49 protein-coding genes (1 of these 49 running past the window's edge) are annotated in these 57671 nt (G+C 45.5%); 37 read left to right on the top strand and 12 right to left on the bottom strand.

The genetic code is table 11. From position 1 onward, the window contains the following. The 17 genes from rpoC to tuf all read left to right on the top strand — a co-directional run. Nucleotides 1-1443, top strand: partial view of a DNA-directed RNA polymerase subunit beta' gene (gene rpoC / locus GCWU000182_RS09065; RefSeq protein ID WP_035364961.1) — the final stretch only. It extends 2193 nt beyond the left edge of the window; only the last 1443 of its 3636 coding nucleotides appear in the window; its start codon lies off the left edge, out of view; its stop codon occupies nt 1441-1443. Between the two features lie 254 nt (nt 1444-1697). Continuing rightward, nucleotides 1698-2489 (top strand): hypothetical protein, encoded by a 792-nt coding sequence (locus tag GCWU000182_RS09060; RefSeq protein ID WP_023392508.1) that lies wholly within the window; start codon nt 1698-1700, stop codon nt 2487-2489. Between the two features lie 205 nt (nt 2490-2694). Continuing rightward, nucleotides 2695-4203 carry a lysine--tRNA ligase gene (gene lysS / locus GCWU000182_RS09055; RefSeq protein ID WP_023392507.1) on the top strand — a complete coding sequence of 503 codons (1509 nt, stop codon included), beginning with the start codon at nt 2695-2697 and terminating at the stop codon, nt 4201-4203. 227 nt (nt 4204-4430) lie between these two features. Beyond that, nucleotides 4431-5267, top strand: coding sequence for a glycerophosphodiester phosphodiesterase family protein (locus GCWU000182_RS09050; protein ID WP_023392506.1), 837 nt, complete (start codon nt 4431-4433; stop codon nt 5265-5267). 11 nt (nt 5268-5278) lie between these two features. Further along, the gene (locus GCWU000182_RS09045) at nt 5279-6307 is read left to right on the top strand and encodes an extracellular solute-binding protein (protein ID WP_023392505.1); all 1029 of its coding nucleotides are present in this window, start codon (nt 5279-5281) and stop codon (nt 6305-6307) included. 39 nt (nt 6308-6346) lie between these two features. After that, nucleotides 6347-7354 (top strand): ABC transporter ATP-binding protein, encoded by a 1008-nt coding sequence (locus tag GCWU000182_RS09040; protein WP_023392504.1) that lies wholly within the window; start codon nt 6347-6349, stop codon nt 7352-7354. Nucleotides 7355-7365: 11 nt separating this feature from the next. Next, nucleotides 7366-9072 carry an ABC transporter permease gene (locus GCWU000182_RS09035; protein ID WP_023392503.1) on the top strand — a complete coding sequence of 569 codons (1707 nt, stop codon included), beginning with the start codon at nt 7366-7368 and terminating at the stop codon, nt 9070-9072. A 109-nt stretch (nt 9073-9181) separates the two neighbouring features. Next, nucleotides 9182-11245, top strand: a complete 2064-nt coding sequence (locus GCWU000182_RS09030; RefSeq protein WP_035364959.1) for an extracellular solute-binding protein — start codon at nt 9182-9184, stop codon at nt 11243-11245. 34 nt (nt 11246-11279) lie between these two features. Continuing rightward, nucleotides 11280-11924 carry an MgtC/SapB family protein gene (locus GCWU000182_RS09025; RefSeq protein WP_023392501.1) on the top strand — a complete coding sequence of 215 codons (645 nt, stop codon included), beginning with the start codon at nt 11280-11282 and terminating at the stop codon, nt 11922-11924. Nucleotides 11925-12056: 132 nt separating this feature from the next. Then, a complete protein-coding gene (locus GCWU000182_RS09020; protein ID WP_035364956.1) occupies nt 12057-12530 on the top strand; it encodes an ASCH domain-containing protein in 474 nt (157 codons plus the stop codon). Between the two features lie 79 nt (nt 12531-12609). Next, complete coding sequence (locus tag GCWU000182_RS09015; protein ID WP_023392499.1) at nt 12610-12894, top strand: GNAT family N-acetyltransferase; 285 nt, start codon at nt 12610-12612, stop codon at nt 12892-12894. A gap of 4 nt (nt 12895-12898) precedes the next feature. Then, the gene (locus GCWU000182_RS09010; protein WP_051372964.1) at nt 12899-13423 is read left to right on the top strand and encodes an NUDIX hydrolase; all 525 of its coding nucleotides are present in this window, start codon (nt 12899-12901) and stop codon (nt 13421-13423) included. Beyond that, nucleotides 13420-14058 carry an MmcQ/YjbR family DNA-binding protein gene (locus tag GCWU000182_RS09005; protein WP_023392497.1) on the top strand — a complete coding sequence of 213 codons (639 nt, stop codon included), beginning with the start codon at nt 13420-13422 and terminating at the stop codon, nt 14056-14058. Before GCWU000182_RS09010 ends, GCWU000182_RS09005 begins: the two co-directional genes overlap by 4 nt. A 260-nt stretch (nt 14059-14318) precedes the next feature. Further along, nucleotides 14319-14732, top strand: coding sequence for a 30S ribosomal protein S12 (gene rpsL / locus GCWU000182_RS09000; RefSeq protein WP_023392496.1), 414 nt, complete (start codon nt 14319-14321; stop codon nt 14730-14732). A gap of 38 nt (nt 14733-14770) precedes the next feature. Beyond that, nucleotides 14771-15241, top strand: coding sequence for a 30S ribosomal protein S7 (rpsG, locus tag GCWU000182_RS08995; RefSeq protein ID WP_023392495.1), 471 nt, complete (start codon nt 14771-14773; stop codon nt 15239-15241). A 92-nt stretch (nt 15242-15333) separates the two neighbouring features. Continuing rightward, on the top strand, nt 15334-17424 hold the full coding sequence (fusA, locus tag GCWU000182_RS08990; RefSeq protein ID WP_023392494.1) for an elongation factor G: 2091 nt from the start codon (nt 15334-15336) through the stop codon (nt 17422-17424). Nucleotides 17425-17586: 162 nt separating this feature from the next. After that, nucleotides 17587-18774 (top strand): elongation factor Tu, encoded by a 1188-nt coding sequence (tuf, locus tag GCWU000182_RS08985; RefSeq protein ID WP_023392493.1) that lies wholly within the window; start codon nt 17587-17589, stop codon nt 18772-18774. A 113-nt stretch (nt 18775-18887) separates the two neighbouring features. Here the strand turns inward: tuf and GCWU000182_RS08980 are convergent, their stop codons facing one another. Both GCWU000182_RS08980 and GCWU000182_RS08975 read right to left on the bottom strand, forming a co-directional pair. Beyond that, nucleotides 18888-19610 carry an ABC transporter permease gene (locus GCWU000182_RS08980; protein WP_023392492.1) on the bottom strand — a complete coding sequence of 241 codons (723 nt, stop codon included), beginning with the start codon at nt 19608-19610 and terminating at the stop codon, nt 18888-18890. Next, complete coding sequence (locus tag GCWU000182_RS08975; RefSeq protein ID WP_023392491.1) at nt 19603-20535, bottom strand: ABC transporter ATP-binding protein; 933 nt, start codon at nt 20533-20535, stop codon at nt 19603-19605. The genes GCWU000182_RS08980 and GCWU000182_RS08975 overlap by 8 nt, the downstream gene beginning before the upstream one ends. A 252-nt stretch (nt 20536-20787) precedes the next feature. Here GCWU000182_RS08975 and GCWU000182_RS08970 point away from each other — a divergent pair, with 252 nt between their 5' ends. Genes GCWU000182_RS08970 through GCWU000182_RS08960 form a run of 3 tightly spaced genes read left to right on the top strand, consistent with a single transcriptional unit; the run spans nt 20788 to nt 24440 of the window. Further along, nucleotides 20788-21534 carry a DeoR/GlpR family DNA-binding transcription regulator gene (locus GCWU000182_RS08970; RefSeq protein ID WP_023392490.1) on the top strand — a complete coding sequence of 249 codons (747 nt, stop codon included), beginning with the start codon at nt 20788-20790 and terminating at the stop codon, nt 21532-21534. Between the two features lie 5 nt (nt 21535-21539). Next, a complete protein-coding gene (gene pfkB, locus GCWU000182_RS08965; protein WP_035364955.1) occupies nt 21540-22457 on the top strand; it encodes a 1-phosphofructokinase in 918 nt (305 codons plus the stop codon). 27 nt (nt 22458-22484) lie between these two features. Further along, nucleotides 22485-24440 (top strand): PTS fructose transporter subunit IIABC, encoded by a 1956-nt coding sequence (locus tag GCWU000182_RS08960; RefSeq protein ID WP_023392488.1) that lies wholly within the window; start codon nt 22485-22487, stop codon nt 24438-24440. 107 nt (nt 24441-24547) lie between these two features. Here the strand turns inward: GCWU000182_RS08960 and GCWU000182_RS08955 are convergent, their stop codons facing one another. Then, the gene (locus GCWU000182_RS08955) at nt 24548-25507 is read right to left on the bottom strand and encodes an L-lactate dehydrogenase (protein ID WP_023392487.1); all 960 of its coding nucleotides are present in this window, start codon (nt 25505-25507) and stop codon (nt 24548-24550) included. 181 nt (nt 25508-25688) lie between these two features. On the opposite strand from GCWU000182_RS08955, the gene pth reads away from it, so the two are divergent. From pth to dusB, 10 genes are all read left to right on the top strand, one after another. Next, nucleotides 25689-26249: an aminoacyl-tRNA hydrolase gene (gene pth, locus GCWU000182_RS08950; protein WP_023392486.1), complete on the top strand. Its 561-nt coding sequence runs from the start codon at nt 25689-25691 to the stop codon at nt 26247-26249. A 124-nt stretch (nt 26250-26373) separates the two neighbouring features. Beyond that, nucleotides 26374-29925 (top strand): transcription-repair coupling factor, encoded by a 3552-nt coding sequence (mfd, locus tag GCWU000182_RS08945; protein ID WP_023392485.1) that lies wholly within the window; start codon nt 26374-26376, stop codon nt 29923-29925. A 1-nt stretch (nt 29926) separates the two neighbouring features. Next, nucleotides 29927-30217 (top strand): RNA-binding S4 domain-containing protein, encoded by a 291-nt coding sequence (locus GCWU000182_RS08940; RefSeq protein ID WP_023392484.1) that lies wholly within the window; start codon nt 29927-29929, stop codon nt 30215-30217. 138 nt (nt 30218-30355) lie between these two features. After that, nucleotides 30356-30721, top strand: coding sequence for an FtsB family cell division protein (locus tag GCWU000182_RS08935; RefSeq protein WP_035364954.1), 366 nt, complete (start codon nt 30356-30358; stop codon nt 30719-30721). A gap of 62 nt (nt 30722-30783) precedes the next feature. Next, nucleotides 30784-31284 carry a S1 domain-containing RNA-binding protein gene (locus tag GCWU000182_RS08930; protein WP_023392482.1) on the top strand — a complete coding sequence of 167 codons (501 nt, stop codon included), beginning with the start codon at nt 30784-30786 and terminating at the stop codon, nt 31282-31284. 98 nt (nt 31285-31382) lie between these two features. Continuing rightward, a complete protein-coding gene (tilS, locus tag GCWU000182_RS08925; protein WP_023392481.1) occupies nt 31383-32846 on the top strand; it encodes a tRNA lysidine(34) synthetase TilS in 1464 nt (487 codons plus the stop codon). Nucleotides 32847-32875: 29 nt separating this feature from the next. Then, nucleotides 32876-33421 (top strand): hypoxanthine phosphoribosyltransferase, encoded by a 546-nt coding sequence (hpt, locus tag GCWU000182_RS08920; RefSeq protein ID WP_023392480.1) that lies wholly within the window; start codon nt 32876-32878, stop codon nt 33419-33421. A gap of 168 nt (nt 33422-33589) precedes the next feature. Further along, nucleotides 33590-35641: an ATP-dependent zinc metalloprotease FtsH gene (gene ftsH / locus GCWU000182_RS08915; protein WP_035364953.1), complete on the top strand. Its 2052-nt coding sequence runs from the start codon at nt 33590-33592 to the stop codon at nt 35639-35641. Between the two features lie 134 nt (nt 35642-35775). Further along, complete coding sequence (gene hslO, locus GCWU000182_RS08910; protein WP_035364951.1) at nt 35776-36687, top strand: Hsp33 family molecular chaperone HslO; 912 nt, start codon at nt 35776-35778, stop codon at nt 36685-36687. Nucleotide 36688: 1 nt separating this feature from the next. Further along, entirely contained in the window at nt 36689-37720 is a 1032-nt protein-coding gene (gene dusB / locus GCWU000182_RS08905) for a tRNA dihydrouridine synthase DusB (protein ID WP_035364950.1), read from the top strand. A 61-nt stretch (nt 37721-37781) separates the two neighbouring features. Here the strand turns inward: dusB and GCWU000182_RS10230 are convergent, their stop codons facing one another. From GCWU000182_RS10230 to GCWU000182_RS08890, 4 genes are all read right to left on the bottom strand, one after another. After that, nucleotides 37782-37949, bottom strand: coding sequence for a hypothetical protein (locus tag GCWU000182_RS10230; RefSeq protein WP_023392476.1), 168 nt, complete (start codon nt 37947-37949; stop codon nt 37782-37784). A 77-nt stretch (nt 37950-38026) separates the two neighbouring features. After that, nucleotides 38027-39046: a galactose ABC transporter substrate-binding protein gene (locus tag GCWU000182_RS08900; protein WP_023392475.1), complete on the bottom strand. Its 1020-nt coding sequence runs from the start codon at nt 39044-39046 to the stop codon at nt 38027-38029. Between the two features lie 106 nt (nt 39047-39152). Beyond that, on the bottom strand, nt 39153-40187 hold the full coding sequence (gene mglC, locus GCWU000182_RS08895; protein ID WP_023392474.1) for a galactose/methyl galactoside ABC transporter permease MglC: 1035 nt from the start codon (nt 40185-40187) through the stop codon (nt 39153-39155). Nucleotides 40188-40200: 13 nt separating this feature from the next. Continuing rightward, nucleotides 40201-41709 (bottom strand): ATP-binding cassette domain-containing protein, encoded by a 1509-nt coding sequence (locus GCWU000182_RS08890; RefSeq protein ID WP_023392473.1) that lies wholly within the window; start codon nt 41707-41709, stop codon nt 40201-40203. A gap of 166 nt (nt 41710-41875) precedes the next feature. On the opposite strand from GCWU000182_RS08890, the gene tyrS reads away from it, so the two are divergent. Next, a complete protein-coding gene (gene tyrS, locus GCWU000182_RS08885) occupies nt 41876-43144 on the top strand; it encodes a tyrosine--tRNA ligase (RefSeq protein WP_023392472.1) in 1269 nt (422 codons plus the stop codon). A gap of 504 nt (nt 43145-43648) precedes the next feature. Then, on the top strand, nt 43649-45121 hold the full coding sequence (locus GCWU000182_RS10395; protein WP_023392471.1) for a C40 family peptidase: 1473 nt from the start codon (nt 43649-43651) through the stop codon (nt 45119-45121). A 119-nt stretch (nt 45122-45240) separates the two neighbouring features. Here GCWU000182_RS10395 and GCWU000182_RS08875 read toward each other — a convergent pair whose 3' ends face one another. From GCWU000182_RS08875 to GCWU000182_RS08855, 5 genes are all read right to left on the bottom strand, one after another. Then, nucleotides 45241-46194, bottom strand: coding sequence for a substrate-binding domain-containing protein (locus GCWU000182_RS08875; protein ID WP_023392470.1), 954 nt, complete (start codon nt 46192-46194; stop codon nt 45241-45243). Next, the gene (locus GCWU000182_RS08870; RefSeq protein WP_023392469.1) at nt 46191-47918 is read right to left on the bottom strand and encodes a cache domain-containing sensor histidine kinase; all 1728 of its coding nucleotides are present in this window, start codon (nt 47916-47918) and stop codon (nt 46191-46193) included. The genes GCWU000182_RS08875 and GCWU000182_RS08870 overlap by 4 nt, the downstream gene beginning before the upstream one ends. Beyond that, entirely contained in the window at nt 47915-49573 is a 1659-nt protein-coding gene (locus GCWU000182_RS08865) for a response regulator transcription factor (RefSeq protein ID WP_023392468.1), read from the bottom strand. The genes GCWU000182_RS08870 and GCWU000182_RS08865 overlap by 4 nt, the downstream gene beginning before the upstream one ends. Before the next feature lie 124 nt (nt 49574-49697). Next, nucleotides 49698-50915: a hypothetical protein gene (locus GCWU000182_RS08860; RefSeq protein ID WP_023392467.1), complete on the bottom strand. Its 1218-nt coding sequence runs from the start codon at nt 50913-50915 to the stop codon at nt 49698-49700. Nucleotides 50916-50987: 72 nt separating this feature from the next. Further along, nucleotides 50988-52127 carry an acyl-CoA dehydrogenase family protein gene (locus GCWU000182_RS08855; RefSeq protein ID WP_023392466.1) on the bottom strand — a complete coding sequence of 380 codons (1140 nt, stop codon included), beginning with the start codon at nt 52125-52127 and terminating at the stop codon, nt 50988-50990. A gap of 161 nt (nt 52128-52288) precedes the next feature. Between GCWU000182_RS08855 and GCWU000182_RS08850 the strand changes: the two genes are divergently transcribed. The 5 genes from GCWU000182_RS08850 (at nt 52289) to GCWU000182_RS08830 (ending at nt 57155) form a co-directional block, all read left to right on the top strand. Continuing rightward, entirely contained in the window at nt 52289-52966 is a 678-nt protein-coding gene (locus GCWU000182_RS08850) for a response regulator transcription factor (protein WP_023392465.1), read from the top strand. After that, nucleotides 52959-54203, top strand: coding sequence for a sensor histidine kinase (locus GCWU000182_RS08845; protein ID WP_023392464.1), 1245 nt, complete (start codon nt 52959-52961; stop codon nt 54201-54203). The genes GCWU000182_RS08850 and GCWU000182_RS08845 overlap by 8 nt, the downstream gene beginning before the upstream one ends. An 89-nt stretch (nt 54204-54292) precedes the next feature. Continuing rightward, nucleotides 54293-55375 carry a M42 family metallopeptidase gene (locus GCWU000182_RS08840; protein ID WP_023392463.1) on the top strand — a complete coding sequence of 361 codons (1083 nt, stop codon included), beginning with the start codon at nt 54293-54295 and terminating at the stop codon, nt 55373-55375. Between the two features lie 13 nt (nt 55376-55388). Beyond that, entirely contained in the window at nt 55389-56132 is a 744-nt protein-coding gene (locus tag GCWU000182_RS08835; RefSeq protein ID WP_035364946.1) for an MBL fold metallo-hydrolase, read from the top strand. A 15-nt stretch (nt 56133-56147) separates the two neighbouring features. Beyond that, on the top strand, nt 56148-57155 hold the full coding sequence (locus tag GCWU000182_RS08830) for a lipoate--protein ligase (RefSeq protein ID WP_023392461.1): 1008 nt from the start codon (nt 56148-56150) through the stop codon (nt 57153-57155). Nucleotides 57156-57671 lie beyond the last annotated feature (516 nt).

The following is a 57671-nucleotide window of genomic DNA, read 5'->3' as shown; positions in this document are numbered from 1 at the left end:
TCCGGGGCCCGTGGTAACATCTCTAACTTTACCCAGTTAGCTGGGATGCGGGGGAACATGGCGGCGCCATCTGGTCGAATCATTGAATTGCCTATCACCTCTAACTTCCGTGAAGGTTTGTCTGTCTTGGAAATGTTTATCTCGACCCACGGGGCCCGTAAAGGGATGACCGATACGGCCTTGAAGACCGCCGACTCTGGTTACTTAACTCGTCGTTTGGTTGATGTGGCGCAAGATGTCATCATCCGTGAAGACGATTGTGGTACCGACCGTGGTATGACAGTTCGTGCCATTATGGATGGTAACTCCGTCATTGAATCGCTGGAAGAACGTTTGATTGGGCGTTACGCACGTAAAACGGTTCGTCACCCAGAAACTGGCCAAGTATTAGTAGAAGCTAACCACATTATTACGGAAGACATGGCAGATGCCATCGTGGCAGCAGGGATTGAAGAAGTAACCATTCGTTCAGTCTTCACCTGTGATACCAACCACGGGGTATGTAAGAAGTGTTATGGTCGCAACTTAGCGACTGGTTCTGAAGTGGAAGTCGGCGAAGCAGTGGGTACCATTGCCGCTCAATCCATCGGGGAACCTGGTACCCAGCTGACCATGCGTACCTTCCACACCGGTGGGGTTGCGGGTGGTGGCGATATCACTCAAGGTTTGCCACGTATCCAAGAAATCTTCGAAGCTCGTCATCCAAAAGGGCAAGCAACGATTACTGAAGTGGCTGGGATTATTGAATCGATCGTTGAGAAAGAATCCGACCGTAGCCGTGACATCACGGTTAAGGGTGTGACGGATACCCGCACTTACAATGTACCTTACACTTCCCGTCTCAAGGTTGCGGAAGGCGACAGCGTAGAACGTGGTCAAGCCTTAACTGAAGGTTCAATCGATCCTAAGGAATTACTCCGCGTAACCGATGTCTTGACCGTAGAAAACTACTTGCTCCGCGAGGTTCAAGCAGTTTACCGTGGTCAAGGGGTAGAAATCGGCGACAAACACGTCGAAGTAATGGTTCGTCAAATGTTGCGTAAGGTTCGCGTTATGGACCCTGCTTCAACTGACATCTTGCCAGGTGCCTTACTGGATATCTCAGACTTCGCCAAGGCCAACACCAACGCTATTCAAGCCGGTGAAGTGCCAGCGACAGCTCGTCCAGTCCTCATGGGGATTACCAAGGCCGCCTTGGAAACTAAGTCCTTCATCTCTGCTGCATCCTTCCAAGAGACGACTCGTGTCTTGACTGATGCTGCTATCCGCGGTAAGAAAGACGCTCTTCTTGGTCTTAAGGAGAACGTTACAATTGGTAAGTTGATTCCAGCCGGGACCGGGATGACCCGTTACCGTAAGTTGGAAACCAACATTCAACCACCTGTTGTCGAAGCGGAAGACGAAGACATTGAATTAGAAAATCAAGCACCTGCTAAGGCCTAGACCTTCAAGTGCTAAGCCAATAGGCTGGGAAGATACCCAGCCTATTTTTTACGCTGAAAAATCATGAAATTTTTTAGAAATATCAAGCTATGAGGCAGAATATTGCACGAAAGATAATGGAACCGATTCTGGGGAAGTTCCGAAAAGATTCATTAAAAAGCGAATAATACGGCGCAAAAATCATTTAATTTTCGAGTATGCCAGTGTTATTTTGTGGGTGATATGCTATAATAGAGGCAAAGGGAGGTGCTCATATGGTAACAAAAGAGCTGATTCAACAACGCGCCGTTTTTCTAAGTGCCCTTTGTCGAGATTTGGAGCAGGAGCCCTGGGTGAGAGGTTTTTTTCTAGCTGGCCACACGCTTCAAGGTCAGGACGATCCCTACTCAGATATCGATCTCCGTCTCATTGTCATCGACAAAAAAGCCAAACGTCAAGTCTATGAATGGTTGGCGACCTGGTCACCTGATTTGCTCTTTATTGAAGAGTTGAATGACGTCAATGCCTCCTTTTACTTTGAGCATTTTATCAAGTTGAAAGTGCTGGCCTACTATGCTTCGGAACTTGAGCCAAGTATCTGGTTCAAACAAATTCAAGTCGTTTGGGACCCGGAAGGCATAATTGAACCGATGCGCCAATCTTCTTTGGCCTTGGAATTGTCAGTCAATCAGGCTATGATTGACCACTATCTGACCAAGTACTATGCCCACCTGCATACACTATGTCGAGGCATGATGCGAGGCGAGATTAACTACTGCATGCAATGTATCTTGATGATGCGAAATATTCTGTCGGCCCTCTGGTGCCTAGAAAAGGGCCACTTGCCCAACGATATTGGCGACTGGTCTCGCTATGAAGGCGCCCGCTCAGTTCTCAGCCAAGCCCAACAGCAATGGATGCAGAAGGTGATTTCGCTGGACAAGCAGTCGGTCCGTCATTTCTGTTTGGATGCCAATCAACAAATCAAACAGGTTTTGGTACGTTTTGGCTATGATACCCACCAGTTTGATCGGCTGACCCTCCATGTCTTGGAAGAAACTCACTAATTGGCTTATTCTCTTACGCCCACCTAGCTTGCTAGGCCAATCGGATGCCCCCGTATTGGTCCGCCAGCTAGGTGGTTTACTTGTCTCCCGCTATTTTTGTCTGCTTAGGTGAAAAAGTCATGACATTTAGGCTTTTTTCAGGTACAATAAAGACGTATGGGCTTTTTTGATAAGAGCCGTCAAGACAGCACTAGGAGGAAATTAAATGACTGAACAACATCAAGATGTCCAGGCTGAACTTAACGACCAGCTTTTGGTTCGTCGTGAGAAAATGGCCCAAATGGCAGAAGCGGGCGTGAACCCTTTTGCAGCGGGCTTTAGCCGGGACCATTTATCTGCCCAAATCTTGCACGCCTACAGTGAGATTGATAAAGAAGCCTTAGAAGAAAAGAAAATCCCGGTTCGTGTGGCCGGCCGTATGGTCTCCAAACGTGGAAAGGGTAAGGCTGGTTTTGCCCATCTCTTAGACATGGATGGCAAGATTCAAATCTACGTCCGCCAAGATTCAGTAGGTGAAGAGAGCTACCAATGGTTTAAGGCGGCAGACTTAGGCGACATTGTCGGCGTTGTCGGCTATGTCTTCAAGACCAATACAGGCGAACTTTCGGTCTTCGCTCAAGAATTCCATCCCCTAACCAAGGCTTTACGTCCTCTGCCAGATAAATACCATGGCTTAACCAATGTAGAACAACGTTACCGTCAACGTTATTTGGACCTTATTAGTAACGAAGAAAGCCGCGAACGCTTTATCTTGCGTTCTAAGATTGTGCGCGAAATCCGCCGTTTCTTAGATGACCAAGGCTACTTGGAAGTTGAAACGCCAGTTCTGCATACCATCGCAGGTGGGGCAACCGCTCGCCCATTCGTAACCCACCACAATGCCTTGGATATGGAGCTCTATCTCCGCATCGCGACTGAGTTGCACCTCAAACGCTTGGTAGTTGGTGGGATTGAGAAGGTTTATGAGTTAGGGCGGATCTTCCGTAATGAAGGGATTGATACCACCCACAACCCAGAATTTACGACCATCGAATGTTATACGGCTTACCAAGTTTATACAGATGTCATGGACTTGATTGAAGGCATGCTGAAGAATGTAGCTGAGCGTGTCCTCAACAAGACTAGCTTGGAGTATCACGGTCACACCATTGAGTTAGGTCAACCTTGGGCGCGTCGCCATATGGTAGACTTGATTAAGGAAGTTACAGGTGTGGACTTCTGGCAAGCTATGGACTTCGACCAAGCCAAAGCTTTGGCTAAAGAGCATGGTGTGGAACTCAACGACCACGACACCACTGTGGGTCATGTCATCAACGCCTTCTTCGAAGAGCACTGTGAAGATAAGTGTATCCAACCAACCTTCGTTTACGGACACCCAGTGGAAGTATCACCATTGGCGCGTAAGAACGAAGAAGACCCACGCTTCACTGACCGTTTTGAGCTCTTTATTGTAGGGAAAGAATACGCCAACGCCTTCACAGAGTTGAGCGATCCAATTGATCAACGTCAACGTTTTGAAGCGCAAATGGAAGAAAAGAACAAGGGTAACGATGAGGCTCAACCAATGGATGATGAGTTCATTGAAGCGCTGGAATATGGGATGCCACCAACAGGCGGTTGGGGCTTAGGGATTGACCGTCTGGTAATGCTCTTCACGGGCGCTACCGCTATCCGCGACGTCCTCCTATTCCCAACCATGCGCCACCATTCATAAAATAAGTGTGTCAAAAGAGGACTTCTATATAAGTCCTCTTTTTTTACTTGAAGTAAGAGGAGGGTTTAACGAATCTACTTGGAAATTAGCGCTATAAACACGATAGTTAGGAGCTTTACCCGCACTCAAGAATACCCTTACAAAAAATAGTTGACACGAGTCAAAAATGCGTGTAAAATGAATTCGTAAACAATTGTTAGCGTTTTCTGTTTTGAGGAGGAGTATTGATGAAGGACACATTATTTCATCAACGGTTAAGAGAAAAAGGATTCTTAATCTTAACCCATCGTGGTATGAGAGGAGGAAACATCCCTGAAAATACGATAAAGTCTACTCAGTTGGCCTATCAGTTAGGCTCAGATTTAGTAGAGGTAGATATTGCTCGTTCTAAAGATGGGGTCTACTATTTGTTCCATCATAACAACGAGAAAAGATTACTAGGGGTAGAAAATGGCTCGTTAGAAAAATTGACTAGCGCTGAGATTGATGCACTCGCTTATTTGAATGGGATTGGTGATGATTCGGGATATCATCTAGAGAAGCTGAGTGATTTTCTTGCTTGGTTGCCAGCTGATGGGCTGGTAAACATTGACCGTTCATGGTTTTATTGGGACGACCCAGCTTTTATGAGACTATTTGTAGATACACAAACACTAGATCGCGTATTCTTCAAAAGTCCACTAGAAGATGAACTGTTGGATAAGTTGAATTCGCATAGACTCGATGTGTTTTACATGCCGATTTTACGCGAACAAATGGACATGTCCTATTTTGATGCTTATCCTTATGTTCATTGTATTGGAGCGGAGTTATTGCCGACAGAGGAAAATTCACCTCTGCTTGCTGCTGATTGGCGATCTTCGCTCCGTGAAGCTGGATACCTAGTGTTACTTAACGGTATTAATATTGGAGTAAGACACAATCTTTTTTATCAATTTGACGAGGACCAAGCCGTTCTCAATCCATCAGAGGGATGGGGACATATTGTGGCACATCGTCCAGATGTTATTCAAACAGACTGGCCATTTCTGCTCGCAGCTTATCGCCAGAACTGCCAAAAATAAGGAGGATTAAAATGTTTAAGAAGTTAAAGATGTTGTTTGCTGGGTTAGCAGTATTCTCAACGGTTGCAAGTGTTACTGCAGTTCAAGCTGAAGCAGACAAGTCGCAAGAGCTCGTTGTTTACTCGAATGCAGTATCTAGCGGACGTGGCGATTGGTTAATTGAAAAAGCTGCAGAAGCAGGGTTTAAAATTAAAATTGTTGAAGTTCCCGGTGGGGAGATTGCTGATAGATTAATTGGGGAAAAAAATAATTCAATTGCAGATGTAACTTTTGGCTTAAATGTTATCGAATATAATAAGCTTAAAAAAGAAGATGTTTTGAAACCATATAAGCCGGCTTGGGCAGATGAAGTAACTGAGGGGCTCGCAGACCCAGACGGAAACTATTGGCCAATTACGGTCGTGCCATTGGTTTTGATGGGGAATGAATCGCAAACTATGCCGAAAGACTGGACTGATTTAACAGATCCTAAGTATAAAGATCAGTACGGGATTTTTGCTCTCTCAGGTGGGACGCCAAAAATGATTTTGGCTAGTATCCTAGCGCGTTACGCAGACAAAGATGGTGAGCTTGGAGTATCAGAAGAAGGATGGGAAGTAGTTAAGAAATATATTCAAAATGCCCATATCTATACTGAAGGGGAAGATCACCGCACCGCCATTATTGAAGGTAAGTACAAGTACGGTCAAATGTGGGGGAACGGCTTACTTCAACTAGAGAAAGAACGCAACGTTAAAATGCAATTTATGCAACCAGAAATCGGGATGCCTTTCGTTTCTGAACATTTAGGGATTGTTAAAAACTCTAAGAAAGCAGAATTAGCTGAGGAATTCATCAATTGGTTCGGTAGCGCCGAAACACAATTGGCTTGGAGCAATCAATTCGGTACAATTCCTGCGAATAAAAAGGCTTTGGAAAAAGCTCCAGATTACGTTAAAGAGTTTGCTTCAAAGACTAAACAACAAGATATTGACTGGGAATTTGTTGGTCAACACATTGACCAATGGGTAGAAAAGGTTACCCTAGAATTTATCCAATAATCAACGTTTAGGCTATAAACAAGAAGAGGAGATTACACAATGATCAAGTTCACAGATATCCAAATCAGTTATGGTGATTTTGTGGCTGTGGACAACCTGAATTTAGAGATTCAAGAAGGTGAATTTTTCACCTTCTTGGGCCCTTCAGGTTGTGGCAAGTCAACGACCTTGCGCGCCCTGGTGGGCTTTAATATTCCAACGCGCGGTAAGATTGAAGTAGGAGGCCGAGATGTCACACGATTAGAGCCTGAAGCCCGAGAGATTGGGATTGTCTTCCAGTCATATGCCCTCTTCCCAACTATGACAGTATACGAAAATATTGCTTTTGGTCTCAAAGTCAAGAAGATGAAACCGGAAATTATCCGTGAGAAAGTAAATGAAGTTGCTAAGAAAATTAAGATTACCGAGAAGCAATTGCAGCGCAATGTCTCGGAACTATCTGGGGGACAACAACAACGTGTGGCGCTAGCGCGTGCACTTGTTTTAGAGCCTAAGATTCTCTGCCTTGATGAACCTCTATCCAACTTAGATGCTAAGCTTCGGGTTGATTTGCGTAAGGAACTCAAGAGGCTCCAAAAGGACTTCAAAATTACGACTTTGTATGTTACGCATGATCAAGAAGAGGCCTTGACACTTTCTGACCGCATAGCCGTTTTCGATAACGGGAAAATTGAACAAGTCGGGACACCGAGTGAAGTTTATAACGCATCTCAAACAGAGTTTGTTTGTGACTTTATTGGAGACAACAATCGTCTTGATGAGGGCACGATGCTGATGCTAAGCCAATCTTCAGGCCATACCTTTAAGGATAAGGCCGGCTATATTAGATTGGAACGTGTACGTTTCAATCGAGACTATCCAAATGATGTGGAGACTAAAGGGGTTGTCTTGGATATGGAATTTGATGGTATTCTTCTCAAGTACACCGTCAAATTAACCAATGGGAAGCATATTCATATTATAGATAAAAATGATGGATTCTCTAAACGTGAGATTGGGTCTGAAATTTCTGTCTTTATGAATCCTGCAGATATTCTGCAGTTTTAGGAGGTACTCCTATGAAATTCGACCGTAAAATCGTACAGAAGATTGCTTTGCGCTTATTGCTAGTTTGGCTGATTCTGGCCTTTATTGTCTTGCCTAACTTTAATTTGCTCTATACAGTCTTCGTCAATAACGGACAAGTATCCTTTAGAGCGATTGAAAAAGTCCTGAAATCTGAACGAGCTCTAAAGAGTATTTTTAATAGTTTTATTTTAGCATGCTCTATGGTGGTCACTATTAATGTGGTAGGGACTTTAGTAGTTCTATTTACCGAGTACTGGGATCTGAAAGGGGCAAAAATGCTTAAGATAGGCTATATGACCTCTTTGATATATGGTGGGGTTGTCTTAGTTACTGGCTACAAATTCCTATATGGGGATACTGGCTTCTTAACTAATGCGATGGCAAGCTTTATTCCGGGATTTAATCGGCAATGGTTTGTAGGATTCGCAGCTGTACTCTTTGTAGCAACTTTTTCTAGTACTTCCAACCATATTATGTTTTTAACTAGTGCAGTTCGAAACGTAGACTACCACACGATTGAAGCAGCGCGAAATATGGGGGCTAAGCCTTTCACAGTTTTCTGGAAGATAGTTTTACCAACCCTGAAACCAACTCTTTTTGCCTTGACGATCTTTACTTTCTTATCGGGGCTATCGGCAGTTTCGGCGCCGCTGATTGTAGGGGGAGCGGACTTCCAAACCATTAACCCTATGATTATCACTTTTGCCAAGTCTAGTAGTTCAAAAGATATTGCAGCGGTCTTAGCAATTTTCTTAGCTATTATGACAATTACACTTCTAGTAGTACTAAGTCGTATTGAGCGGAATGGGAATTACATCTCAATAAGCAAGACGAAGGCTCGACTCAAAAAGCAAAAGATTGAATCTCCTCTGTGGAATGCAATTGCTCATTTAGTGGCATATGTTCTGTTCTTAATCTATATGCTACCGGTAGTGCTAATTATCTTGTTCTCCTTCCAAGACCCAGTGGCTATTGAAAAAGGGCAACTTGATTTTAGTAATTTCACCTTGAAAAACTATAGCCAACTCTTTACCAATGCGGAATCTTTTATGCCATATGTAGTCAGCATTGTGTATGCTGCTTTGGCTGCAGTGATTGTGACGCTCTTGGGGGTTGTTATTGCCCGGTTAGTTCATAAGGCTGAGTACAAAGTAGACAAGCTATTTCAATGGGGCGCTTTAATGCCATGGATTTTGCCAAACACCATGATTGCTGTAGCCTTTCTCTTTTATTTCAATAACCCGCAAGCTGTTGTATTCAATCGAGTGCTGATTGGAACCTTGGCGATTATGCTAATTGCATATGTAGTAGTGAAAATGCCATTCTCATATCGGATGACGAGGGCTGCTTTCTTCAGTATTGATAATAATATGGAAGAGGCCGCTAAGAGCATGGGGGCGTCAACCTTCTATACCATGACGCGGGTGATTATTCCATTCTTGCTACCGGTGCTCATGTCAGTAATGGCGCTCAATTTTAATTCTCTGTTAGCGGATTACGACCTATCCGTTTTCCTTTACCATCCGCTTTTCACTCCGTTGGGAATTGTCGTGCGGTCGGCAAGTACGGAAACGGCTACGACTAGTGCCAAGGCCATGATTTTCGTCTATACAGTGGTCTTAATGATTATGACATCAACCTCACTATACTTAACGCGTACTAAGGATCGGAAACCACCGAAGAAGCTACGTAAGTAATTGGCGATTGGTTCAGTAATATGAGCGATAAATCGGCATAACTGCAGCTGTAGTTATGCTGATTTTTTCATAAGTGCGTGCTATAATTTGTGTTAGTGAGGTGATGGGAATGGCAACGATGGATGATATTGCGCGCAAAGCTGGCGTATCACACGGGACGGTTTCGAATGTATTAAATAAGCGCGGGAATGTGAGCGCTAAGAAAATTAAGCTGGTTGAGGATGCTGCTAGAGCATTAGGATATTATGTCAACGAGTCAGCGCAAACCTTACGTAAGGGGATGTCAAAGGTTATCCATTTGATTATCCCATTTGAATTGAGACGAAAATATGATTCCTTTGTTTCTGGTGCCTATCTCGCTATAAGTGGCACCGACTATAAAATTGAGTTGACCTATTTTCGGATGCGTCAAGACTTAGATAATCTTGTAGAACAGTTGGCTACTGCAATACCGAGCGCAATTTTTTGCCTTGGGGCGGCGCCGAAGCAGGCAATTTTGGACAATTATAAAGCTGACACCCCTTTACTTTTGGTAGACTGTCTAATAGCAGAGCAACCTCTATCCTCTCGCGTATACTATATCGATTTTAATCAGGAGACGGTTGGTCATATGCTAAGAGCTTGGGTTGATGGGAACCAGCGAGTGGTTGTATTGAGCGATCGGCAGGGCTTTCAGGTCGCCTATGAATCTTTAATTCAGTCACTTTTACCTGAAAGTGAGATAACTGTCATTGGAATTGAAGGAGATTATAAGTGGATTGAACTAGCCGATATACTCGACGACTTGACAGAAAATGACATAGTAGTTGCATTGAGCCCTAGTTACAAGGAGCAGCTGGAAGAGCTGAGTAATTGGTTGTATTTACCGCTTAAGTGCCCTGTGATTGTACTAGGTGAACTTACACCCTTTCACGAGTGTCCAGGTGGCGTATTAAACTTGAAGCAACTAGGATATCGCGCCCTACAACAAGTATGTCAACAAGTTTATCAATCTGAAATTTTGCCAGTCGATATTCCGGTCGTTTCTAGCCCGTTAATATTGGAAGAAAGCAAACCATTACGCTTTCTAACCATTGGGACGCCAATGACTCAAGCAATTAAAAAGATTGCACAGCGCTATGAAAAAGTGTGTGGAGTTCCCGTTCAGGTTGAAGAATTGGGCTACGAGGCTATGTATGACCTCCTAAATCAATATGGACCGATTGATGCAGATATTGTCCGTTTGGATATAGCGGGAATGCGAAGTGTGGATTGGTCCGCATTTGCTCGCTTAGATTCTATACCTCAAGTGGCAAGGATTAACCAATCTCTAATAGAAGGGATTCCTAAGGAGTACACCCATGTGTCAGGATATCAGTACGCCTTGCCGCTAGATATCAGTTTGCAAATGTTGTTCTACCATAAGCAGTTTTTTGAAGATAAATTAATACAACGAGAGTATTTTGAACGTTATCGAGAGCAATTAGCAGTGCCAACGACTTTTGCGGCTTTTGACCGAATTAGCCAATTCATACAGGAAGCTCAATTTAAGAAAGGGCTCGTGGGGCATTCGCTTATCCAGGGTGGCCCCTTAATTACCTATGCAGACTTCGTTCCGCGTTTACTAGAGAAAGCCCATCAGTTAGATGAAACCACACCTGACACGGAAATCTTCTTAGAGTGTTTAAAAGCATATCGAGAGAGTCTTGCGAATAGCGCGCAGGTTTTCGATGGTTGGTGGGGAGATGCGGCAGCAAACTTTGCCAGTGGGCATTCTGTTATGGAAATTATTTTCTCCAACTACGGGAGTGATTTAGTAGGGAGTGCGTCGCATTTCCATTCGAGTGATATTGGTGTTTCAGCCATTCCAGGAGGGCGCCCACTCTTAGGTGGTGGAGTACTTTGCGTGTCTAAACTTGCTATTAAACGTCCAGAAGTAGGACACTTTCTTGAGTGGCTCTATAGTGATGAAGTAGCCAAACCTCTTGCATTACTAGGTGGGCTATTGCCAACTAGTTCAGTTGTCGATGATCCTGTTATCCAAGCTGAATACCCGTGGTTAAGTCAATTAAGGGCCAACCTTCAGACCGGTTCTCGCTTTGGGATATGGGCAGAAGAGTATGCCTTACAAAATGAAGTGAATCTAGGTGCTGCGGTAGCGCAAGCCTTAGAAAAGCAAAGAAAGAAGGAATAAAGTGGATTATCAAGTGGTTAGTCTACGACTTTTTATGGCGATTCTGTGCGCCGGATTAATAGGATATGACCGGCAGAAGAAGAACCGACCAGCTGGTTTGCGGACTCATATTTTGGTATGTATTGGTGCAACAACAATTTCGATGATTCAAGCAGCTGTTTTCTATGAAAAATTACAAGTGCATCCAGAGATTAACGTTGACCAAGTAAGGCTACTTGCGCCTATAGTCAGTGGGATTGGTTTTCTCGGTGGTGGAACTATTATTGTTACTAAACAACGTGTTGCGGGATTGACTACAGCGGCCTCGCTGTGGACGACAGCTGGTATGGGGATTGCTATCGGGATGGGGTATTATGAGATTGCCATCTTGACTTGTGTGGCAGTTATGTTTTCGCTCACTGTGATTCGGCGTATTGTCCATATGCCCAATGTCAAGCGACTAGAAATTAAGTATATTCATCGGGTAGCAACTAAGGAGTTTCTGACTAAATTCTTTGAGTCCCGAGGGATTGAACTAACGGATATTCTATTTGATGTAGAAAACTCAGAAGGACGACGACTTTACCGAAACATTTTTACAGTCCATGTCCCTGAAGAATTGTCTCTGCCCCAATTAATTGAAGAATTGGCTACTCACCCGGATATCCGAAAAATACATTTGGTATCTATATCAGAATAAGTAATTTAGCGACTGAGTGAGTTGTGCTTAGTCGTCTTTTTGTGCTCTAAAATGAACAGATTTAAAGTAGGTATGGATATTTATGATGTAAAACATGTTATAATAGTAGAAAAGGACTGGGAGGCGAGCAAGATGCGCAGTGAAGTCATGTGGCAGGATTTTTGTAGGCGTCAGGGGCTGGTGACGGATACACCCTACGAGGCTTTTAGTTTTGGTGGACCGGGCAGTGCCATTGCGGACCCCTTGGCTCAGCTGGTCTTGGCGGGCAAGAAGACGGCCACCTGTTCAGCCAAATTGCTCTATGAGGTGGAGGATGAGCCTCTGCCGGAAGTTGGAAGCTATAGCGTCATTCTGGATAGCCGTAACCAGGCTCAATGTGTCATTCAGACTACGGGGGTGGTCACCATACCCTATGAAGAAGTAACCGAAGCCTGGGCTAGAAAAGAAGGAGAGGGAGACCTTAGCCTAGAATATTGGCGCCAGGCCCACTGGTCTTTCTTTGAAGCAGAGTTTCGCTTGGTCGGTCAGGTTTTTACCCCTGACCAGGAACTGGTATTCGAAGAGTTCCAGCTAGTTTATCGCTTGCCAGAGGCGAGCTTAGGCTGATTTGCCGACTCAAAAATCAAGCCAGGAAAAGACCAATATATCATATATGATATATTGGGAAAAATAAGGAGGAGAAAGAATGGAATTTGTAAGAACAGAAAGAGGCTTTGAAGGCTATAATGCAGCGGGAGAGGTCGTGGCTGAGATTACTTATCGGCCGACAGAGGATCCCAAGGTGGTCATTGCCGACCATACTTTTGTGGACGATAGTTTGCGTGGCCAGGGTGTCGCCCAAGAACTACTGGACACCTTAGTGGCGGCTATGAGGGCTGAAGGCAAGAAGATTAAGGCAGAATGCTCTTATGTAGTAGCCAAGTTCCAACGCGACTCGCAGTATGATGCGGTCAATGCCGATAAGGACTAGTCAGATGTCAGAAGTATGGGAACTAGTCGATGTCAATAAGCAATTGACTGGCATCAGGCATTTGAGGGGGCAAGAAGCCCTCATCCCACCAGGTCATTATCATCTGGTGGCGCGCGTTTTGGTAATGGATGCAAAGGGTCAGATTCTACTGACCCAGCGTAGTCATGGTAAGGCTCATTATCCTAATTATTGGGAATTTGGCGCCAATGGCTCTGTTTTGGCAGGCGAAAGCTCGGAACTTGCTGCTTGTCGCGAGTTGTGGGAGGAGACAGGGATTAAGGTGTCGCACCATGACTTGGTCTGGTTGGAAGACTATCGCTATGACAATTGGTGGCTAGATATTTACGGAATTGTTTTAGCGGATCAGGCGCCTGCCCTTGTTTTGGACCCAGAGGAAAACCAGGACTGGCTTTGGCTTGCGCCAGACCAGTTGGAGGAATGGCAGGCCAAACTTGTGCCGGGCGACTGGGAACGTTGGCAGGCAGTTGCCAGCAAGTTGTTAGCATTGAGAGAGGAGGTTGACAAATGAAGATTAAACTAGGTCAGCCTTTGAGCCAGGCCACACTAGCAGAATGGGGTTTTGAAAATGGCCAGGCGCGACATGTCTTGGCCGAAGGGGAATTTGAGCTTCATATGACCATATCAGACCAGGAGCTAGAACTGGTGGTCTATGATTTGGCCATGGAGGAACCCTACACCTTGTTTGAGGTAGTCAGTGCCAGTGGGGCGCTGGTAACAGCCCTCCGCCAGCAAGTAGATGAGATTATCAATCGGATTTTAGGCCAGCAAATTCAAGACAATCCGCTAGTAGAGCGCTTGGTGGATCATGTGGCGACGACTTACGGGCTGGCACCAGCCCATCCCTTTAAGCGCCATCCGGAAATAATAGGCTTTAAGGTGCCGACGGTTGATAAGCTATTTGGCATCTTCTTGCCGGTCGACTATTGCCGACTGGATAAAACGAGTACGCGAACTGACCAGGTGCTGGTGCTTAATCTCAAGGGCCAGCCCGACCAAATTCTTGAGCGCATCGATAACTGCCGCTATTTCCCTGCTTATCACATGAACAAGAAACATTGGTTTAGTGTCTTACTAGATGCACAGACGGATTGGGATCAGCTGACCAGTATGTTAGCGGAAAGCTATCGCTTAGTTAAGAAATAAGGACATAAGAAGCCCTGCTTATGAGTAGGGCTTTTTGCTTTTCACAGGACTGCTCAAAAAAATCAAGCCAATCGCAAAAAAAGTCGCCATACCCCCTTGACGAAAGCGAATTTTATTGGTACATTAGTAGAGGTGTTTTTATACGAGATTCCTGAAATTCAGTCGTGCTGACTGGTATAGAAGCAACATTATTATTTTTCCATAAAAATGGCACACTTGGATGTGTGGACTAGATTAAAGCAAAGGGAGGAGGAGCTTGGATGCCAACTATTAACCAATTAGTTAATAAACCTCGTAAAACCAAAGTCGTTAAGTCAAACTCACCAGCATTAAACAAAGGGTACAACAGTTTCAAGAAGACCCAAACGAACAACAACTCTCCACAAAAACGTGGGGTATGTACTCGTGTGGGGACCATGACACCGAAGAAACCTAACTCAGCTTTACGTAAATATGCCCGTGTACGTTTGTCTAACTTGATGGAAGTGACAGCTTACATTCCAGGGATCGGTCACAACTTACAAGAACACAGCGTTGTTTTAATCCGCGGTGGTCGTGTAAAAGACTTACCAGGGGTACGTTACCACATCGTTCGTGGTGCGCTTGACACTGCTGGTGTTAACGATCGTAAACAAGGCCGTTCTAAATACGGTACCAAACGTCCTAAAGGCTAAGAGCCTCATCATTAAACATTCAGAAAGGAGGATTTTGAATGCCTCGTAAAGGTGCAATCGCAAAACGCGAAGTTTTGCCAGATCCACTCTACAATTCAAAATTAGTTACTCGCACAATTAACCGTTTAATGCTCGATGGTAAACGCGGTAAAGCTGCTACTATCTTATATGCTGCTTTTGATATCGTGCGCGAACAAACCGGTCAAGACCCAATGGAAGTTTTCGAACAAGCAATCGAAAACATCATGCCATTATTAGAAGTTAAAGCTCGCCGTGTTGGGGGTTCTAACTACCAAGTACCAGTTGAAGTACGTCCAGAACGTCGTTACACCTTAGCCATCCGTTGGTTGGTAAGCTACTCTCGCTTACGTGGTGAAAAGACCATGGAATTACGTTTAGCGCGTGAAATCATGGATGCAGCTAACAACACTGGTGCATCAGTTAAGAAACGCGAAGACATGCATAAAATGGCAGAAGCCAACAAAGCATTCGCTCATTACCGTTGGTAAGATTTTCAGTCATATCACTAGCTGTTATAAGCTAGTGGTTTTTGACTACTATGCACACTCTCAAAATAACTGAAAAGGGGTAAAACAAAAAGATGGCAAAAAGAGAATTTTCGCTAGAGAAAACTCGTAATATTGGTATCATGGCCCACATCGATGCTGGTAAAACCACCACGACTGAACGTGTCTTGTACTATACCGGCCGTATCCACAAAATTGGTGAAACCCACGAAGGGGCTTCCCAAATGGACTGGATGGAGCAAGAACAAGAACGTGGGATTACCATCACCTCTGCCGCAACTACTGCGCAATGGGCTAACCACCGGATCAACATCATCGACACACCAGGGCACGTGGACTTCACTGTCGAAGTAGAACGTTCTCTCCGGGTTCTTGATGGTGCCGTTGCCTTATTGGATGCTCAGTCTGGGGTAGAACCTCAAACTGAAACCGTATGGCGTCAAGCTACCACTTACGGTGTTCCTCGTTTGGTCTTCATCAACAAGATGGACAAGATTGGTGCGGACTTCTTATACTCTGTAAGAACCTTGCACGAACGCTTACAAGCAAACGCTCATCCAGTTCAATTACCAATTGGTGCTGAAGATGAGTTCTCAGGTATCATTGACTTAGTGGAAATGAAAGCCTACAACTACACTAACGACTTAGGGACTGACATTGAAGAAATCGAAATCCCAGGTGACTTACAAGATTTAGCTGAAGAATGGCGTACTAAGTTAGTTGAAGCAGTTGCTGAAACTGACGAAGAACTCATGATGGCTTACTTGGAAGGCGAAGAAATCGACGTACCTACTTTGAAAGCAGCAATCCGTAAAGCAACTGTTGCAGCGGACTTCTACCCAGTATTCTGTGGTTCTGCCTTCAAGAACAAAGGGGTTCAATTAATGTTGGATGGGGTTATCGACTACCTTCCATCTCCATTAGACGTTCCAGCTATCAAAGGGATTGACCCAGATACTGGCGCTGAAGTTGAACGTCATGCTAACGACGAAGAGCCATTCTCTGCTTTGGCCTTCAAAGTTATGACTGACCCATTCGTAGGTCGTTTAACCTTCTTCCGTGTCTACTCTGGTACTTTACAATCCGGTTCTTACGTTCAAAACGCTACTAAAGGCAAACGTGAACGTGTCGGCCGTATCTTACAAATGCACGCCAACCACCGTCAAGAAATTCCTGAAGTATTCTCAGGTGACATTGCGGCAGCAGTTGGTTTGAAAGACACTACTACTGGGGACACTCTCTGTGACGAGAAGAACGAAGTAATCCTCGAGTCTATGGAATTCCCAGATCCAGTTATCGAAGTAGCGATTGAACCTAAGTCAAAAGCTGACCAAGATAAGATGGGTGTAGCCTTACAAAAATTGGCTGAAGAAGACCCAACCTTCCGTGCTTACACTAACCAAGAAACTGGTGAAACAGTTATCGCTGGTATGGGTGAGTTACACTTGGATATCATCGTTGACCGTATGCGTCGTGAATTCAAGGTAGAAGCTAACGTGGGTGCGCCACAAGTTTCTTACCGTGAAACCTTCCGTTCTGCAACTCAAGCAGAAGGTAAGTTCGTTCGTCAGTCTGGTGGTAAAGGTCAATACGGTCACGTATGGATCGAATTCACACCAAACGAAGAAGGTGCTGGTTTCGAATTCGAAAACGCAATCGTCGGTGGTGTGGTTCCTCGTGAATACATCCCAGCGGTTGAAGCTGGTTTGAAAGACGCTATGGAAAATGGTGTCCTCGCAGGCTTCCCAATGGTAGACATCAAAGCTAAGCTTTACGATGGTTCTTACCACGATGTCGACTCTTCTGAAACTGCCTTTAAGGTAGCGGCGTCCTTAGCACTCCGTGCAGCTGCTAAGAAAGCTAACCCAAGCATCTTGGAACCTATGATGGCAGTTGAAATTACTGTGCCTGAAGAATACTTCGGGGACGTTATGGGTCACGTGAACTCTCGTCGCGGTCGCGTTGAAGGTTCTGAAGTACGCGGTAACGCTCAAATCGTTAAAGGTATGATTCCATTGTCTGAAATGTTCGGTTACGCAACTACCTTGCGTTCTGCAACTCAAGGGCGTGGTACCTTCTCTATGACCTTCGACCACTATGAAGATGTGCCGAAGTCAATCGCAGAAGAAATCATCAAGAAATACGGCGGCAAGTCAGAAGAGTAATCTGACCGGACTTGCTTGGAATAACGAATAAGCGTTATTCCCCAAGCCTAGAAAATGGTGCAAAATCTTGAATTTTGCCCCATTTCTAGGTATAATACTACTGATAGATTTAATTGAAATCTATAAAACAAACTCAACTATTTTTAGGAGGCAGAAATTAAAATGGCAAAACAAAAATTTGACCGTTCTAAACCACACGTAAACATTGGTACAATTGGTCACGTTGACCATGGTAAAACTACCTTATCAGCTGCAATCGCAACTGTATTAGCTAAACAAGGTTACGGTGAAGCTCGTTCATACGACCAAATCGATAACGCTCCAGAAGAAAAAGAACGTGGGATCACAATCAACACTTCTCACATCGAGTACGAAACAGCTAACCGTCACTACGCTCACGTTGACTGCCCAGGTCACGCGGACTACGTTAAAAACATGATCACTGGTGCTGCTCAAATGGACGGCGCGATCCTCGTTGTATCTGCTGCTGACGGCCCAATGCCACAAACTCGTGAACACATCCTCTTGTCTCGTCAAGTTGGTGTTCCTTACATCGTAGTATTCTTGAACAAAGTTGACATGGTTGACGACGAAGAATTGCTCGAATTAGTTGAAATGGAAGTTCGTGACCTCTTGTCTGAATACGACTTCCCAGGCGACGACACTCCAGTTATCGCTGGTTCAGCTTTGAAAGCTTTAGAAGGCGACGCTAACTACGAAGCTAAAGTTTTAGAATTGATGGAACAAGTTGATGCTTACATTCCAGAACCAGAACGTGACACTGACAAGCCATTCATGATGCCAGTCGAAGACGTATTCTCTATCACTGGTCGTGGTACTGTTGCAACTGGTCGTGTTGAACGTGGTCAAGTTCGCGTTGGTGACGAAGTTGAAATCGTTGGTATCGAAGAAGAAACTTCTAAGACTACCGTTACCGGTGTTGAAATGTTCCGTAAGTTATTGGATTACGCTGAAGCTGGGGACAACGTTGGTACCTTGTTACGTGGTGTAACTCGTGACCAAATCCAACGTGGTCAAGTATTATCTAAACCAGGTTCAATCACTCCGCACACTAAGTTCGAAGCTGAAGTGTACGTATTGTCTAAAGAAGAAGGTGGTCGTCACACTCCATTCTTCTCTAACTACCGTCCACAATTCTACTTCCGTACAACTGACGTAACTGGTGTTGTTACTTTACCAGAAGGTACTGAAATGGTTATGCCAGGCGACAACGTACAAATGGTTGTTGAATTGATCCACCCAATCGCGATCGAAGAAGGGACTAAGTTCTCTATTCGTGAAGGTGGCCGTACTGTAGGTGCCGGTGTGGTATCTAAAGTCTTAGCTTAATTCTAAGCTTAATATGCCTTTCCAAAAGGGTCTCTTCGGAGGCCCTTTTTCTATATCCAAAATAAGCCCCCTGTGTCAGGTGACATAGGGGGACTTTTATTTGAAGATAGGTTTTAGAGGTCGCGACGCTTGAAGGTATAGAATCCAGCGAGAGTGAAGGCCAGACTTAAGGCAAAGGCGAAAATAGCCGTCTTGCTTGTCATACTAAAGCTAGCTGTACTCTCATAGACAAATTCCATGACAATGGCCTTAAACCAGTCATTATTTGGGTCAATCAATTCGCCAGGGATTTTTAAGAAGATAAAAACGGTAAAGTAGACAATGAAAACCATGCTGTAGTTGCGAGTCAGGAAGAGGACGAAGCTGGTAACGCAGAACCAAGCATAGGTACAAAGGCACTGAATCAGGAAGGTAATCAGAAACTTAGGCCAGAAATCCGCTGGTAGGCTCCCCATCTGGCCCCCTGACCGCAAGAATTCAATGACGTAACCTGCAGCATAGAGAAGGAAAAATTGTAAGAGAATAAGACTAGCAATGGTCAAGGATTTAGCTAGGTAATACTGGCCACGGGTTTTGCCTGTAGTCAGATTATTATGATAGAGTTTGTTGTTAAGGTCGACTCCTAAGAGTAGGGTGGTCACCACATTACAGGAGATGAAAAGTAGGCCTATGTTATAAGACACGGCATCCATGGCGAAGAAGAAGCCAGAATTAGAAGTAGTAACTCGCGAAGTAAAAATGGCTAGCAGAATTCCTAGGACACAGAAGGCCTGAATGCCCCAAAATCCGACAGAGCGGACCAGACGATAATAATCGGCTTTGATACTATTAAGCATACTGTTTTCCTCCTTGAACTTGAATTAAATCGGTAAAGTATCGCTCTAAATCTTTATGGGCGTAGTAGAGCGCACTGATTGGAATGTCAGCTAAAACCAAGGCCTTAGCCAGTTCTGGTATATCCTCTGCTTTGCCGATTAACTGTAATTGGTCGGTCTGATGGCTGGGTTTAAGGCTAAAACCTAGCTGTTTTTTAACAAAGTCCTTAGCCATTTGAGTCTTTTGGGACTGGAGGATAATGTAGTCGCCACTTTCGCGGTCGAACTCCTCCTTGGAAAGCTCTTGGATGAGCTGTCCTTGATGAATGAAGCCGAAGCGACTAGCCACCAAGTATAATTCTGACAGGATATGGCTAGAAATAATCAGGGTCATGCCTAATTCGCGGTTAAGGCGGAGGACCATCTCGCGAAACTCTTGAATACCGACAGGATCGAGCCCATTGATAGGTTCGTCTAAGATAAGTAAATCAGGCCGAGATAGAATAGCGATGGCGATACCCAGACGTTGTTTCATTCCAAGAGAGAAGTCTCGAAATTTTTTTGTGCCAGTTTGACTTAAGCCGACATAGTCCAAGGTTTCCTTAATCCGACTATCCGGTTTTTTGATGCCACGGTCTAGGCAGTAAAAACGGAGATTGTCGTAGGCAGATAGATGTTGGTGTGCCACCGGTGTTTCAATGACAGTACCCACATGGTGGAGGGCAGCAGTCCACTCTTTAGGGTTACGTGAGCCCATGATGGAGACGGTGCCTTGACTAGGTGCGATTATTTGGGTAATCAACTTGATAAGGGTGGTTTTACCCGCGCCGTTTTGACCGATTAGGCCATAGATTTCTCCTTTCTTTAGCTTGAGGCTGAGCGAGTCCAAAGCTACTTGGTCGCCGTAATGCTTACTAAGATTTTGAATGACTAAGATATCTTCCATGATCTTACTCCTTTACTTATTACTTATCTATAGCTTACCAAGTGAACTTCAAATATCTCTCAAGCAAATCTCAAATCTTTCTAAAGTTTTAGTTGGGAGCGAACTTGTTTTCTGAAAGCGTAAAATTCTACAATATTAAGGCACCGAGAAATTAGGGTTTGAATGAAAATGACCGTTTTATGAATGAAAATGACCGAAAACGATTGAATGCTGACCGAAAGCGGTGTATAATTTGGTTGTGAGGTGATAAGAGTGTTAACTCAAACGCGACATCAACTAATTCTAGCAGAACTAGAGCAAGCGCATGTTGTCAGCCTACAAGATTTGATGGCTAAGCTGTCGGTATCAGAGTCCACTATACGGCGGGATTTATCTCAGCTGGAAGAAGCAGGGCGCTTGGTACGAGTGCGTGGCGGGGCCAAACGGGTCTATCATTTGGATCGCGAATCTAGCTACAAAGAAAAACTAGGTCGGAACAGTAGTGACAAGGCCCTTATTGCTGAGACAGCAGCCGCCCAGGTATCTGCTGGACAAGTCATCTACCTAGACGCAGGCACAACAACCTTGGCCATGATACCGCATTTGGTTGGCCAGGGCGTGACGGTGGTTACCAATGGGCTCAGTCAAGCCGACTTGCTGTGTGACTATGGTGAGTCAGTTATCTTATTGGGTGGCCAGGTGAAGCCGAAGACGCGGGCCATTATTGGTGCACAAGCGCAAGCACAACTAGCACGCTATCGTTTTGACCATGTCTTCATGGGTATGAACGGAGTGGATGCGGAATGGGGCTATACGACGCCAGACCAGGAGGAGGCCGCCCTTAAGCGACAGGCTATGCAACAAGCCAACCAGGTCTATGTTTTGGCTGATGCTACCAAGTTAGGACGGGTCAGTTTCTGCCATGTCGCCAATGTCGAGGAGGCGATTCTTATTACTCATGCCTTAACAGAGGGGCAACGCGTGCCTCTTATGCAACTCACGACAGTGAAGGAGTGTTAAATTTCGTGATTTATACGATTACCTTTAACCCTGCCGTCGATCTTGTCATCCAGGTTGACCAATGTCAACTAGGAGAGTTAAATCGATCTAAGGGAGAGGCCTATGTTGCCGGAGGTAAGGGAATCAACGTTTCCCTTGTCTTACAGCGCTTAGGGCATGTCAACTATGCGACCGGATTCGTAGGCGGATTTACCGGTCAATATATCAAAGACACCCTCATCCAAGAAGGTGTCAAACCACTTTTTGTTGAAGTGGATGGCATTACGCGAGTCAATGTCAAAGTCAAGTCTCAAGAAGAGACAGAAATCAATGCTGCAGGCCCCCAAGTGAGCCCAGAAAAGTTTGCGGAACTATTGGCCATTTTTGAGCGAGACTTAGGTGCAGATGATGTGGTTTTCTTAGCCGGAAATGCGGCTCCTGGGCTTGATGTCAAGGCCTATACTGCCATTGCCAAACTCTGCCAAGAGCGGGACGCAAAATTTGTGTTGGATACCAACAAGCAACTTTTGACCGAGTGCTTGCCTTACCGGCCTTTTGTTATCAAGCCTAATCATCATGAATTAGGTGAGATTTTTGGGGTTAGTTTGAAGGATGAGGCAGAAATAATCCATTATGCCAAGAAACTTCAGGACTTAGGAGCACGCCATATCATTGTATCCCGAGGTGGTGAGGGCGCCTTACTTCTAACGGAGGATGGCCAAGTCTTTAGCTCAGATATCCCTAAGGGGACAGTGGTTAACTCAGTCGGGGCAGGCGATTCGATGTTGGCAGGTTTTGTAGCGACCTACCTAGAGACAGGCGATTTTGCCCAGTCCTTAAAACGCGGTGCGGCTACCGGAAGTGCGACAGCCTATTCTGTCTGGATAGCTGAACGTCAATTGATTGATGACCTAGTCGATCAGATTCATGTTGTCGCGCACTAGCTAGGAAATTCAAAGGAGAAATAGAAAGTGAAATTATCAGAATTATTTGTTAAAGAGGCCATGGACCTCCAGTTGAGCACAACAGATAAGCCGTCAACGCTTAAGTATTTAGCAGAACGCTTCCACCAAGCTGGCGGTGTCTCCGACGTTGAGGCTTATGTGGCCGCTTTAGAAGTCCGCGAAGCCCAATCAACTACAGGTGTCGGCGATGAGATTGCCATTCCTCATGCCCAACATGAATCAATCAAATCAGCAGCTATCGTCTTTGGGCGTAGTGACGCGGGGATTGATTGGGATAGCTTTGATGGCCAAGCTGCCAAGTATATCTTCATGATTGCAGCTCCAGCAGGTGGCGGTGGCGAGCACTTGCAAGCCTTAGCTAAATTATCTTCTGTCCTCATGCAACCAGAAACTAAGGTCGCTTTAGCAGCAGCAAAAACGCCTGAAGAAGTGGTAGCAGTCTTTGCTGCAGCGGAAGCTGAGGAAGCAGCCCAAGCTACAGGGGCTGAACCAGCAAGTCAAGCGAGCTCAGCACAAGAAGATGTCTATGTCTTAGCCGTAACAGCTTGCCCAACTGGGATTGCCCATACTTTTATGGCAGAAGAAAAACTCAAACAAGCCGGGAAAGCCGCAGGGATCAAGATTAAAGTCGAAACCAACGGGCAGGCTGGTGTCGGCAACCGTTTGACTGCTGATGACATCAAAAAGGCGACAGCCATTATCGTGGCAGCGGATAAGCAAGTGGAGATGGCCCGCTTTGATGGCAAACCAGTGATTATCACTAAGGTTGCAGATGGTATCCACAAGGCTGATGAATTAGTAGCTAAAGCTGCAAAAGCAGAGGCACCAATCTACCACGCAGCAGAAGGCGCTGGTGCAGCAGATCTTGAAGTCGGCAAAGAGTCCATTGGCCGCCAATTCTACAAACACTTGATGAACGGGGTTTCTCATATGTTGCCGTTTGTGGTATCTGGTGGGATTTTAATCGCCTTGTCCTTCTTCTGGGGGATTAATTCCTTCAACCCTGAAGATGCTAGCTATAACCAAGTAGCGCAATTCCTCTTTGTAACAGGTAAATTAGCTTTTGCTATGATGTTGCCAATGTTGGCTGGTTTTATCGGTCATTCAATTGCTGACCGTCCTGGTTTGGTTGTTGGTTTCATGGGTGGGATTTTAGCTAATCCATCTGTCTTGTCTGACTTTGGAGCGGTAGGTCTCTTTGAGAAAAGCATTCCGTCAGGTTTCTTAGGCGCTTTAGTAGCCGGCTTCTTGGCTGGTGGGATTATCTATGTCCTCCGTCTAGCATTTGCTTGGTTACCAAAATCACTTGAAGGGTTGAAACCAATCTTCCTCTTCCCGGTTTTTGGGGTCCTGATTATGTCCTTCCTCATGCTCTTCGTTGTAAACGGTCCAATGGGGGCTGTTATGCAAGGATTGCAAGACTTCCTCAACGGTATGAGCACAGGTTCAGCCTTAGTGTTAGGTTTCTTAGTCGGTGCCATGATGTCAATCGATATGGGTGGTCCAATTAACAAGGCCGCTTACGTTACAGGGACTGCCTTAGTGACACAATCAGCAGGCGCAGGTTCAAACGTTATGGCAGCCGTTATGGTTGGTGGGATGGTGCCACCGTTGGCGATTGCCTTGGCAGCAACCCTCAACAAAAACCTCTGGCCAGAAGAAGAACGTAACTCAGCTCTAGTTAACTATGTCATGGGTGCAGCCTTCATCACGGAAGGGGCTATTCCATTTGCTGCAGCCAACCCATTGAAGGTTATTCCACCATTGGCAGTTTCTGCCGGTGTAGCGGGTGCCTTAAGCATGCTCTTTGGTATCGTCAGCAAGGTGCCACACGGCGGGGTCTTCGCGATGTTAGCGGGTGGTGTAACGAATCCATTGCTCTATTTAGCGATTTGGGTTGGTGCCAGCTTCTTAGGGGCCTTCCTCTTGAGCTTGACCTTACGTAACCAAAACAAAAAATAAGCTCAAACAGCCAAGACTGCGGTCTTGGCTTCTTTTTTATGGTTTCATTAAGCCTAAAAAAGCACCTGGCAAGGAGCCAGGTGCGGATAATGGATTTGATAGGGAGATTAGTTTTCTTCTAAGCGAGCAAAACCATCGGCAGTCACTGCTTTGAGGGTGCTTGCAGAAGCATTCATCTTGTCCAACTCAGAGTCGTTAAGTGGGATTTCAATGACAGAAACAACCCCTTCGCGACCCAAGATAGCTGGAGCCCCGATGTAGAGGTCTGATTGACCATACTCACCGTCTAAGTAGACAGAGAGAGGGAAGATTGCCTTTTCATCGTCTAAGATAGCACGGCAGATACGAGCCAAGGTAACAGCAATCCCGTAGTAGGTTGCACCTTTTTTAGAGATGATTTCGTAAGCAGCGTCACGAACTTTGAAGAACATTTCAACTAAGGCTTGTTCGTCAGTGTCTGGGTGGTTTTTGACCCATTCATAGATAGTCAAGCCACCCACGTTAGCGTGAGACCAAACAGGGAATTCAGTATCCCCGTGTTCACCTAAGATATAACCGTGGACGTTACGCGCATCAACACCGATAAGTTGTGCGATTTCTTGACGGAAACGAGCGGTGTCTAAGGTAGTCCCAGAACCGATAACGCGCTCTTTAGGGAAACCGGAAAACTTCCAGGTTGCATAAGTTAAGATATCCACTGGGTTGGCAGCAACCAAGAAAATACCGTTAAAACCAGAGTCTACGATTTGTTTAATAACTGATTTGTAGATGCTTAAGTTTTTGTGAACGAGATCCAAGCGAGTTTCACCTGGTTTTTGTGCTGCACCAGCTGTTAATACGACGATATCTGCGTCACCGCAGTCGCTGTATTCAGCAGAGTAAATTTCCTTAGGTGAAGTGAAGGCTAAGGCGTGAGAGAGGTCTAAAGCGTCCCCGACTGTCTTGTCCTTGTTGATATCAATGATGCCGAGTTCACGGCCGATGTTTTGGTTAACGAGAGAGAAAGCAAAGCTAGATCCGACTGCGCCATCACCGACTAAAATAATCTTGTTCTTTGGTTGTTTCATAGTGAATATCTCCTTTCTATCACTTGGCTATATTATACCACTCTTTTCAAAAATGTGAAGAGGAAATTTTTAGAATAGTACAGTTTTGTTTTGTTAGTAATACAGTTTGCTTCGTGAATCTTTCTGTTAGTGACATGCTCCAAACATGTGTTATAATAGAAAAAGCAGAGGAGGGAGCAGGATGAAGTTAATCGTTGGATTAGGGAACCCTGGCGATAAGTATCAGGGGACGCGTCACAATGTGGGCTTTGATGTCATTGATGCTTTGGCGCGTCAAGAAGGTTTGAAATTGACCGACCAAAAATTTCGTGCCGATTATACCATTTGGCGAGTGGGAGACGAAAAGGTGCTCTTGGTCAAACCTTATACCTTTATGAACCTATCGGGTGAAGCTGTCTTGCCTCTTATGTCCTATTATAATATTAGCCCGGACGAGCTTGTGGTGGTTTATGATGACTTGGATTTGGAGCCTGGTAAGTTGCGTCTACGCCAGTCAGGTAGTGCGGGCGGCCACAATGGGGTCAAGAGCATTATCGAAATGCTAGGGACCCAAGATTTCAAGCGAGTCAAGATTGGCATTGGCCGACCTCAATATGGACGTAAGGTTGTGGACCATGTTCTACAACGTTTCGATACAGATGACCGCGCTTTAATAGAACAGAAAATTGACCAGACAACCGACTTGTTGAGGGCCTGGGCTAAGGGCGAAACTTTCGTTCAATTAATGAACCAATATAACTAAAAGACACGATAAACCTTAAGATAGGTTGCGACTCTCCCAGGGGTGGGTAGACGTTGCAACCTCTTGTGGCGTTAGCTGACTCAAAACTCTGAGCCAGTTTGACTAGAGAGAAAGTAGGAAAAACATGGAATTTGCGCAAGAAGCTTTTCAGTCGGCAATAAAGGCCATTAATCAGACAGGGCCGGGTAGCTTACCCCAGTTGGTAACGGGAATTGATGATAGTGCACGTGCCGTCATGCTGGCTCAGCTTTTCCAAGCTCGCCCTCGGCCACTCTTGATTGTGGAGCCCATTGCTAGCAAGTTGGGACAGTTAGTAGATGATTTAACACAGCTTCTGCCCCAGGTGTCCGTGCAGGCTTTTGTAGTGGAGGAGGCTCTGGCTATTGAATTTGCCTTTGCTTCGGAGGATCAGATGCGGGACCGGATTCAGATCCTTAACCAACTAGCTCACGGCGAGCCCTGTATTGTAGTTACTAATGTGGCCGGTTTACGAAAACAATTGACTCACCCTAATCAATGGCGTCAAGCTCAACATACTCTTGAACTTGGAGATAACTGGGAACGCCGCCAGTTAGAAAGTGTCTTAACCGCTTGGGGCTATCATCGGGCTAGCTTGGTAGAACAACCGGGCGAGTTCAGCGTACGCGGGAGTATCATTGACTTCTTCCCAGTATCAGCCGAATATCCGATTCGTTTGGATTTCTTTGATACCGAGCTAGATTCTATTCGGGCTTTTAATGCTGAGACCCAGTCCTCGATTGAAAATCTAGACTCTGTCCAAATCCTGCCAGCTCAAGATGTCTTATTTGGCCTAGAAGCTCAACAAGCCCTCTTGCCACGTTTAGAGGATATGAAGGCGCGCGCCCTGAAGAAAGTGAAGGATCAAGAATTAAGAGAGGCCATGGAAGCTGGACTCAGCAATCAAATGGATCAGTTGCGCCATGGCGAGCCTCTCAAGTATCCGCATGCTTATCTGAGCTTGGCTCAGGATGACCAAGTGGTGACGCTCCTTGATTATTTAGGAGAGCAAGGACTTTTAGTTCTGTCAGAATTTGATAAGCTACAGCAACAGGCTCTTCATCTGGTTGAGGAAGATCAGTTTTGGATTGAGCAGGAGACACAAAAAGGCTTGCTTTTACCTGGCTTGGCTGTTAAAGCAGATTTTCAGGCCTGCGTGCGGGCATATTCAGGGGCCTTGCTCTATCTCTCAGTTATGCATCGAGGCTTGGGACATCAATCTTTAGGAGCGGTTCACTCCTTCCAGTATCGCACCCTCAACCCTTTCTTTAACCAAATGCCTCTGGTCAAAACGGAGATGGATCACTGGTTGAAACAAGGCTATACCATTCAGGTAGCTGTAGGGAGTTTGGAGCAAGCTCGGAAGGTGGAAGCACTTTTTGAGGAATTTCATATCGGACCTAGCGTAGTAACAGAAGGCCAAGCCCAAGCCAAGGTTATCAATATCGGAGTAGGAGCTCTATCAAATGGTTTTGAACTACCTGTCTTGAAATGGGTAGTAGTAACTGAAAAAGAACTCTTCAATAAATTGAAAAAGCGTCAGGCTCGTCAATCTCGCACTAAGCTAACCAATGCTGAACGGATTAAGAGTTATTCAGAATTAGAAGTCGGTGACTATGTGGTTCATGTTCACCATGGGATAGGCCAATTCCGTGGTATGGACACTATCGAAATGAATGGCATTCATAAGGATCTCTTGTCGGTTGTTTATCAAGACGACTCTCGTATTCTGATTCCGGTCGATCAAATTCATCTGCTACAAAAATATGTCGCCTCAGAAGCCAAGACACCTAAGCTTAACAAGCTCGGGGGCACTGAGTGGGCTAAGACTAAGCGCAAGGTAGCGGCTAAAATAGAAGACATTGCCGATGAATTAATCGCCCTCTATGCTAAGCGAGAACGAGAAGTTGGGTATGCTTTTGGGCCTGATACACCAGAGCAGAGTGAGTTCGAGTCGGCTTTTGCTTATGTAGAAACAGAGGACCAACTCCGGTCCGCAATAGAGATTAAGGCAGATATGGAAAAAAGCAAGCCCATGGACCGCCTGCTAGTCGGTGACGTAGGTTACGGCAAGACCGAAGTAGCCATGCGGGCCATTTTCAAGGCGGTCATGGACGGCAAGCAAGTGGCCTTCCTAGTCCCTACTACGATTTTAGCTCAGCAACACTATAATTCTTTGGTTCAGCGTTTTGCTGATTATCCTTTTGAAATTCGGCTGATGAGTCGCTTTGTATCTAAAAAGCAACAAGACCAGACCATCGATGACTTGCTAACGGGGGCCGTGAATATTGTGGTCGGGACTCATCGCTTGGTCTCTAAAGATGTCCAGTTTCAGGATTTAGGCCTGTTGATTGTCGATGAGGAGCAACGTTTTGGGGTCAAGCACAAGGAACGGCTCAAACAACTCAAGTCACAGGTTGATGTCTTAACCTTGACGGCGACGCCAATTCCTCGCACCTTGCATATGTCCATGATAGGTGTTCGGGACTTGTCCTTGATTGAGACACCACCCAATAACCGTTTCCCCGTCCAGACCTATGTCATGGAGCGCAATGATGGAGCGATTAAGTCAGGTATTGAACGTGAGCTAGCACGCGAAGGTCAGGTCTTCTATCTCTATAATCGAGTGGCGACTATTGAGCGTCGGGCCATGGAAATCCAGGCTTTGGTACCAGAGGCTAGGGTAGCTTATGCCCACGGTCAGATGTCGGAGGTGGAATTGGAGACGGTGCTAGTGGACTTTATCCAAGGGGCTTACGATGTCCTGGTGACTACCACCATTATTGAAACAGGGGTTGATATTCCTAATGTTAATACCCTTTTTGTTGAAGATGCGGACCATATGGGTTTATCCACCCTCTACCAATTACGTGGGCGGGTAGGGCGCACCAATCGAGTGGCCTATGCTTATTTGATGTATGAGCCATTTAAGTCACTCAGTGAGGTCAGTGAGAAAAGATTGCAGGCTGTCCGCGAATTTACAGAGTTGGGATCAGGCTTTAAGATTGCTATGCGGGACCTGTCCATTCGAGGGGCAGGGAATCTGCTGGGTAAACAACAATCCGGCTTTATTGATTCTGTCGGTTTTGACCTTTATTCCCAAATGCTTAAAGAAGCTGTTAATATTAAGCGGGGCAAGAAGGTTGGTCAGATACCAAGTCAAGCTAGCAACCAGATTGAATGGCATCTGCTAATCGACGCCTATATTCCAGCCAGCTATATCGCCGATGAACGGCAAAAGATTTCGGTCTATAAGCAAATTCAACAGATTGATTCTGAAGAAGCCTATCGTAATCTGCAAGATCAGTTGATTGACCGCTATGGTGAATTCCCAGATGAGGTGGCGGATTTATTGGAAATTGCCTTGATTAAACATTATGGGCTCGAAGCGGGCATTGTCAAAATCCAGCAAACCCCACGTCATGTCAAGGTCAGCTTCAACCAGATGGCCTCAGATCAATTACGAGGGGCCAAACTTTTTGAAGCCTTGGCTGGCATTTCCCAGAAATCCACCGTGTCTCAAGAGGGCTCGCGGCAGGTGATTAGCTTGGATATCCTAGAACAACCATCCTATGTTTGGTTAGGAGCCCTTAAGCAATTAGCCCGTCAAGTGGCTAGCCTCTTAGCAGAAGACACTAGCAAAAATAAGGAGAGATAAGATGAGATTAGATAAATATTTAAAGGTTTCCCGTTTGATTAAGCGTCGGACCATTGCCAAAGAAGTGGCGAATCAAGGGCGTGTTACCTTGAATGGCCAAGTAGCTAAATCTAGTTCTGCTGTAAAGGTGGGTGATGAGTTGGTGATTCGTTTTGGTAACCGGCTTTTAACCGTGCGTGTGACAGACCTTAAAGAAAACACCAAGAAAGAAGAGGCAAGTAACCTCTACGAAATTTTGGGCGAAGAACGTCTTAATAATGAAGTTCGTCCAGTAGATGAGTTTCTAGCTTAAAATAGGGCTTGGCTAGGGCCTCAGCTATGCTACCTCAAGCCAAGCTCGCAAAAAAACTTGGAAAAACGACAAGTTTGAATGGAAATTAGGCGCGAATATTGATATACTCAAACTAGGTTTATCATGGAGGTGAAAAGTATGAATTATAAATTAGATCCACAGGAATCTGTTCAGACTTCCTCACCCCGTCAGACAAAGCAACCGCACTCTCACGGACGACGCCTGATCTTTCATGTCATTCTGATTGGAGCTCTTGCTTTTGCAGGGATTCCATTATGGCGGGCTTATCAGGACCAAGTGGCAGCCGAGCAAGCCTATCAAGAGGTAAAGGCGGGCCAGGAACAAGCCGTTGAAGAGAATCGTGAAGTTTTCCAAGCAACTCAACAAATGAAGGATCCTGCCTATCTAGAGGATGTGGCACGACGTGATTATTACTACACCAAGCCAGGTGAGATTATTTTCGAGTTAGGATCTTCGCATCAGGAAGACACCAAGCATCCTTAAGGGATGAGAGTTACTGAATAGAATATAAGGATGAAAGAACTTAAGGGAGGATAAGACATCGTATGTCAATCGAAGTAGGGCAAAAAATCACAGGGAAAGTCACAGGGATCACACACTTTGGGGCTTTTATTAGCTTGCCAGATAATAAAACAGGTTTAGTTCACATTAGTGAGGTTTCAGACGGCTATGTTAAGGAGATTAGTTCCGTCTTAACAGTCGGCCAAGAAGTCGCAGTGAAGGTTCTATCTATCGCTGACGACGGTAAAATTAGCCTGTCAATTCGTCAAGCCAGTGATCGACCTGCAGAGGCACCCGCTCGGCCTAAACGTGAACGCCAAGAAGGTGCTGCACCACATGGCCAACGTGCCCCACGCTTCAAGAGTCGTCAAGAAGAGGGCGGGAATCGCCCTAACTTCAACAATGCGGGAAATAATAACAGCCGTAAGTTGGATGATTTTGACCAATTAATGAGTAACTTCCTAAAGGACAGTGAAGATCGTCTGTCCTCATTAAGACGTAACACCGAAGGCAAACGCGGCGGCCGTGGTGGCCGACGTAGCTAGGGATGTCTTGCTTACGTGCGATTGTTTCTTGTCGTGCGCTAATACAGGATATAAGAGCAGCCTTTTAGGCTGCTTTTTGTATCTAAAGGAGAATCTAGATGGAAAAATTAATGCGGGAAGTTAAGGCTCAGTTGGAGTCATGGCCAGCTTGGCTAGAGGCCAAGACAGTGGTGCTGGCCGTATCCGGCGGGGTTGATTCTATGGTCATGCTCAGATTGATGAATGAATTGAATCAGTTACGTCAATATAATCACCTGCAGTTGGTCGTCGCCCATTTCAATCACAAGTTGCGACCAGAATCAGACAATGAGGCCGTCGCTATTAAGGAAATTGTGGCAGAGTATGGCTGTATTTATTTTGCGACAGAGTGGGGCGAACCGGCTGCCACTAATGTGGAAGCTCAGGCGCGTGACGCCCGTTATCAATTTTTCGCAGAAGTGATTCGGACAACTGAAGCGGATGTTTTGATGACTGCCCATCATCTTAATGATGTGGCTGAGACCTTCTTAATGCGGATGACACGTGGCACCTCCATTCGTGGCTTGCAAGGTATTCGGGGCTGTTATCAGCGCCTGATGAGCGATCCTAGTGGCCATACGGTGATGCCTACCATCATAAGACCTTTTATTGGGGTGACTAAGGCGGAACTAGAGGCCTATGCCGAGAAGTTCAACGTCACGTATTTTGAAGATGCCTCAAATTACATGGATCACTTCGTGCGGAATCGATTCCGCCATACCTATATCCCGCAACTGATGCAGGAGAATCCTCAATTATTACAGAATCTCCTGACGATTCAGCAGCAAATTCAAGATTCCTACACCGTTCAGTATGCGGATTATCTGGATTTGGAGCCCCAGCTCCTAATGTATTCAACCAATCACTATTGGTTACTTTACATTCCGGCTTTTCTAGCCTTACCTGAGGCAAAATTCAATATGTATCTGCGAATTTTCTTTGAGGAACGCCTAATCGAAGATGTGCCCGCTTATAATCGCGATTTAGTAGGTCAATTGCAGCAGATGATGCGTAACCGCCGTGATCCTAATCAACGTTTGCAGTTAGGACATGGTTGGGTAGCAGTCAAACGCTATGATTACGTCCAAATCCTACCAGAAGAGGCGGGGCCAAAAGCTTATTTTGGTCAACGTTTAATCTTAAGTCGACTCAACCACTGGTATGCCCTAGATGGTGGTTCAGAAGCGGGGATTTTTGCAGCTCATCAGGTGTCACCGGAAATGCGTGAAGCGGCTGAAGGTTGGGCAGGCCTACACTTAAGTCAGGCCCAGGAGACGGCGCCACTCAATTTCCAGCTAAGACAGAGACAAGACGGTGACCAAGTTGCAATAAGCGACGAATTAGGTCAAGTCTATCATAAGAAAGTTGGCAGAATCCTCATGGACCTTAAGTTGCCAAGTGATGAGCGAAATCAAATCAAAGTGCTTGTAGATGAAAAAGATGAAATCGTATGGTTGGGGCCAGTTAGCAATTCCCCATTGTCTCGCGGGCCACAAACTGATAAAATAACTCATATATTCCTTTATCGGAAGACACGGCAGTAAGACACTAGATAAAAAGGAGAGAAAGCTCAATGTTAGAGAAAGACATTTTAAAAGTACTAGTAACCCAAGAAGAAATTGCAGAAGCAGTGGCCCGTCTAGGCAAAACCTTAACGGAAGACTACAAAGATAAAGAAGTAGTGGTTGTTGGGATTTTACGAGGGGCAGCAATTTTTATGGCTGACATTATTCGTGCTATGGATTGCTACTTGACCATTGATTTCATGGATGTATCGAGTTATGGTGAAGCCTTCCAGTCATCGGGTGAAGTCAAGATTGTCAAAGACTTAGATACTCGTGTCGAAGGTAAGGATATTCTGATTGTGGAAGATATCATCGATACCGGGCAAACCCTTAAGTACATTGTGGACCTGCTCCACTATCGTAAGGCTAATTCTGTTAAAGTATGTACCCTCTTGGATAAGAAAGAGCGTCGTGTCAACAATATGGAAGCAGATTATGTGGGCTTAGATATTCCCAATGAATTCGTAGTGGGATATGGCTTGGACTATAAACAAGAGTACCGTAACCTTCCTTATATCGGTGTCTTATCTCCTACTGTCTACGAAAGCAAATAGGCCATGTGCCAGACCCTAGACTGTGATCTAGGGTCTTTTGGCGAAAACAAACCTTAAATATTGGTAAAGCCCAGCCTTACAGGGACCTTCCATTAGGACCCTATGATAAAATATGATAAAATACAAGAATGAACAGAATGATCAAGACAAAGGAGTCGAACAGCATCTATGCAAAACCCAAATCGTAATTCGACGCGGAACATTCTGACATCTATGATGGCATTAGCCATGCTCTTTATGCTCTTCCATGCCCTGTCAGGGGCTCTAGGGGGTGGCCAAGTCAAGGAACTCACCCAGAGTGAGTTGATGACAGAGATTGCGGACGGCAAGATTGCCGAGATGGATGTCCAGATTGGTTCCGGTGTTTATAATGTCAAAGGAAAATACAAGACCGGAACAACACGCTCAGAACAAACCAACTTTGTGGCCCTCTTCCAAGGCGGAAGTGAGACTGCCACCCAATTCACCAGCCGAGTGCTAGGTAACGATAGCACGCTTAAGTTATTGACGGAAACAGCGACCCAACAAGGGGTCAAGATGAAGACCTTGGCCGAATCCAATATGGTACTGTGGGCCAATATCTTACCGATGGTGCTCCTGATGGTCATGATGGGCTTCTTCCTCTATAACATGTTCCAGAGTGGCGCTGGCGGAGGCGGTATGCGTGGGGCCATGAACTTTGGTAAGTCACGCTCTAAGGATATTTCCAAGCAGAAAGTCAAAGTCCGCTTCAGTGATGTAGCGGGTGCTGAAGAAGAGAAACAAGAACTGGTAGAAGTAGTGGAATTCCTTAAGGATCCTAAACGTTTCACCAAGTTGGGGGCGCGTATCCCAGCCGGTGTCTTACTGGAGGGCCCTCCAGGGACAGGTAAAACCCTCTTAGCCAAGGCAGTGGCCGGCGAAGCGGGGGTTCCCTTCTTTACCATGTCAGGTTCTGAATTCGTCGAGATGTTCGTCGGGGTCGGGGCTAGCCGGGTACGGGATCTCTTCGAGAATGCTAAGAAGAACGCCCCAGCTATTATCTTCATCGATGAAATTGATGCCGTGGGTCGTCAACGGGGCGCAGGTCTCGGGGGCGGACACGATGAACGTGAACAAACCCTTAACCAATTACTGGTTGAGATGGATGGTTTCGAAGGCAATGAAGGCGTCATCGTCATTGCGGCGACTAACCGTTCGGATGTCCTAGACCCAGCCCTCTTGCGTCCAGGTCGTTTTGACCGTCAGATTTTGGTGGGTAACCCAGATGTTAAGGGGCGGGAACAGATTCTTCAAGTTCATGCCCGTAACAAGAAATTAGAAACAGAAGTTGACCTCAAGGTCGTGGCACAACAAACGCCTGGTTTCTCAGGGGCTGAGTTGGAAAACTTACTGAACGAAGCGGCTTTAGTAGCAGCACGTTTTAACCATAAGGCTATTACTCAAGCGGACATCGCAGAAGCCCATGACCGGGTGATTGCGGGGCCAGCTAAGAAAGATCGTGTGATTTCTGAACAACAACGCCGTACCGTGGCTTACCACGAGGCGGGGCATACCATCATCGGGATGGTCTTAAGTGACGCACGTGTCGTTCATAAGGTGACTATCGTGCCACGCGGACGCGCAGGTGGTTATGCGGTCATGTTACCTCGTGAAGATGCTTATATTGTGACTCGTAAGGAACTCTACGATCAAATGGTAGGGCTCCTGGGTGGTCGTGCTGCCGAAGAGATTGTCTTCAACACTCAATCTACTGGGGCCAGCAATGACTTCCAACAAGCGACCAAGATTGCGCGTAGCATGGTCACTGAATATGGGATGTCAGACCGCTTAGGGCCGGTTCAATACGAAGGTAACCATACCGTCTTCGTTGGTCGTGACTATGGCCAGAAACCTGCTTATTCTGATCAGGTAGCCTACGAGATTGACAATGAAGTGCGTCAATTATTGAACCAAGCTCATGAAGAGGCACATCGCATTATCAATGAGCACCGTGAGCAACTCAACCTGATTGCAGAGAAACTGCTTGAAGTTGAGACCTTAGAAGCGGCGCAAATTGAGTCTCTCTTTAAGACTGGGAAGATGCCTGAGCAAGTAGCAAAGTCTGAAGAAACAGACACTCCTACTTCGGGCGAAAGTCAAGATCAAAAAGCGACTCCTTCACGTGTAGAAGAAGCGCTGGAAGCAGGCGACCGTATCATTGCAGATGATCAAGTGTCGTCTGAACATCATCAAGCCTAATAAGGAAAATCAGACCTCATGGGTCTGATTTTTTTGCCTATTAGCACTAGGCCAAAGACTTGCTAAACTGGTGGGGTCTGATATACTTAGAAACGGAATATAATGACTCCCATTGGGAGATGGAGGAAGCAATCATGTCAGATCAATTATTAACAGCCTTGGCATTCGATGGCCAATTGCGGGTTTTGGTTTTGGATGCTACTGGGGTTGTCCAAGAAGCAGTCAATCGGCACAAAACTTGGCATACCGCAACGGCTGTCTTAGGCCGGACCCTAGTAGGGACCCTTTTATTAGCGTCTAACTCTAAGGGAGACGAACGCTTACGGGTAGAAATCCTCGGAACGGGACCAGTGGGCCGCATTATTGCGGAAGGGGATGCTTACGGCCATGTACGTGGCTTTGTGTCTAATCCGCAGGTAGCCTTAGAACTCAATGCCATTGGCAAGTTAGACGTTGCTGGGGCAGTGGGTATGCCCGGCAATATGGCTGTACGTAAACTCTTAGGTAATAAGGAACTCTTCTCTGGTCAAGTGCCATTGGTGAGTGGGGAGTTGGCAGAAGATTTCACCTACTATATGGCTGTGTCTGAACAAACAGCTTCTTGTATCGGACTCTCTGTTTTGGTTAATCCTGATGAGTCTGTGGCTAAATCGGGTGGTTTTATGATTCAAGTGATGCCGGGTGCTACTGACGAGACCATTGACTTCATAGAGAAGCGCATTGCGGATTTAGGCCGTTTCTCCGATCTCTTGGAGTCACAACCAAGCTTAGAGGCTCTATTGGATCTCTTAGTTGGGCATGGTAATTCTGAAGTCCTGTCTAAGAAAGATGTCTCTTTCTATTGTGGTTGCTCTAAGGAAGCCTATGGACACGGTATTCAGTCCTTAGGTCGTAAGGAAATCCAAGCTATGATTGATGAAGATGGGGGCGCTGAAGTAGTCTGCCATTATTGTGAGAACCACTATGACTATAGTGTTCAAGAATTAGAGGCCATCATCGCAGCAGGTGAAGCTGCAGGGCAAGAAGCAGACGCAGAGGAGGTATAGCTTGTTCAAAATTAGAGAAATTGAGATTCCAAACCCGGTAGTGGTAGCACCCATGGCGGGAGTATCAAATGCAGCCTTTCGGACCATTGTAAAACAATTTGGTGCGGGCCTAGTTGTTTGCGAGATGATTAGTGACAAGGGGATTCAGTTCCGTAATGACAAGACCTTGAGCATGCTACACATTGAGCCAAATGAGTATCCTCTCAGCATTCAAATTATGGGAGGCAACAAAGAAACTTTGGTAGAGGCGGCTAAATATGTTGCTGAAAACACTGAGTGTGCCATTATTGATATAAATATGGGTTGCCCTGTTAACAAGGTCATTAAGGCAGAAGCAGGGGCGCGTTGGCTCTTAGACCCGAACAAGGTTTATGAAATGGTGGCAGCAGTAGTGGATGCCGTTCAAAAGCCAGTCACAGTAAAAATGCGGACTGGTTGGGATGATGAACATCTTTACGCCATTGAAAATGCCTTAGCAGCTGAACGCGCAGGTGCTTCCATGGTGGCCATGCACGGCCGGACCCGGGTACAGATGTATGAAGGTAAGGCCAACTGGGATATTTTGGCGCAAGTTAAGAAAGAACTTAAAACCATTCCTTTTGTTGGGAATGGGGATGTTAGAACGCCTGAAGAACTCAAATACTTGCTTGATACGACGGGTGTAGATGGTGTTATGGTGGGGCGTGCAGCTCTGGGCAATCCATGGGTTATCCAGCAGATGGTCCACTATGTTGAGACCGGTGAACTCTTGCCGGCAATGACGGCGAGACAGAAAATTGATACGGCCATCGACCATCTAGAACGCTTGGTAGACCTCAAGGGTGATCGGACTGCAACGCGAGAATTTCGGACCCAAGCCCATTACTATCTTAAAGGTATTCCGCGTTCTTCTAAGGTTAAGGTGGCAGTCAATGAGACTGAAGATCCAACTGTTGTGAAGCAACTTCTACGTGATTTTGTAGATCAGGTGGAAGAACGTGAAGCTAAAGAATTAGCGCGCAAGGCTAGCCAAGAGACGGTAGTCGAAGCTTAGTCCTTGTATGTAGATAAAAAAATAGGCTGAGACTTTTGTCTCAGCCTATTTTTTGTCTGCCTTAACGCGGTAAGGCGAAGTAGAGGGTTAGAGCCAACAACCCGATAATCATGCCGATGATGATGTTGAGGGTGCGCTCGGATAGATGAATGCCCTCGTATAGATTGGTACGTCTGGGTGAAGTTTTGCTTACCTCAGGCTTGTTTTCGGTGGATTCTTGGGTGGTCATTGCGTGCCTCCTAGTTTTGATAAAGCAAGGCAAGTCCCAGAGGAACTTGCCTAAAGGAGATACCCTTCGATAATAGCCTATTGGCCGTTGAAGGCTTGGTAAGGAATACGTACAGCAACTTGAGTGTCGTCGTACTTGTAGTCAGTGCCGTCTAAGAAGTCTTTGCCTTGACCTGCATTGTAAGAGAGTGCGAAGACAGCTTTAGCCATCCCTTCAGCATCTTGTTTTACAGTACCAGTCATAATGCCACGAGCAATGAGGTCTACTGCTTCTTCAGTCGCATCTACCCCAAATACAGGAATCTTCTTGTCAGCTTTAGCATCAGTGTTGAAGCCGGCGCCTTGGAGAGCAGCAATAGCACCAGAAGCCATTGAGTCGTTATTAGAGATGATGACGTCGATGTTGTCGGCGTCTTTAGCTAACCAAGCGTCAGTTGCAGTTTTTGCTTTGTCTGGATCCCAGTTAGCAACTTGGTCGCCTAATTTGTTCACTTCAATCTTAGCTTCGGTTAAAGTATCAACAGCATATTTTGTACGAGCGATTGCTTCTGGGTTTTCTGGGTCACCGATTAACATAACGTAATCTAATTTGCCGTTACCATTGCGGTCATATTTCTTGTCAGATTTCCATAGTTCCGCAATCATCTTACCTTGGATAATCCCAGCTTCTTTAGCGGTTGTCCCAACGAAACGAGCTTTGTCGTATGCTTTAACAACGTCAGTCGCTGGTTCACGGTTGAAGAGCACGAGCGGAATATTCGCGTCTTTAGCTTTTTGAACGACTGCTTCTGCTGCCCCAGTGTCCACCACGTTAATCAAGAGGACATCCACGCCCTTTTGAATCATGACATCGATTTGGTCGTTTTGTTTAGCTTGGTCGTTTTGAGAGTCATTGACAATGAGTTCAACGTTGGAATGCTCTTTGGCGATTTTTTCAAGCGCTACACGTACAGAAGACATATAAGCGTCATCGTATTTGTAGAAAGCTACCCCAATTTTGATGTTCTTATCTTCGGCTTGAACTTTAGGGCTGAGGCTAGGAACTAGCGCTAAGCAGAATAGGCAGAAGATGGCGCACCATGTAATGACTTTTTTCATAAAGATCGACTCCTTTAAGGATTTTATTTTGTTGAATTGAGTATAACACGGCGTGTAAAACGATTACATTGATTTTTTTACACTCCAGGTTAGAAAATTTACGGTCTTATTTGCGCTTGATGTATTTACGTACGTCGATTGCTACCGCCAAGATAATGATCAAGCCCTTGATGATGTATTGATAGTTAGGGTTGACACCTACATAAGCCAAACCATAGTTGATGAATTGGAGAATGATGGCCCCGATAATAACGCCAGGAATAGTCCCAATCCCACCAGAGAAGGAGACACCCCCGATAACGGAAGCAGAGATGGCATCGAGATCGTAGTTAAGACCGGTGTTAGAGGTAGTAGACCCTACCCGAGCAGCTTCCAGATAGCCAGCTAAGCCATAGAGAATCCCTGAAATCAGGAAAATGATGAGGATATTCTTAACGATATTAACCCCGGAAACTTCAGCTGCTTCGATGTTGCCCCCGATAGCATACATGTTCTTACCAAGTTGGGTTTTATTCCAGATAATCCACATAATCACGCAGACGACAATGGCGTAGAAGACTACATAAGGGATTTGAATATCTTTGGTAAAGTTGACGGTGCCGTTAACTAAATTACGGTAGCGGTCGTCAAAGTTAGCAATCGGTTGTGCGCCCCCTGCTTGTTGTTGTTGATAAATCAAGGCAATCCCGTAAGCTACTAATTGAGTCCCTAAGGTAATAATGAAGGCGTGGACTTTAAGAATAGCTACCCCAAAACCGTTAATCAAACCGAAGATCCCGCCGACTACAATAACGATAATGAGTGGCAACCAGAGTGGTAATTGAGGTAAATCGGGATACATACGCGAAGCGTAGGTAGTTGATTGAAGGAGGGAGGCAGCAATCAGGGAAGTTAAACCCAAGACGCGGCCGGCAGACAAGTCTGTCCCGCCTAAGATGATAAGCCCGGCAGCCCCGCAGGCCATAATGATCCGAGTGGAGGCTTGAGCCAAGATGTTAATGAAGTTTTTTGGTGAAACGAAAGAAGTATCCATCGAAATAATGATGGCGATTAAAGCAGCAAGCACAATATAAAGAGAAAAGTCTAATAATAGCTCGCGCGGTGTTTTATTGGTGAAGCGTAGTTTTTTACTTAGTTCCATAGAGACATCCTCCTTAGAGATAGAGTGCACTCAAGCGAAGAATTTCTTCTTGGGTGAGTGATTCGGTCTTTTCGACGCCAGCCAAGCGACCATTAGACATGACTGCAATGCGGTCAGTGATACCGAGCAACTCGGTCATTTCACTGGAGACAACGATAACGGTCTTGCCCTTCTTAGCCAAGTCTAAAATTATTTGGTAGATTTCGTACTTGGCTCCGACGTCAATCCCCCGCGTTGGCTCGTCGAAGAGATAGATATCCGCATCGGTTAGTAGCCAACGGCCAATAATCACCTTCTGCTGGTTACCACCAGATAAGGAGCGGATTTGTGTTCGTTGACTTGGGGTCTTGATGGCCATGGCATCAATCATGCGTTGGGTATCGCTACCCATGGAAGCATTGCGAATCAGACCTAACTTACCGCGATAGTGTCGCATGTTAGAGATAACCGTGTTAAAACGAATGTCCGCGATTGGGAAAATCCCTGTTGCCCGGCGCTCTTCTGTCACTAAGGCAAAGCCGTTTTTGATAGCGTCGCGGGAGTTGTTATTATGAATCAACTTGCCATTCTTGTAAATCTCGCCACTGGCTAGGGTTGCAATCCCGAAGATACATTCAATTAGTTCAGTCCGACGAGAACCCACTAAACCGGCAATCCCCAAAACTTCGCCTTCGTGAACAGTTAAGGATACATCTTGAATGCTTGGTTGATATTTAGCGGTCAAATTGCGCACCTCTAAGGTTACCTGGCCAGGATGATTGTTGCGAGGTGGGAAGCGATGGCCGATATCCCGCCCTACCATGAGTTGAATGATACGTTCCATGGTTAAGTCTTTAGCTGCTTCTGTCGCAATCCATTGGCCGTCTCGCATAATGGTCACTTCATCAGAAATGGCTAAAATTTCTTCCATCTTATGGGAGATATAAACCAAGCCACAACCTTGATCCTTGAGTTGGTTCATGATGCGGAAGAGGTGCTGAACTTCTTGCTCCGTTAGAGAGGAAGTTGGCTCGTCTAGGATAATTACCTTGGCATCGTAGCTGACTGCCTTGGCAATCTCAATCATCTGACGTTGGGAGACGGAGAGTTTGCCAATGATAGTCCGTGGATCAATATCCAAGTTGAGTTGCTGGAAGATGGCCTTGGTATCTTGGTACATCTTGTGCTCGTCAATCAGGCCAAGTTTGGTTTTTGGGAAGCGGCCCAACCAGATATTTTCCATGACGCTACGTTTAAGAACCTGATTTAGTTCCTGATGGACCATGGAGACGCCTTGTTCCAACGCTTGTTTTGGGTTGTTAAAGCGTACGGGTTGGCCATTGAGTTTGATACTACCGGAGTCCTCGATATAGATACCGAAGAGACATTTCATCATAGTTGATTTACCAGCACCGTTCTCACCCATGAGGGCGTGAATGGTACCAGGGCGAACTTTAAGTCGTGCACCGTCCAAGGCTTTGACCCCTGGAAACTCCTTGACGATATCTTCAATATCCAATAGGTACTCTGCGATTTGTGTCATAATGTCACCACCTTATAGGATTTGAGTCTATTCTACTCCTAATAGCGAAACGCTTACATAGAATAATTTACGCATAAGGTTCGAAAATTTACGCTATTGCTAGATTGATTCAGACTTGTAATCGCGTTATAATAGGAAGATAGAAAATACATAAGGAGGAAAGAAGATGTCAATTTTAGATGATTTAACATGGCGTGGTGCCATCAATCAGCAGACTAACGCTCAAGGCTTAGAAGAACTAGTAAATAAGAAGGCGATTGGCTTATATTGTGGCGTCGACCCAACAGGGGATTCCATGCACATTGGACATTTAATTCCCTTTATGATTCTTAAACGATTCCAGTTGGCTGGTCATAAACCAGTAGTGCTAATTGGGGGCGGAACGGGCTCAATTGGCGACCCAAGTGGGCGTAATAGCGAGCGTACCTTGCAAACCATGGATGTGGTAAAGGAAAACGCGCGTAAATTAGCAGACCAGATGAACCGCCTCTTCCTAAAAGGGGATGTTCAAGCGAGTGGTTTCCGGATTGTAAATAACTACGACTGGCTTAGCCAGATCTCGCTCTTAGATTTCTTGCGTGACTATGGTAAACATTTCAACATTAATAATATGTTGGCTAAGGATGTTGTCGCGTCTCGACTAGAGGTAGGGATTTCCTTTACTGAGTTCAGCTACCAGATCCTTCAATCCATTGACTTTGCCCATCTGTATAAAGAATACGATGTTCAATTACAAATTGGGGGCGCCGATCAATGGGGCAACATTACGGCCGGATTGGATTTTATTCGTCGGACTGAAGGCCATGAGACTGAAGTCTATGGGCTGACCATTCCGCTTATGCTCAAATCTGATGGCACTAAGTTTGGTAAAACAGCAGGTGGGGCAGTTTGGTTGGATCCAGAAAAAACAACGCCATTTGAGTTCTACCAATTCTGGCTCAATCAACAAGATGGTGATGTGGTTAAATTCCTTAAGTACTTTACCTTCTTATCTCATGAAGAGATTGATGCCTTGGCTGTCGAAATTGAGACTCAGCCTCACTTGCGGGTTGCCCACAAGCGTTTGGCTGAAGAAGTAACGCGCTTTGTTCACGGGCAAGAGGCTCTAGATGAAGCCATTCGGATTACAGAAGCTTTATTTACAGGCGAGGTGGGTTCGCTCACGGTTCATGAAATCGAGCAAGGTTTTAGAAATATGCCGCAAGCCAGCGCCGCAAGAGAGGAAGCTAACCTAGCTGTTTGGTTAGTAGATACGGGTATTGTTAAATCTCGTCGTGAAGCCAGAGAATTTATTTCGAATGGCGCGATTACCTTGAATGGCACTAAGGTAACTGATGTGGAAGCCGTCATTACGCCTCAAGATGCTATCGGTGGTAAGTACGTAGTTGTACGTCGGGGCAAAAAGAATTATACGCTCGTTACCTTCCAAGATTAAGATAAGTAAGCAGGCCTTTGGCCTGCTTTTTTGGTGTGTGAGTTTGGTTGGTAGGCTAAGTAATTGGGAGTTTCTCATGATTTTCTAGAGGTCGAAAAAGGCGCTTGGAAGATCAAGGTGTAGTATAAATATTGAAACAACATAGTAATTTATATGGCCACAATCTTTATGGCACCATCTGCAAGACTATCTTTTGGGATAGTTGCTCCGGCTTAAAGGTCTAGACAAAAGCGGGAATCGGGCTGATAAGCCATTTTCGTCACCTGTAGAATATTGAAGACCTGGCTTATTCGGCTGTCTATTGTGGCAAAAAAGAGTCAAAAAACAGTGAAAACTCATGTAAAATTACAGCTGTGTTACAGATGCTATACGAATCGTCGAAAAACCGCACCTTAGCCAAAACTTGTGATATCATGTAAGCATGTCATAAAAAGATAAACCAAAGCCTGTGTCCAACACAAGCGTGATATACAAATTACGAGACTAAAAGGAGTCAAATCGCTTATGAACAAGAGATTATTCAAAACGTTATTAACTTCAGCCGTCGTATTAGGGAGCGTAGCTGCACCTGTGGCTGCTTTCGCACAAGACTACGATTCATTAATCGGGCAAAGTGAAAGCCAAATCGAAAACTTATCTGCTGCGCAAGCACAACTTTACGCACAATTAGCTAGCTCTTACGCTAAGTTGCAAGAAGTTCAAGCGCAAGCAACTACCCTTCAAGGTAACATCCAAGAAAATGACGCAGCAATTGCAAGCTTACAAGCAGAAATCAAAGACTTAGAAGTAGCAATTGGCAAACGCGAAAGCCTCTTGGCTGATCAAGCTCGTGCTGTTCAAGCAACAGGTGGGGCTGAAAACTACGTTAACGTTGTAGCTTCTTCTAAATCTGTTAGCGACTTCGTTGGTCGTGTAGACGTAGTGAAGAAGATGGTTTCAGCTAACAAAACACTTTTAGGCCAACAAAAGGCTGATAAAGAAGCTGTTGAAACTAAAAAATCTGCAGTAGAAACCACTAAGGCAGATAACGTTGCTAAGCATGTTCAATTAGAAGCCCTCAAAGGTGCTTTATCCGAAGAACAAGCTAACAACGAAGCAGTATACAACCAATTGACTTCTGATTTATCATTAGCACAAAATGCTCGTGAAGCTTTGATTGCTGAGAAAGCTGCCTACCAACAACGTCAAGCAGAAATTGCAGCAGCACAACAAGCAGCGGCTGAACAAGCTGCCGCAGAAGCTCAAGCACAAGCTTTAGCACAACAACAAGCACAAGCAGAAGCAGCTGCCCAAGAACAAGCGGCTCAAGAGCAAGCAACTCGTGAATCTCAATTAGCTGAGCAACCAGCTCCAGCGGCTGAGGAAGCAAAACCAGTAGCACCAACTACAGAAGCTGAAGCAAACAGCCAAGCAGAAGCGACTGAAAGTCAGTCATCTGAAGCTCCTGCTTCTGAAACTCTAGTAGCTGAAGAATCAACTGCTACAGAAACTCCTTCAACTCAAGAAGAAGAGTCAACAACCCCAGCACCACAACCTGCTCAAGAAGCCCCAGCAGCCGAGGAAGAACCAGAAGCTCCTGCAGCGGCTGAAGAAGAGCCAGCAGCAGAAGCACCAGCGGCTTCAACTTATGGCGATGTATTATCAACAGCTGCTAAATACGTAGGGACTCCTTATGTATGGGGCGGTAAGAGCCCAAGTGGTTTTGACTGCTCAGGCTTTGTACAATATGTCTTCAAAGAAGCATACGGTATCGATGTAGGTAGCTGGACAGTACCACAAGAATCTGCAGGGACTCGTATCTCTGTATCAGAAGCACAAGCGGGTGACCTCTACTTCTGGGGTGACGCAGGTTCAACTTACCACGTAGCGATTGCAACTGGTGGCGGGAACTTCATTCATGCTTCTCAACCAGGTACGCCATTAGGCTACAATAACATCCAAAACTTCACACCACAATTTGCAGTGCGTGTACGTTAATAAGAAATATATTAAAAGCTGGGATTTGTATCCCAGCTTTTTTGTTACTATATATAATAGAAGAGAGTTGGCAAGGGCCAACTCTCTTTTGTATATGTTGCTTACTGCGAGCAGTATTTTTATTCCAAAGGGAAGAGCCAACTGGCAAATTGGGGATTGAAGAGGTCTTGCGCCTCAATCCATTGATAGGTAAGCTTAGTGGCTATATCACTAGCCTTGTCAGACTGATTTTGACCAGTTTGCCCTGCTGCATAGCCCAAAGCATAAGGGTTAGGCGTGAGATTACGGCTGATGTCCCCTGCTTCGATAGCGCTAAATACCTGAGCTTGATAGCCGATGCTGTAGATGTTAGGAATAGCTAAATTTTGATGCAAGTAACGTGCCAGCTCTTGTATAGAGGCTTGATCGAGTAAGGCGACAGCTGGCTTGGAAGATGAGGCTTCAACGGCATGAAGCATAGCCTGTTGATTATCGAGTTTGTCGCCTGCTAATGCAAGCGTCTGGTAGGCTTGGCCAGACTGATCTAGGACATCCTGAACTCCTTTTAGGCGCTCGATGCTTTCACGATTATTTGCCTGATAGGCTAGAATGAAGGGGGCATCTGTTCCGCTTTTGGAATTCAAGGCTTGGGCTAGGGCCTGTCCTTGCTCTTGAGGGGACCAGCCTAGCTGACTTGCTTGGGATAGTTGGACTTTTGGACTATCGATTAAGGTCAGTTTAATCCCTTGATTAAGCCAGTTTTCTAATTGAGGCGTTAATTCAAGGCTGTAGGCAGAGTGGAGTATGACTTGATCGCCTGTTAGGAGTTTTTGATGGCTTAAGAGGGTTGCTTGTTCATCAACATTATCTGGTAAAGCCAAGGTTTGAAGTTCTACGTCGTCCGAGGGATTGATTGAAGCTTTGAGACCTGCCAAGACTTGCTGATTGTAGGGATGACTCAAGGCTTTGCTACTAGCAAACAAGATACGATGTGTAATGGTCTGAGCAGGTTGACCAAGCCAAAGACTTAGGGCTAAGAGGCTAGCTAAGCTGATCAAGACAAGCCCTAATAATATAGTAGAAAGTTTTCTCATGCTGGTAAGTCCTCCCAGTCTAGGTGCGGAATCAAGAGGCTGACGCAGGTTCCTTGATCTTCTTGGCTATCAATTTTTAGCCCATATTCTGGACCAAAATAGATTTGCAGACGCTCATGGACGTTGCGCAAGCCAATCCCCGCTACATCAGATGGCTGTTTTAGCTCTCGGCGTAGTTCTTCCAAACGCTCCACACTCATACCTTGGCCGTTGTCTTTAATTTGGATTAGAATTCCTTTTTCTGACTGGCTAGCTTCAATTGTCAGCAGGCCAGGTTCATAGAGGTTGGTCAAGCCATGTATAATGGCATTCTCTACAATAGGTTGTAGGATTAGTTTGATAGTAGGGTATGAGCGAACTTGCTCTGGCAGCTCGAGCTGATAAGTGAATTGTTGATTATATCGAATTTGCTGAATTTCTAGATAGTTGGTGACATGCTCAAATTCACGCTCCAAGGGAATATACTCCTTGCCCTTACTTAAGGTAATGCGGAGTAGCCGACCTAAGGCAGTCACCATATGCGAAGCATCTCTAGTATTTTGACTTTCTATCATCCACAGGATAGACTCCAAAGTATTATAGAGAAAATGAGGTTGGATTTGAGCTTCTAAGACATTTCGCTCACTTTTTCGTAAAGCGGCTTCTTCAATTTTAATTTGCTCCATGAGTTGGTCTACTTGGTTGAGCAGTTGGTGGTAGGCCTGATAGAGCTCATTGGCTTCATCGTAACCAGAAGTCTCATAGTGACCAGTGGGAAGATCCTGAAAGTCTTGCATATGGCGTGCAAGGCGACGAATAGGTCGGGCAATAAAACGAGCTAGTAAGTAGGTCAGAACATTAATCAAAAAGGTCAAGGCTAAGAAGAGAATAAGCGAAGTCTGAAGAATTCGTGATAGACCACTAGCCAATACTTCTTGCAGGTAGGTTTTGCCGACAACACGCCAATGAGTGCCAGCCATTACTTGACTGGCTAACACGACGTGTTTGTCCTTATCTAGTTGGACTTTTGTAGTCTCAGCTCCTAAATCTGGGATGGTTTCTTGTTTGAGTTCTGCAGTCATTAGAGCTTGGTGGGGATGATAGATGAGTTCTTGTTGGTCATCCACCAAGTAGGTGTAGCCTTGTTTGCCAATTCCTCCGGTCTCAAAGAAGCGTTGGAAAGTCTTGATTTTATAATCGATGAGTAGAAGGCAACGTTTACCTTGATGGGTGAAAGGGATAGTATTGGAGATGACCCAAGGAAATTCTCCTTGGAAGAGATGCTGAATATGGGGTTTGGAATAGAGCGTTTGGTCGTGTTGAGCCTCTTCTTGATACCAATCTGGAGATAAAATCGGATGTTGGTTATTCATTTTAAGCTGGAAGCGACTAGGCGCAAAATCTAGTACCTGGCCCTCTTCATCTAATACTGCGATGGATTGGATATCGCGATTGAGGGTGACGCTAGAATCCAACAAATCATGCAAAGCTTGAGGCGTTAGGCTTTCGAGCGTGATGCGACGGATGATTGCTTCGTTGGCAACATCCATCGTGGCAATCATAGTTTCCAAGGCTTCTGTCGAGCGCGCTACATGCTGCTCGGTTAGGGTCATGGTCTGCTTAATCAGGAGATCGCGCGCAATTTGATAATGGCCCCAGAGACTAATGCCTAGAATAGAGGTCGATAAGAGAAAGCAAGTCAAATAAATGACGCGATGCAAGGGGTGGCGTTTGGCCGGAGTCATAGTGTGGGACTCCCTTCTTGGGCGGCCTCACGAATTTGGCGCGGAGATAGGCCAAAGTAGCGCTTAGTACTATAGGAGAAGTAGTGAGTGTCGGTGTAGCCAACTGCTAAGGCTACTTCTTGGACCTTGGCTGAGCTAGTTAGTAAGAGCTCTTTAGCCTTATTCATACGAATTTGAATCAAGTGCTCCTTGAAGGATTGCCCTGTCTCGCGAGTGAATAGAGAACTGAGATAGTTAGGGCTGACATGCATTAACTGAGCCAAGCGTTTGCCTGTAAAGAGTGGATCTTGATAATGTTGTTGCATTAAACGCAAGCCTTGCTGGGTTAGTGATTCTTTGAGGGTTTGGCGCTCACTCTGGATTAAGAGTAGTAACTTTTTGCTGTGGGCCAGGAAGGTCTGCATTAAATCCGCTACTGAGGCTTGGTTAGATGCCACCATTTGAGACATAAAGGACTCAATTAGAGATGAATTTTGGATGCCAGTTAGGTTTTGACTGATACGAATAACCCGTGAAGTTAATTCAAGGAAAAAGAGATAGTCGGCCGAAGGCGTAGAGGATTGGCGATGGCTTTGGTTAATTAAGCTCACAATGTAATCCTCGAATTCGGGATAGGAAGCAATCTTAATCAAAGACAAGAGTCGTTGATCAGGGGTCGCATCGTAGTCTAGGTTTGATTCCATCTCGACACTGAAATCGCCGTAGTAACATAGGGCAGTATTTGGCGCTGATTGGCAGTAATCATAAGCCTGGAGGGCCTGATGATATAGACGTTTTAAGTCCATCAAGTGTGAGGAAGACTGGCTGATGCCAAGGTAGAGGGTGCGCCGATAATTTTTCAGGAAGGTTTGCTGAATATCTTGCAGTAAAAGGTCCAAGGTAGCGGCTAAATCAGGCTCGTCATGACTAAGAATAATGATTAATTTACCAGCAAAAGGGAAGGCTTCGACCGGCAAATATTTATGGCAGACTTCTAGGACTGTCTTACGGTAGGAGACCCAGCTCAATTCTTCAGCAAAGAGAACATCGCGCATGTCTGAGCTGACGGCGTGGATGGGGCTAGAGGATTGACGTGGGCAGAGGCTGATGACGGTGTAAAAGGGCCCGGGAATTTGTAATTGATAGAGATTGATGCGGTGTTGCCAGTGACTGGTAGCTTCTAGAGTCAGAGGTTCGGTTACAAGACTAATGAGTAAGCTACGTCGGGAGGCCTCAATGGTTGACATGTATTCCCGTGTCATTTCCTGCATATCAAGTGCGCGCTGGCGTTGCGCGTCAAGGTTTTGGCTGACGCGGGCAAGAGCGGCTTGGATATCTGAAGGGGTAATGGGTTTTAGTAGATACTCTTGGATGTTAAGGCGAATGGCATTCTGAGCATAGTCGAATTTGTCGTGGCCACTGATAAAGATAATCTTAATAGTAGGATCAAATTCGTAGATGGCTTGACTCAATTCGAAACCGTCCATGAGTGGCATGCAAATGTCAGTAATGACCACATCCGGGCAAGTTTCTTCTATTATAGCTAGCGCTTCTTGGCCATTGCTGGCTGTGCCTACTAATTCGTAGCCCAAAGAAGCCCAATCCATCAGATTGACAATGGACTGGAGTACAAAAGTCTCGTCGTCAACGAATACAAGTTTACGTCGGGTTGTCATGCAAGCCCTCCTAGAGATAAAATAGGTAACGCTTTCTATCAGTTTAACACAATTTTTGGGGATAGCATAGAGCCCTATATAAAAAGCCACAGGTCTGATGACCTGTGGCTTTCTAGCTTTAAGCTTATTTTTTAAGTTGGAAGGTAATATCGCCGGATTTGGTTAAGGACTTAAAGTCTTTGTCATAGAGGTTGACGTTCAAAGTAAGTGAGCGATCTTTGTAGAGGTCATAGTCATCCTTGCTGTAGACGAATGCTAAGTGATAAGTATACTCTTGGCCAGGTTCTACTATTTCCTTATCTTTGGCCGGCTCAACTTCAACCATGCCTTCGTGCATTAATTTTAGTTGGTCATTGAAAACTAAGTTACCAGCGGTCTGGCGCGCGTTCAAGGCAACTTTACCGTTGTTCTTAACAGTAATTTCAGCAGTTAAGACTACCACACCACCTTTAAGTTTTTCGAAACGGCTAGCTTGGTCTTCATTAGGCTTGAAGTCAACCAATTGGTAGCCGTTCAAAGTCACATCATAGCCTTCAAATTTAACGTTTTGCTTATCAGTACTTGAGCTAATGAGGGTCTTAGTTCCCCAGTTTTCAGCAGTCAGTTTGTCAGGGTAGAATTCGCTAGCCGCTGAACGTTTTGCTGCCCCTTCTTTAGACGTTGGCAGAATAGTAGATGCTGTAGGTACAATAGCATCCGTAATCTTGTCCCCTTGATTAGCTAATACAATGAGGGGATCGAATGATAACTCGCCATTTTTGTTTAATTGTTTGAGGGCGTCGCCACCAATTGCTATGGCAACGAAGCCACGAAGCTCAGATTTGGCCTTAAGCACTTGCTTGGCGTCTACAACAGCCTTGGTTAGATCTTTCGCCTCATCTAGTAGGTTGTTGTTGTGGCTCACTGCTTTGTTATAGCCTACGATGGAGCCAGAGAAACCGCCGGTAATATAGGTATCTTTATCTGAGTCATTCTTAAGGGAGACATCCAGTACAAGAACAGCGCCAGTTTGGGTGTCACCACCAAAAGGGAACGCTAAATCCTTGGTGAAATCTTTGAGGGAGATTAAGCTGTAGGCGTGGATGGTTTCCGTAACTGGAGCCTTGCCAAAAGTAATAGGGGTTGAGTTTGTGTAAGTCACGCTGGCTTCTTTAGCGGAAGTTGCGGCCTTGATAGCCTCAGCTACCGCCTTGAAATCTGTGCTAGACTCTGAGCTAGCGGTACTTTCTTGGCTACTAGCGCTTGACTCGCTGCTTGAAGATTCTGCCAAAGCGATTGTAGGGCCTGCTAAGAGGGCAGTTAATGATAAGCTAGATAGGAAAATGCGTAAAGTTTTTTTCATTTCATTACCTCCAATAGTAAATCCTAGTAGTATTATAATACAGAATTGAAAAGCATGCAAAGTTGTCTAGTGCTATGACTTGATAGGGCCCAAAAGCATGCTAGCCCAAGCTTCGTGGAGTGATTCTTGATCGGAAGGTTGGAAGAGACCGGCCAAGACGTCGCGATAGAGACGGGATAATTCGTTTTGGCTGAAGTAGGCTTGCCCTCCACAAGCGCGAATCACCTCTTCGACTGCTATTTTAGAGGCTTCAACGGAACGGTTTTTTAGGGCGGACAGGCGTGGTAACCAGCTTAAATCATAAGGGTGACCTTGATCTAAAGCCTGGCAGAAATGATTAAGTTGAGGTGGGATGGCATCGAGTTGGATAGCGGCTTCGGCTAAACGCCAACGAATGTTTTTGTCCTGGTCGTAGGTTGTCTGGTTGCTGACAGAATAACGTTTTTTGACCGTTTCTAGGCCTAGTTCGAGGGCCCGTTGGCCAATGCCTAAATAGGTAGCGGCAAGTAGAATCTCGAAGTAAGCGAAAATACCGAAAACGGTAGGATCTAAACTTGGGCTAGGAGCTAGTTTGGCCAAGATTTGTTCAGGACTTACTTGCAGTCCCTTGAGCGTCACGCTATGTGATTGAGTGGCACGCATACCGAGTGTATCCCAGTTTTCGTGAATCTCTAATTGATTATCTTGTTTGTGGGCATAGGCAAAGACGGACTGGGCTTGGTCTTGGCTAGAGTCGGTCGCAAAGGTCACGAAACGGCTGCAGGCCTTAATCATCGACAGGAAGACCTTGTCGCCGTAGAACAGATAGCCTCCGTCTGATTGGGGTTGAGCCTGGCAGATAGAACCAAAAAGGACGCGGTCGTTAGAAGGTTCCGAGATGCCGAAGGCCAAGAGGTGACCTTCTGCCGCGTCTTTTAGGATTTGTTGGCCTGCAGCTTGGCCATGAGCTACTAGATGACGGCCCAAGCCCACAATAATCTGGTGCATATTAATACCTAGGGCAGTGCCAGGTGCTGCTTTGGCTAGGCGGGTTTGTTCCTGTGCGATTTCTTGAAGTGTGAGACCGTGCCCGCCAAATTCTTTGGGTACAAAGGCCTTGTAGTAACCAGCTTCTTTGAGCGCTTGGTAGTCTAGCTCAGGAAATTCGTTGCTTCGATCGTAATGATCTGCGCGTTGATGGATAGAATCGAGTAGTGAATCAGATAAAAACATAGCGGACACTCCTTGGAAAGTAGTAAGTAAAAATAGATGGATGCTTGATTTCCTTCCTTATTATAACATGATTGTGAGGGAGCGCCTTGCTAAACGCTTGCAAATAGCGACTGGCGAGGTAAATGTGATACAATGAGACTAGCATAAGGAGGGCAAGAAAGATGAGATTGTTACTAGCAGAAGATGAATTAGATTTAGCCAAAGGGATTCAGGCTATTCTCAAGCATCATCATTATGATGTGGATCATGTAGCAGATGGAGAAGAAGCCCTCTTGTATGCACGTTCTATGGAATATGATGGCCTAATTTTAGATGTTATGATGCCTAAGAAATCAGGCTTCGATGTCCTAAAAACCTTGCGAAGCGAGGGATCTCAAGTGCCGACCTTGCTTTTAACGGCCAAAAACCAAATTGAAGACAAGGTGCAGGGGCTTGACCTAGGGGCTGATGATTATTTAACTAAGCCCTTTGATATGCAGGAACTCCTCGCTCGTATTCGGTCTATGTTGCGACGCCCTGCCAACTTGGTAGAGAATGATTTGCGTTATGGTGATTTAACCCTCTATCGCCAACGGGCCAGTCTAGCGGTAGGGGCGGCTGAACTTGCCTTGAATAAGCGGGAGTTTCAATTGATGGAGATGTTCATGCTGAATCAGCAACAGGTTCTGTCCACCGATTTAATCATGGAAAGAATCTGGGGCTTAGACTCTGACGCGGAGATTAACGTGGTCTGGGTCAATGTTTCGTCTTTACGCAAAAAATTACAGCAGCTGGGATCTAAAGTGACGATTAAAGCCTCGCGAGGCCTGGGGTATCAGCTGGAGGTGGCGCATGATTAAGCAGATGCAAGGCCGTTTTGTCCGAATCGCCATGCTATCTTTTACGGCTGTGCTCTTGTGCCTGCTCCTGGGTTTGAATGGGCTCAACTATTGGCAGACGGTCCAAGATTTGGATGGCGAAGCAAGTCACCTAATAGACCAGAGCCAGAATCAGCATCAGGGCAATCAGGAAAGACCGCCTCTGCCGAAGAATCAAGGCTTTGATTGGGCTAGACTCTGGCAGAGTTATCAGGAACCTAATTTTCATACGGCTCGTTATATCTACGCTAAAACCGATGCCAATGGTGAGTTAGTTACCAGTCAATTAGACCACATGGATGATTACGACCAGGAAACTTTGGCGAATATCCTCAGTTCACTCTTGAAATCTTCTAAAAACCGGGGCTGGATTGGCGTCCTGCGCTACTATCAGCGGACGAATTCGCAAGGAGAAAAGGAATGGCTCTTTGTAGATGCTGGTCGCCAACTTCAGGCGGTGACTCGCTTGGCCATGATTTCGCTAGGTATCTTGGTTTTGACCTTACTCATCGTCTATGGTCTACTTCGATACTTTTCTAATAGAGCCATTCGGCCTTTGATTAACAATATTAAACGTCAACAGGAATTTATTAGTAATGCCAGCCACGAGATTAAGACCCCTTTAGCGGTTCTAGCTACCAATAACGATGTCTTAGAATTGACAGGATGCAAGAATGAATGGACCCAAAGTAATCGCAGGCAAATCCAACGCTTAAATGCCTTAGTGGAGCAGATGCTGCAATTAGCTCGCTATGATGAAGGCCGAGTCGCGCTAAATCCAGAGTCTCTGGATTTAGTCGTCTTGTTAAAACAAGCGTTGGATGATCTTGAGGGCTTGCTTGAAGCAAACCAGGCGCAGGTTTCCTTAAATTTACCTGATAGTATTCTGTTAACTATCGACAGGGCCTCTTTTCAGCAGGTCAGCCAGGTTCTACTCGAAAATGCCCTTCAGTATCATCTGGCAGGGACAGAGATTGAGGTTGGCTGGCGACAAACTGACAAGAGCTTGTATGTGGCCAATCATTGTCAGAAAATGAGTCAAGAGCAGGCAGAGCGCTTATTCGAGCGTTTCTACCGGCCAGACCAGGGACGCCAACGCGACCGAGGTGGTAGTGGGATGGGCCTGTCCTTAGCCCAAGCAGTAGCAGAAGGTAATGGCTGGCATTTAAAAGTCGGCATGCGTTCAGAGACTGAAATAGAATTTACTATTCGATTCTAGCTAGGCGAGCAATCCTGCTTGAAGTCGTTAGGGCAGAGTACTAAAATAGGAAGTGCGATACATATTATATAGTAGAAAGAAGGAATAGGATGGAAATCAATGAAACTTTGTTGCGTGCCTTGAGTGAGGTCAATGGGATTGCGGGTAATGAAGGTGCGGTTCGCCAACTTTTCAAAGAAGAAACGGCACCTTATGCGCAAGGCTACGTTCAAGATGGCCTTGGAGGCTTATTTGCGGAGCATATTGGGGATGCCAACGGTCCACGGATTATGATGGCAGCTCATTTTGATGAAGTGGGTTTTATGGTTAGTCAGATTACAGACAAGGGCTTTCTTAAGTTTGTACCGATTGGCGGTTGGTGGAGCCAAGTGGTGTTGGCTCAACAAGTGACTGTTACGACACGAGACGGTAAAACCTTCCATGGGGTAACAGGCTCTAAGCCACCTCATGTTTTGCCAGTAGAAGCACGCAAGGTGGCGGTCGATATAGCGGATGTTTTTATTGATTTAGGAGCGACTTCTAAGGAAGAAGTGCTAGAGTGGGGTATTCGTCCGGGGGACATGATTACACCTTATATCGAATATCGTCGTCTCAACGGCGGCCCTTTCCTCTTGGGGAAAGCTTGGGATAACCGCATCGGCGTTGCAGTTGCGATTGAAGTATTAAAATATGCAGCCAGCCAAGGTCATGCTAGCCAGCTCTTTATCGGGGCTAATGTTCAGGAAGAAGTTGGTTTGCGTGGCGCTAAGGGCGCGACCCACAAACTGAATCCTGCTATCAGTTTTGCTTTAGACACAGGGACTGCGGGGGATACACCGGGGATGACACCTAAAGAAGCAGACAGTGAATTAGGCAAAGGGCCTCAAGTTTTAATTTATGATGCGTCTATGATTCCTCACAAAGGCCTGCGTGACTTCGTAATCGATGTGGCGGAAGAAGAAGGTATTCCATTCCAATTCACCAGCATTAAGGGTGGCGGAACGGATGCTGGGGCACAGCACCAAAGTCTTGATGGCGTACCATCTATTGCTATTACCATTCCGGTTCGCTACTTACATTCCCATACTTCGATTATCCACGAAGATGACTTCAAACATACAGTGGCGCTGATGACCGCCTTGCTCAAACGCCTTAACAGTCAGACGGTTGCCGATATTGTGGCCAATGTCTAGGGGGGGAGGACATATGCATATTCATTGTTTAGGATGTGCCGGAGGTTACCCAATAGGAGACAATGGCACAACTGCTTTTGTGGTTTCGAGTCAGGACCGGGCCTATCATATTTTGCTTGATGCAGGGACTGGTGCTGCACGCGCACTAGAAAATTATCTAGATGTATTAGAGCTTAATGCTGTCATTATTTCCCATGACCATGCTGATCACGTGGCGGATTTAGGTACTATCCAGCATTTATTAATGTTAAAGCCTTCGGGAGCTAAACATGCGCCAGTGCCTATTTATTTGCATGACCAATCGGCATTTCCGCCTTTGGCCATTGAGGACAAGACCAGCCAATTGATGACTTATGGGGCGGATAGTGTCTTAGAATGTGGGCCTTTTCGCGTAAGTTTCTGCCAGACGGTCCATCCACTTCCTTGCTACGCTATGCGTTTGGAAGAGCTGGAGACAGGACAAGTCCTAGTCTTTACGGCTGATACGGGTTGGTGTCCAGAATTAATTGAATTCAGCCAAGGTGCCTATGTGCTAATTGCTGATTCGGCTTTTACTAACGAACGGGGGCGAAACGAGATTCATATGACGGCTAGTGAAGTCGCGCAATTGGCCAATCAGGCCCATGTGCGAACCCTGGTCGCTAGTCATATGGCGCCTCATGCGGATCAAACGCTCATCCTCCAACAAATAGCGGCGGATTTGAACCCGGATATTAATTTAATTCATTGTCAGCCGGGTCTGACTTTATCACTTTAAGAGGGAGACTATAATATGTATTTTGTTGATAATGGCAACAACTATGATGCAAGTCTGAATATAGCTTTAGAAACTTATTTGGTGGAAAACCGATTGGTCGATGAGCCAATCTTGCTCTTCTACATCAATGATCCTTCTATTATAGTAGGAAGAAACCAAAACACCATTGAAGAAGTAAACCAAGCCTATGTAGAAGAAAAAGGAATTCGAGTGGTTCGCCGTATGTCCGGCGGCGGGGCTGTCTACCATGATCGAGGAAACTTTTCGTTTTGCTTCATTAAAGACGATGACGGCTCTTTCCGGGATTTCGCTAGCTTCACGCAACCGGTAATAGAAGCTCTACATAAAATGGGAGCAAAAGGAGCGGAGCTCAAAGGGCGAAATGATCTGCTGATTGAGGACAAGAAGTTTTCAGGTAATGCCATGTATGCCAAGAATGGTCGTATGACCGCTCATGGGACCATCTTATTCGATGCGGATCTTGATGAAGTGACCAAGGCGCTTAAACCCCGAAAGGAAAAATTTGAATCAAAGGGAATTAAGTCAGTCCGTAGTCGTGTAACTAATATTAAACCTTATGTATCACCGGAATATCAAAAACTCACTACCGAGGAGTTCCGTGATTTACTCTTGCTTGAAATATTTGGCGTGGAAAGTCGTGACCAAGTCAAAGAACTTAAGTTGACTGAAGAAGATTGGGCTAAAGTTCGAGAGATTCAAGCTGAACGTTTCGGTAATTGGGACTGGAACTATGGGCAATCGCCAGCTTTTGCAATCCAAATGAGTCAGAAGTTCCCATTTGGCTTTGTCGATTTCCGCTTCAATGTGGAGCAAGGGGTTATTAAGGAAGTTAAAGTCTATGGCGACTTCTTTGGACTTGGAGACATTAGCGATGTAGAAGACGCGCTAGTAGGCGTACGCTTCGAGCGCGAGGCTGTCAACCAGGTATTTGAGAACTTAGACTTCAATAAATATTTTGGCCGAGTAACAGCAGAAGAAATTCTGACCTTAATCTTTAGCTAGAATTAGCACTATATATAGGGGGAGCCACTTGGCTATACAACCTATATATAGTGTTTTTCTTTTGGGTCAAAAAAAGGACTGAAAAGTGGCTAGAAAGTGTTGACTTAGTAGGGTTAGTCATGGTATATTACATTATGTTCTTAGGAACACACGAACCATTTTCTAAAAATCGTCAAAAGCATTCGAAAAAGCTTTGACATTGTTAGAAGATGGTGCTAATATATAGAAGTTATCGCTGAGACAACGGCCAAGCAAAAACTTCGAAAAAACTTCTGAAAAGTTGTTGACAGGAAGTGAGGCTTGTGCTAATATATAGAAGTTGTCACGTAGTGGCAACGAGCACATTGAAAACTAAACAAAGACACACCAAGAATGTGAGGGTCATCGAGGAAACTTGATGAACAACCAACAATTCGGCAGCAGACAAGCTGGGTAAAAAAACAAGCTAGTAAAGAAATGAGTCAAGTAGACTTATGAAATTTTTCATGAGAGTTTGATCCTGGCTCAGGACGAACG

This window comes from Abiotrophia defectiva ATCC 49176, from assembly GCF_000160075.2.
Taxonomy (GTDB): domain Bacteria; phylum Bacillota; class Bacilli; order Lactobacillales; family Aerococcaceae; genus Abiotrophia; species Abiotrophia defectiva.
The sequence above is the reverse complement of the archived record's forward strand: the minus strand, read 5'-3'. Positions and strand labels throughout refer to the sequence as shown.

Excerpts from the sequence above, each read along its gene's own strand:
- GCWU000182_RS09060 (WP_023392508.1), top strand. The coding sequence starts at position 1,698 with ATGGTAACAAAAGAGCTGATTCAACAACGCGCCGTTTTTCTAAGTGCC.
- lysS (WP_023392507.1), top strand. The coding sequence starts at position 2,695 with ATGACTGAACAACATCAAGATGTCCAGGCTGAACTTAACGACCAGCTT.
- GCWU000182_RS09050 (WP_023392506.1), top strand. The coding sequence starts at position 4,431 with ATGAAGGACACATTATTTCATCAACGGTTAAGAGAAAAAGGATTCTTA.
- GCWU000182_RS09045 (WP_023392505.1), top strand. The coding sequence starts at position 5,279 with ATGTTTAAGAAGTTAAAGATGTTGTTTGCTGGGTTAGCAGTATTCTCA.
- GCWU000182_RS09040 (WP_023392504.1), top strand. The coding sequence starts at position 6,347 with ATGATCAAGTTCACAGATATCCAAATCAGTTATGGTGATTTTGTGGCT.
- GCWU000182_RS09035 (WP_023392503.1), top strand. The coding sequence starts at position 7,366 with ATGAAATTCGACCGTAAAATCGTACAGAAGATTGCTTTGCGCTTATTG.
- GCWU000182_RS09030 (WP_035364959.1), top strand. The coding sequence starts at position 9,182 with ATGGCAACGATGGATGATATTGCGCGCAAAGCTGGCGTATCACACGGG.
- GCWU000182_RS09025 (WP_023392501.1), top strand. The coding sequence starts at position 11,280 with ATGGCGATTCTGTGCGCCGGATTAATAGGATATGACCGGCAGAAGAAG.
- GCWU000182_RS09020 (WP_035364956.1), top strand. The coding sequence starts at position 12,057 with ATGCGCAGTGAAGTCATGTGGCAGGATTTTTGTAGGCGTCAGGGGCTG.
- GCWU000182_RS09015 (WP_023392499.1), top strand. The coding sequence starts at position 12,610 with ATGGAATTTGTAAGAACAGAAAGAGGCTTTGAAGGCTATAATGCAGCG.
- GCWU000182_RS09010 (WP_051372964.1), top strand. The coding sequence starts at position 12,899 with ATGTCAGAAGTATGGGAACTAGTCGATGTCAATAAGCAATTGACTGGC.
- GCWU000182_RS09005 (WP_023392497.1), top strand. The coding sequence starts at position 13,420 with ATGAAGATTAAACTAGGTCAGCCTTTGAGCCAGGCCACACTAGCAGAA.
- rpsL (WP_023392496.1), top strand. The coding sequence starts at position 14,319 with ATGCCAACTATTAACCAATTAGTTAATAAACCTCGTAAAACCAAAGTC.
- rpsG (WP_023392495.1), top strand. The coding sequence starts at position 14,771 with ATGCCTCGTAAAGGTGCAATCGCAAAACGCGAAGTTTTGCCAGATCCA.
- fusA (WP_023392494.1), top strand. The coding sequence starts at position 15,334 with ATGGCAAAAAGAGAATTTTCGCTAGAGAAAACTCGTAATATTGGTATC.
- tuf (WP_023392493.1), top strand. The coding sequence starts at position 17,587 with ATGGCAAAACAAAAATTTGACCGTTCTAAACCACACGTAAACATTGGT.
- GCWU000182_RS08980 (WP_023392492.1), bottom strand. The coding sequence starts at position 19,610 with ATGCTTAATAGTATCAAAGCCGATTATTATCGTCTGGTCCGCTCTGTC.
- GCWU000182_RS08975 (WP_023392491.1), bottom strand. The coding sequence starts at position 20,535 with ATGGAAGATATCTTAGTCATTCAAAATCTTAGTAAGCATTACGGCGAC.
- GCWU000182_RS08955 (WP_023392487.1), bottom strand. The coding sequence starts at position 25,507 with ATGAAACAACCAAAGAACAAGATTATTTTAGTCGGTGATGGCGCAGTC.
- pth (WP_023392486.1), top strand. The coding sequence starts at position 25,689 with ATGAAGTTAATCGTTGGATTAGGGAACCCTGGCGATAAGTATCAGGGG.
- mfd (WP_023392485.1), top strand. The coding sequence starts at position 26,374 with ATGGAATTTGCGCAAGAAGCTTTTCAGTCGGCAATAAAGGCCATTAAT.
- GCWU000182_RS08940 (WP_023392484.1), top strand. The coding sequence starts at position 29,927 with ATGAGATTAGATAAATATTTAAAGGTTTCCCGTTTGATTAAGCGTCGG.
- GCWU000182_RS08935 (WP_035364954.1), top strand. The coding sequence starts at position 30,356 with ATGAATTATAAATTAGATCCACAGGAATCTGTTCAGACTTCCTCACCC.
- GCWU000182_RS08930 (WP_023392482.1), top strand. The coding sequence starts at position 30,784 with ATGTCAATCGAAGTAGGGCAAAAAATCACAGGGAAAGTCACAGGGATC.
- tilS (WP_023392481.1), top strand. The coding sequence starts at position 31,383 with ATGGAAAAATTAATGCGGGAAGTTAAGGCTCAGTTGGAGTCATGGCCA.
- hpt (WP_023392480.1), top strand. The coding sequence starts at position 32,876 with ATGTTAGAGAAAGACATTTTAAAAGTACTAGTAACCCAAGAAGAAATT.
- ftsH (WP_035364953.1), top strand. The coding sequence starts at position 33,590 with ATGCAAAACCCAAATCGTAATTCGACGCGGAACATTCTGACATCTATG.
- hslO (WP_035364951.1), top strand. The coding sequence starts at position 35,776 with ATGTCAGATCAATTATTAACAGCCTTGGCATTCGATGGCCAATTGCGG.
- GCWU000182_RS10230 (WP_023392476.1), bottom strand. The coding sequence starts at position 37,949 with ATGACCACCCAAGAATCCACCGAAAACAAGCCTGAGGTAAGCAAAACT.
- GCWU000182_RS08900 (WP_023392475.1), bottom strand. The coding sequence starts at position 39,046 with ATGAAAAAAGTCATTACATGGTGCGCCATCTTCTGCCTATTCTGCTTA.
- mglC (WP_023392474.1), bottom strand. The coding sequence starts at position 40,187 with ATGGAACTAAGTAAAAAACTACGCTTCACCAATAAAACACCGCGCGAG.
- GCWU000182_RS08890 (WP_023392473.1), bottom strand. The coding sequence starts at position 41,709 with ATGACACAAATCGCAGAGTACCTATTGGATATTGAAGATATCGTCAAG.
- tyrS (WP_023392472.1), top strand. The coding sequence starts at position 41,876 with ATGTCAATTTTAGATGATTTAACATGGCGTGGTGCCATCAATCAGCAG.
- GCWU000182_RS10395 (WP_023392471.1), top strand. The coding sequence starts at position 43,649 with ATGAACAAGAGATTATTCAAAACGTTATTAACTTCAGCCGTCGTATTA.
- GCWU000182_RS08875 (WP_023392470.1), bottom strand. The coding sequence starts at position 46,194 with ATGAGAAAACTTTCTACTATATTATTAGGGCTTGTCTTGATCAGCTTA.
- GCWU000182_RS08870 (WP_023392469.1), bottom strand. The coding sequence starts at position 47,918 with ATGACTCCGGCCAAACGCCACCCCTTGCATCGCGTCATTTATTTGACT.
- GCWU000182_RS08865 (WP_023392468.1), bottom strand. The coding sequence starts at position 49,573 with ATGACAACCCGACGTAAACTTGTATTCGTTGACGACGAGACTTTTGTA.
- GCWU000182_RS08860 (WP_023392467.1), bottom strand. The coding sequence starts at position 50,915 with ATGAAAAAAACTTTACGCATTTTCCTATCTAGCTTATCATTAACTGCC.
- GCWU000182_RS08855 (WP_023392466.1), bottom strand. The coding sequence starts at position 52,127 with ATGTTTTTATCTGATTCACTACTCGATTCTATCCATCAACGCGCAGAT.
- GCWU000182_RS08850 (WP_023392465.1), top strand. The coding sequence starts at position 52,289 with ATGAGATTGTTACTAGCAGAAGATGAATTAGATTTAGCCAAAGGGATT.
- GCWU000182_RS08845 (WP_023392464.1), top strand. The coding sequence starts at position 52,959 with ATGATTAAGCAGATGCAAGGCCGTTTTGTCCGAATCGCCATGCTATCT.
- GCWU000182_RS08840 (WP_023392463.1), top strand. The coding sequence starts at position 54,293 with ATGGAAATCAATGAAACTTTGTTGCGTGCCTTGAGTGAGGTCAATGGG.
- GCWU000182_RS08835 (WP_035364946.1), top strand. The coding sequence starts at position 55,389 with ATGCATATTCATTGTTTAGGATGTGCCGGAGGTTACCCAATAGGAGAC.
- GCWU000182_RS08830 (WP_023392461.1), top strand. The coding sequence starts at position 56,148 with ATGTATTTTGTTGATAATGGCAACAACTATGATGCAAGTCTGAATATA.